At 59.6% G+C, this 56,969-nt stretch carries 55 protein-coding genes and 1 pseudogene (1 of these 56 running past the window's edge); 34 read left to right on the top strand and 22 right to left on the bottom strand.

The window, feature by feature from the left end; genetic code table 11:
• From dacB to CR159_RS17850, 6 genes are all read left to right on the top strand, one after another.
• Positions 1-692, top strand: partial view of a D-alanyl-D-alanine carboxypeptidase/D-alanyl-D-alanine endopeptidase gene (gene dacB / locus CR159_RS17875; protein ID WP_233208391.1) — the end only. The gene continues 772 nt to the left of window position 1, outside the view; 692 of the gene's 1,464 nt are visible here — the last part of the coding sequence; its start codon lies off the left edge, out of view; the stop codon is at positions 690-692.
• A 36-nt stretch (positions 693-728) separates the two neighbouring features.
• Complete coding sequence (upp, locus tag CR159_RS17870; protein ID WP_102075323.1) at positions 729-1,367, top strand: uracil phosphoribosyltransferase; 639 nt, start codon at positions 729-731, stop codon at positions 1,365-1,367.
• A gap of 117 nt (positions 1,368-1,484) precedes the next feature.
• On the top strand, positions 1,485-2,213 hold the full coding sequence (locus tag CR159_RS17865; protein WP_439650573.1) for a hypothetical protein: 729 nt from the start codon (positions 1,485-1,487) through the stop codon (positions 2,211-2,213).
• 65 nt (positions 2,214-2,278) lie between these two features.
• Entirely contained in the window at positions 2,279-2,596 is a 318-nt protein-coding gene (locus CR159_RS17860; protein ID WP_102075322.1) for an ElaB/YgaM/YqjD family protein, read from the top strand.
• A 21-nt stretch (positions 2,597-2,617) separates the two neighbouring features.
• Entirely contained in the window at positions 2,618-3,040 is a 423-nt protein-coding gene (locus tag CR159_RS17855) for a phage holin family protein (RefSeq protein WP_102075321.1), read from the top strand.
• Entirely contained in the window at positions 3,037-3,369 is a 333-nt protein-coding gene (locus CR159_RS17850; protein ID WP_102075320.1) for a hypothetical protein, read from the top strand. The genes CR159_RS17855 and CR159_RS17850 overlap by 4 nt, the downstream gene beginning before the upstream one ends.
• Before the next feature lie 29 nt (positions 3,370-3,398).
• Here CR159_RS17850 and ubiD read toward each other — a convergent pair whose 3' ends face one another.
• Complete coding sequence (gene ubiD / locus CR159_RS17845) at positions 3,399-4,943, bottom strand: 4-hydroxy-3-polyprenylbenzoate decarboxylase (RefSeq protein WP_102075319.1); 1,545 nt, start codon at positions 4,941-4,943, stop codon at positions 3,399-3,401.
• A 79-nt stretch (positions 4,944-5,022) separates the two neighbouring features.
• Here ubiD and CR159_RS17840 point away from each other — a divergent pair, with 79 nt between their 5' ends.
• Positions 5,023-5,865: a lytic transglycosylase domain-containing protein gene (locus CR159_RS17840; protein WP_102075318.1), complete on the top strand. Its 843-nt coding sequence runs from the start codon at positions 5,023-5,025 to the stop codon at positions 5,863-5,865.
• Between the two features lie 6 nt (positions 5,866-5,871).
• Here the strand turns inward: CR159_RS17840 and CR159_RS17835 are convergent, their stop codons facing one another.
• The gene (locus CR159_RS17835; protein ID WP_102075317.1) at positions 5,872-7,032 is read right to left on the bottom strand and encodes a pyridoxal phosphate-dependent aminotransferase; all 1,161 of its coding nucleotides are present in this window, start codon (positions 7,030-7,032) and stop codon (positions 5,872-5,874) included.
• An 84-nt stretch (positions 7,033-7,116) separates the two neighbouring features.
• On the opposite strand from CR159_RS17835, the gene CR159_RS17830 reads away from it, so the two are divergent.
• The 4 genes from CR159_RS17830 (at position 7,117) to CR159_RS17815 (ending at position 12,105) form a co-directional block, all read left to right on the top strand.
• Complete coding sequence (locus CR159_RS17830; RefSeq protein WP_102075316.1) at positions 7,117-8,043, top strand: hypothetical protein; 927 nt, start codon at positions 7,117-7,119, stop codon at positions 8,041-8,043.
• Positions 8,044-8,142: 99 nt separating this feature from the next.
• Positions 8,143-10,437: an NADP-dependent malic enzyme gene (locus CR159_RS17825; RefSeq protein ID WP_102075315.1), complete on the top strand. Its 2,295-nt coding sequence runs from the start codon at positions 8,143-8,145 to the stop codon at positions 10,435-10,437.
• A complete protein-coding gene (locus CR159_RS17820; protein ID WP_102075314.1) occupies positions 10,412-11,638 on the top strand; it encodes a patatin-like phospholipase family protein in 1,227 nt (408 codons plus the stop codon). Before CR159_RS17825 ends, CR159_RS17820 begins: the two co-directional genes overlap by 26 nt.
• Positions 11,635-12,105, top strand: coding sequence for a barstar family protein (locus CR159_RS17815; protein ID WP_102075313.1), 471 nt, complete (start codon positions 11,635-11,637; stop codon positions 12,103-12,105). Before CR159_RS17820 ends, CR159_RS17815 begins: the two co-directional genes overlap by 4 nt.
• 23 nt (positions 12,106-12,128) lie before the next feature.
• Here the strand turns inward: CR159_RS17815 and CR159_RS17810 are convergent, their stop codons facing one another.
• Entirely contained in the window at positions 12,129-12,863 is a 735-nt protein-coding gene (locus tag CR159_RS17810; RefSeq protein ID WP_102075312.1) for a 16S rRNA (uracil(1498)-N(3))-methyltransferase, read from the bottom strand.
• 211 nt (positions 12,864-13,074) lie between these two features.
• Here CR159_RS17810 and tkt point away from each other — a divergent pair, with 211 nt between their 5' ends.
• From tkt to CR159_RS17765, 9 genes are all read left to right on the top strand, one after another.
• Complete coding sequence (gene tkt / locus CR159_RS17805) at positions 13,075-15,090, top strand: transketolase (protein ID WP_199173361.1); 2,016 nt, start codon at positions 13,075-13,077, stop codon at positions 15,088-15,090.
• A 15-nt stretch (positions 15,091-15,105) separates the two neighbouring features.
• The gene (gap, locus tag CR159_RS17800; protein ID WP_102075310.1) at positions 15,106-16,119 is read left to right on the top strand and encodes a type I glyceraldehyde-3-phosphate dehydrogenase; all 1,014 of its coding nucleotides are present in this window, start codon (positions 15,106-15,108) and stop codon (positions 16,117-16,119) included.
• A 72-nt stretch (positions 16,120-16,191) separates the two neighbouring features.
• Complete coding sequence (locus tag CR159_RS17795) at positions 16,192-17,382, top strand: phosphoglycerate kinase (protein ID WP_102075309.1); 1,191 nt, start codon at positions 16,192-16,194, stop codon at positions 17,380-17,382.
• Between the two features lie 27 nt (positions 17,383-17,409).
• On the top strand, positions 17,410-18,030 hold the full coding sequence (gene mog, locus CR159_RS17790) for a molybdopterin adenylyltransferase (RefSeq protein ID WP_102075308.1): 621 nt from the start codon (positions 17,410-17,412) through the stop codon (positions 18,028-18,030).
• 77 nt (positions 18,031-18,107) lie between these two features.
• Positions 18,108-19,172: a class II fructose-bisphosphate aldolase gene (gene fba, locus CR159_RS17785; protein WP_102075307.1), complete on the top strand. Its 1,065-nt coding sequence runs from the start codon at positions 18,108-18,110 to the stop codon at positions 19,170-19,172.
• Between the two features lie 74 nt (positions 19,173-19,246).
• Entirely contained in the window at positions 19,247-20,128 is an 882-nt protein-coding gene (locus tag CR159_RS17780) for a phosphoribosylaminoimidazolesuccinocarboxamide synthase (protein ID WP_102075341.1), read from the top strand.
• Positions 20,129-20,206: 78 nt separating this feature from the next.
• Positions 20,207-20,734: a 5-(carboxyamino)imidazole ribonucleotide mutase gene (purE, locus tag CR159_RS17775; RefSeq protein ID WP_102075306.1), complete on the top strand. Its 528-nt coding sequence runs from the start codon at positions 20,207-20,209 to the stop codon at positions 20,732-20,734.
• A gap of 58 nt (positions 20,735-20,792) precedes the next feature.
• Complete coding sequence (locus CR159_RS17770; protein WP_102075305.1) at positions 20,793-21,974, top strand: 5-(carboxyamino)imidazole ribonucleotide synthase; 1,182 nt, start codon at positions 20,793-20,795, stop codon at positions 21,972-21,974.
• A complete protein-coding gene (locus CR159_RS17765) occupies positions 21,971-23,005 on the top strand; it encodes an L-threonylcarbamoyladenylate synthase (RefSeq protein WP_102075304.1) in 1,035 nt (344 codons plus the stop codon). The genes CR159_RS17770 and CR159_RS17765 overlap by 4 nt, the downstream gene beginning before the upstream one ends.
• Before the next feature lie 16 nt (positions 23,006-23,021).
• Here the strand turns inward: CR159_RS17765 and CR159_RS17760 are convergent, their stop codons facing one another.
• From CR159_RS17760 to CR159_RS17725, 8 genes are all read right to left on the bottom strand, one after another.
• On the bottom strand, positions 23,022-23,732 hold the full coding sequence (locus CR159_RS17760; protein ID WP_102075303.1) for an ABC transporter ATP-binding protein: 711 nt from the start codon (positions 23,730-23,732) through the stop codon (positions 23,022-23,024).
• Positions 23,729-24,478 (bottom strand): ABC transporter ATP-binding protein, encoded by a 750-nt coding sequence (locus tag CR159_RS17755; RefSeq protein WP_102075302.1) that lies wholly within the window; start codon positions 24,476-24,478, stop codon positions 23,729-23,731. The genes CR159_RS17760 and CR159_RS17755 overlap by 4 nt, the downstream gene beginning before the upstream one ends.
• Before the next feature lie 3 nt (positions 24,479-24,481).
• Positions 24,482-25,474: a branched-chain amino acid ABC transporter permease gene (locus CR159_RS17750; protein WP_199173360.1), complete on the bottom strand. Its 993-nt coding sequence runs from the start codon at positions 25,472-25,474 to the stop codon at positions 24,482-24,484.
• 3 nt (positions 25,475-25,477) lie between these two features.
• Positions 25,478-26,359 (bottom strand): branched-chain amino acid ABC transporter permease, encoded by an 882-nt coding sequence (locus CR159_RS17745; protein WP_102075301.1) that lies wholly within the window; start codon positions 26,357-26,359, stop codon positions 25,478-25,480.
• A gap of 21 nt (positions 26,360-26,380) precedes the next feature.
• Positions 26,381-27,538, bottom strand: a complete 1,158-nt coding sequence (locus tag CR159_RS17740) for an ABC transporter substrate-binding protein (RefSeq protein ID WP_102075300.1) — start codon at positions 27,536-27,538, stop codon at positions 26,381-26,383.
• A 64-nt stretch (positions 27,539-27,602) separates the two neighbouring features.
• Complete coding sequence (locus CR159_RS17735) at positions 27,603-28,424, bottom strand: alpha/beta fold hydrolase (protein ID WP_102075299.1); 822 nt, start codon at positions 28,422-28,424, stop codon at positions 27,603-27,605.
• A gap of 4 nt (positions 28,425-28,428) precedes the next feature.
• Positions 28,429-29,982: a benzoate-CoA ligase family protein gene (locus CR159_RS17730; protein ID WP_102075298.1), complete on the bottom strand. Its 1,554-nt coding sequence runs from the start codon at positions 29,980-29,982 to the stop codon at positions 28,429-28,431.
• A gap of 50 nt (positions 29,983-30,032) precedes the next feature.
• On the bottom strand, positions 30,033-30,503 hold the full coding sequence (locus CR159_RS17725; RefSeq protein ID WP_102075297.1) for a 4-hydroxylaminobenzoate lyase: 471 nt from the start codon (positions 30,501-30,503) through the stop codon (positions 30,033-30,035).
• Positions 30,504-30,648: 145 nt separating this feature from the next.
• Between CR159_RS17725 and CR159_RS17720 the strand changes: the two genes are divergently transcribed.
• The 5 genes from CR159_RS17720 (at position 30,649) to CR159_RS17700 (ending at position 36,670) form a co-directional block, all read left to right on the top strand.
• Positions 30,649-31,608 carry a helix-turn-helix transcriptional regulator gene (locus CR159_RS17720; RefSeq protein ID WP_102075296.1) on the top strand — a complete coding sequence of 320 codons (960 nt, stop codon included), beginning with the start codon at positions 30,649-30,651 and terminating at the stop codon, positions 31,606-31,608.
• Positions 31,609-31,748: 140 nt separating this feature from the next.
• On the top strand, positions 31,749-33,407 hold the full coding sequence (gene boxC, locus CR159_RS17715; protein ID WP_102075295.1) for a 2,3-epoxybenzoyl-CoA dihydrolase: 1,659 nt from the start codon (positions 31,749-31,751) through the stop codon (positions 33,405-33,407).
• A gap of 49 nt (positions 33,408-33,456) precedes the next feature.
• Complete coding sequence (boxB, locus tag CR159_RS17710; protein WP_102075294.1) at positions 33,457-34,884, top strand: benzoyl-CoA 2,3-epoxidase subunit BoxB; 1,428 nt, start codon at positions 33,457-33,459, stop codon at positions 34,882-34,884.
• Positions 34,885-34,918: 34 nt separating this feature from the next.
• Complete coding sequence (boxA, locus tag CR159_RS17705; protein ID WP_233208386.1) at positions 34,919-36,142, top strand: benzoyl-CoA 2,3-epoxidase subunit BoxA; 1,224 nt, start codon at positions 34,919-34,921, stop codon at positions 36,140-36,142.
• An 87-nt stretch (positions 36,143-36,229) separates the two neighbouring features.
• A complete protein-coding gene (locus tag CR159_RS17700; RefSeq protein ID WP_102075292.1) occupies positions 36,230-36,670 on the top strand; it encodes a MaoC family dehydratase in 441 nt (146 codons plus the stop codon).
• Here the strand turns inward: CR159_RS17700 and CR159_RS17695 are convergent.
• Positions 36,667-37,860: an acyl-CoA dehydrogenase gene (locus CR159_RS17695; RefSeq protein WP_102075291.1), complete on the bottom strand. Its 1,194-nt coding sequence runs from the start codon at positions 37,858-37,860 to the stop codon at positions 36,667-36,669. The two genes, CR159_RS17700 and CR159_RS17695, sit on opposite strands and share 4 nt — an antisense overlap.
• Positions 37,861-37,936: 76 nt before the next feature.
• Complete coding sequence (locus tag CR159_RS17690) at positions 37,937-39,634, bottom strand: thiamine pyrophosphate-binding protein (RefSeq protein ID WP_102075290.1); 1,698 nt, start codon at positions 39,632-39,634, stop codon at positions 37,937-37,939.
• A 141-nt stretch (positions 39,635-39,775) separates the two neighbouring features.
• Between CR159_RS17690 and CR159_RS17685 the strand changes: the two genes are divergently transcribed.
• The 3 genes from CR159_RS17685 to CR159_RS17670 all read left to right on the top strand — a co-directional run bounded on the left by CR159_RS17685 (position 39,776) and on the right by CR159_RS17670 (position 43,694).
• On the top strand, positions 39,776-40,687 hold the full coding sequence (locus CR159_RS17685) for a LysR substrate-binding domain-containing protein (protein WP_102075289.1): 912 nt from the start codon (positions 39,776-39,778) through the stop codon (positions 40,685-40,687).
• Positions 40,680-42,509: a gamma-glutamyltransferase gene (ggt, locus tag CR159_RS17680; RefSeq protein ID WP_102075288.1), complete on the top strand. Its 1,830-nt coding sequence runs from the start codon at positions 40,680-40,682 to the stop codon at positions 42,507-42,509. The genes CR159_RS17685 and ggt overlap by 8 nt, the downstream gene beginning before the upstream one ends.
• Before the next feature lie 513 nt (positions 42,510-43,022).
• On the top strand, positions 43,023-43,694 hold the full coding sequence (locus CR159_RS17670) for a hypothetical protein (RefSeq protein WP_102075286.1): 672 nt from the start codon (positions 43,023-43,025) through the stop codon (positions 43,692-43,694).
• A 75-nt stretch (positions 43,695-43,769) separates the two neighbouring features.
• Here CR159_RS17670 and CR159_RS17665 read toward each other — a convergent pair whose 3' ends face one another.
• Complete coding sequence (locus CR159_RS17665; RefSeq protein ID WP_102075285.1) at positions 43,770-44,162, bottom strand: VOC family protein; 393 nt, start codon at positions 44,160-44,162, stop codon at positions 43,770-43,772.
• Between the two features lie 198 nt (positions 44,163-44,360).
• Here CR159_RS17665 and CR159_RS17660 point away from each other — a divergent pair.
• A pseudogene (locus tag CR159_RS17660) lies at positions 44,361-44,507 on the top strand (polyketide cyclase); the annotation flags it as partial.
• Positions 44,508-44,841: 334 nt separating this feature from the next.
• Here CR159_RS17660 and purU read toward each other — a convergent pair.
• The 5 genes from purU to CR159_RS17635 are packed head-to-tail and all read right to left on the bottom strand — an operon-like array spanning position 44,842 to position 48,745.
• Complete coding sequence (gene purU, locus CR159_RS17655) at positions 44,842-45,690, bottom strand: formyltetrahydrofolate deformylase (RefSeq protein WP_102075284.1); 849 nt, start codon at positions 45,688-45,690, stop codon at positions 44,842-44,844.
• Between the two features lie 11 nt (positions 45,691-45,701).
• On the bottom strand, positions 45,702-46,826 hold the full coding sequence (locus tag CR159_RS17650) for an NAD(P)/FAD-dependent oxidoreductase (RefSeq protein WP_102075283.1): 1,125 nt from the start codon (positions 46,824-46,826) through the stop codon (positions 45,702-45,704).
• Between the two features lie 37 nt (positions 46,827-46,863).
• Positions 46,864-47,385 carry a flavin reductase family protein gene (locus CR159_RS17645; protein WP_102075282.1) on the bottom strand — a complete coding sequence of 174 codons (522 nt, stop codon included), beginning with the start codon at positions 47,383-47,385 and terminating at the stop codon, positions 46,864-46,866.
• A gap of 24 nt (positions 47,386-47,409) precedes the next feature.
• On the bottom strand, positions 47,410-48,042 hold the full coding sequence (gene pdxH / locus CR159_RS17640; RefSeq protein WP_102075281.1) for a pyridoxamine 5'-phosphate oxidase: 633 nt from the start codon (positions 48,040-48,042) through the stop codon (positions 47,410-47,412).
• Positions 48,043-48,094: 52 nt separating this feature from the next.
• Entirely contained in the window at positions 48,095-48,745 is a 651-nt protein-coding gene (locus tag CR159_RS17635; RefSeq protein WP_233208385.1) for a gamma-glutamylcyclotransferase, read from the bottom strand.
• Between the two features lie 131 nt (positions 48,746-48,876).
• Between CR159_RS17635 and CR159_RS17630 the strand changes: the two genes are divergently transcribed.
• Positions 48,877-49,731: a tRNA threonylcarbamoyladenosine dehydratase gene (locus tag CR159_RS17630; protein WP_102075279.1), complete on the top strand. Its 855-nt coding sequence runs from the start codon at positions 48,877-48,879 to the stop codon at positions 49,729-49,731.
• 26 nt (positions 49,732-49,757) lie between these two features.
• Here the strand turns inward: CR159_RS17630 and CR159_RS17625 are convergent, their stop codons facing one another.
• Entirely contained in the window at positions 49,758-50,312 is a 555-nt protein-coding gene (locus CR159_RS17625; protein ID WP_102075278.1) for an MOSC domain-containing protein, read from the bottom strand.
• A gap of 169 nt (positions 50,313-50,481) precedes the next feature.
• Between CR159_RS17625 and CR159_RS17620 the strand changes: the two genes are divergently transcribed.
• From CR159_RS17620 to CR159_RS17610, 3 genes are all read left to right on the top strand, one after another.
• A complete protein-coding gene (locus tag CR159_RS17620) occupies positions 50,482-50,970 on the top strand; it encodes a hypothetical protein (RefSeq protein ID WP_199173362.1) in 489 nt (162 codons plus the stop codon).
• A 36-nt stretch (positions 50,971-51,006) separates the two neighbouring features.
• Positions 51,007-51,399 carry a DUF2946 domain-containing protein gene (locus tag CR159_RS17615; protein ID WP_102075276.1) on the top strand — a complete coding sequence of 131 codons (393 nt, stop codon included), beginning with the start codon at positions 51,007-51,009 and terminating at the stop codon, positions 51,397-51,399.
• Between the two features lie 105 nt (positions 51,400-51,504).
• Positions 51,505-52,962 (top strand): PepSY-associated TM helix domain-containing protein, encoded by a 1,458-nt coding sequence (locus CR159_RS17610; RefSeq protein WP_102075275.1) that lies wholly within the window; start codon positions 51,505-51,507, stop codon positions 52,960-52,962.
• Positions 52,963-53,008: 46 nt separating this feature from the next.
• On the opposite strand, the gene CR159_RS17605 is transcribed toward CR159_RS17610, so the two are convergent.
• Entirely contained in the window at positions 53,009-53,866 is an 858-nt protein-coding gene (locus CR159_RS17605) for a PA4780 family RIO1-like protein kinase (RefSeq protein ID WP_102075274.1), read from the bottom strand.
• A gap of 165 nt (positions 53,867-54,031) precedes the next feature.
• Here CR159_RS17605 and CR159_RS17600 point away from each other — a divergent pair, with 165 nt between their 5' ends.
• Positions 54,032-56,095, top strand: a complete 2,064-nt coding sequence (locus tag CR159_RS17600; RefSeq protein ID WP_102075273.1) for a putative bifunctional diguanylate cyclase/phosphodiesterase — start codon at positions 54,032-54,034, stop codon at positions 56,093-56,095.
• Here the strand turns inward: CR159_RS17600 and CR159_RS17595 are convergent.
• A complete protein-coding gene (locus CR159_RS17595) occupies positions 56,065-56,721 on the bottom strand; it encodes a VOC family protein (protein WP_102075272.1) in 657 nt (218 codons plus the stop codon). The genes CR159_RS17600 and CR159_RS17595 overlap by 31 nt on opposite strands.
• Positions 56,722-56,969 lie beyond the last annotated feature (248 nt).

Here is a 56,969-nt window from a genome sequence, read left to right as displayed (position 1 = left end):
CCGCGGCGGGTTCCTGCGGGGAGTTCAGCGTCTACCGCCTGGCGTTGTCGCAGCCGGAGTATTTTGCCGGCTTGTTTCAAATGCTGTGGAAAGAACTTGGCGGAACCTTGGCCAAGGGCATTGTCGACGGCAGGGTGCCGGGAGGCACCGAGCCTGTCGTATGGCATGAATCGGAAAGCCTGGCCGACACCATTCGACGTATTAATAAGCAAAGCAATAACGTCATGGCGCGGACACTGCTGCTCACCCTGGGCGCCGAGCGCATGGGCGAGGGCGCCACGCCCGCGACGGGCGCCGCCGCGGCGCTGGCCGTCTTGAAAGAGCAGAGTGTGGATACCCGCGGGTGGGTGCTCGACAATGGAGCAGGACTCTCACGCGAGGGGCGCGTGACGGCCGAGGGGATGGCCGGCATGCTCGATGCGGCCTGGCGCTCCCCGCTCATGCCCGAGTTTATTTCTTCTCTGGCCATATCCGGCGTGGATGGCACCGTGCGCCGCCGCCTGCGCAATGACGAAGTCAAAGGCATGGCACACCTGAAGACGGGCACCTTGCGCAATGTGCGCGCCCTGGCCGGCTATGTCCTGGGAGCCAGCGGCAAACGGTATATCCTGGTCAGCATTGTCAATGACGAGCGTTCTACCGCCGTGCGCGCCTTCGACGATGCCCTGGTCAGTTGGCTGGCCGCGCAATAGCACCTTACCGACACCCATTTTTTTGCAGGAAGCTCCATGCCCATACATGAAATCCGTCATCCCCTGATCCGCCACAAGCTAGGTCTGATGCGCCGCGCCGACCTGAGCACCAAGAATTTCCGCGAAATGTCGCAAGAGATTGCCGCCTTGCTGACGTACGAAGCGTCCAAGGATTTGCCTCTTGAACCAGCCAGTATCGAAGGATGGTGCGGCACCGTCGGCGTTGAAAAGCTGGCAGGCAAGAAAGTCACTGTGGTCCCCATTTTGCGTGCCGGAATAGGCATGCTCGATGGCGTACTCAGCCTGATCCCCGGCGCCAAGGTCAGCGCGGTGGGCATCGCACGCAACGAGGAAACGTTGCAGGCGCAAGCCTATCTGGAACGGCTGGTAGGTCAGCTGGACCAGCGCCTGGCTCTTATCGTGGATCCTATGCTGGCCACTGGCGGATCGATGGTGGCCACCATCGATCTCCTCAAGAAGGCGGGTTGCGTCAATGTCCGCGCATTGGTGCTTGTCGCCGCGCCCGAGGGAATTCGTGCGGTCGAGCAGCATCACCCCGATGTGCATATTTATACGGCATCCATCGACAGCCATCTGGACGAGAACGGATACATCATTCCAGGGCTTGGCGATGCGGGCGACCGGATTTTTGGTACGCGCCAAAAAGACGCCTGACGCCGCAGAAGCGTTGATGACGAGCATCTCCTCATTTTTGCTTACCAACCTTTGTGTTTTGTTGAAGACCGCTATGGCAAATACGGTAGTATGGTGTTCAGTCAATCACGACAGGCGATGTCCATGCGTTTTTTACGGTATTCAAGCTTTGCGGCGCTGCTGATGGCCATGGCCCCGTTCGGGGCCCGCGCCGGGCTTTGCGAAGCCCCTTTCATGCACGACGGGGGACAGGTGCAGCTTAGCGGTTCGGGAGGCATGCAGTTGGGCGCCGACCTGGCCTTCTCCGAGGTACGCAAGCAGGGTAGCAATGCCTGCGAGGCACGTGTACAAGGCACGGCTACTTACGGGCTGGCGGGACTGCCGCCCGGCAAATCCTCGCTCGATTACTGGATGACCATCAACAACGGCAAGGCGGCTTTTGAGCGCCAGGATGCGCAAGGCAAACGCGAACCCGTGAACGGGAAATTCGATCTTCGAATGTTGGGTCTGTTTTCTTATGGCGAGCCGATTTCCAAGGCCGGACAAACCTTTCCCGCCATGCGTTTTCAAATCAATGTCGACCAAAAAGCCGTGCAGGCAAAGCCGATCGTGGTCAATACCGGAGTCAAGACGGTGGGAGACCGTCAGACCATACAAACCGCGTCCGGGCATCAATCTTGCTGGCCTATCCGTTACACGCGGGTGACTGACCCCACCCAGGCCTCTTTCAGTGGACTGGTAATTCCCATACCGGGTATGACGTCCGCGGTAACTGACTGGTTCTGCCCCGATTTGGACATGGTCATGAAGCAGGAAAGCCAGCAGGGCGGGGTGGCGTCTGTGGTGGAAGTCACCAAACTCCGCTAGTATGTAGAACGACTGTTTGATTGCCGTTTAGTTTTATTCATCCACTCTCGATTAGGAGCCTTACCATGGCGACAAAGCAAGATCTATCCAACAAAGAAGAGCAATTCATCGACAACGTAAAGCAAAGCCTTGACGATGCCGAGAAGCTCCTGAGGGAAGCTGCTTCAGCAACGGGCGACAAGGCAACCGAAATGCGTGAAAGTGCCATGCAGTCGTTGCGCCGTACGCGCGAAGCCCTGTACGACACCCAGGACGTCCTGGTGGAACGCGGTCGTCGCGCCGCCCGGGTCACCGACGACTATGTGCACGATAATCCATGGCAGGCGATAGGTATGGCCGGATTGGCTGGCGTGTTGATTGGCGCCCTGATCTGCCGCCGCTAATTCAATAAGAAAGGGCTCATTATGGCGCTCCGACAATCCGTTGGCGAACTGGCATGTACTTTATTGTCAATAGTACGTACACGTCTTGAACTGTTTTCGTTGGAAGCCGCAGGGCAGAAGGCGCATCTCATAGCTGTTCTTGGCATGGCGTTTGGAGCGCTGCTCTTTCTGACCCTGGCGGTTCTCGTCTTTTCAATTGCCGTGGCCCTGTATTTCTGGCCTACCGAGCAGCGCTATGTGGCGTTGGGACTGCTTGCCTTGTTCTACGGGCTGCTGGGTGTGGGGCTGTTCCTGGCTGTGCGCAGCAAGCTGCTTTTTGCACCCATGCCTTTCGCAGCCACCGTCGATGAACTTCGCCGCGACCTCAGCCTGCTCGAGCGTCTTCGCGAACCATCGACATCGGTACGATCTCCCGATGCCCCGGTGCGCAAGGATTTTTCATGAAAAAGTCGATGTCGCCCGCCGACAGGGCCATGCAAATTGAATTGGTGCGGGCTCGGGCTGCGCTCGAGCGCCAGAGCCTGGGACGTAATGTCAGTGAACTGACCCACTCATTTACGCCTTCGGCGCTCATGAGCAGCTTCTTCCCGCGGCTTTCGTCAAGAAAGCCCTCCGATTGGCTTTTCAAGGCATTGTCGCTGGGTCGGCAGTATCCCTTGCTTGCGTCGGTCGCTTCCACCGTGTTTTCCCGTGTCGGCAAACGGCGCCGCTTATGGCGCATCGGGGCAGGGCTGTTGCTCTCCTGGCAAGTCGCCCGCGCGATGAAAAAGTAGCGAGGCTCGCTTTGCGGCGAGCCGCTATCCTACAAGCCCAGTTCCTGCCACATTGCATCGACGCGTGCCTTGACGCTGGCGTCCATCTGTATGGGGGTGCCCCATTCGCGTTGGGTTTCACCTGGCCATTTATTGGTGGCGTCCATGCCCATTTTTCCGCCCAGTCCTGATACCGGCGAGGCAAAGTCGAGGTAATCGATGGGCGTGTTTTCAACCAGAAGGGTGTCGCGTACCGGGTCCATGCGGGTGGTCATGGCCCAGATCACTTCTTTCCAGTCCCGGGTGTCGATGTCGTGATCGACGACGACGATGAATTTCGTATACATGAACTGGCGTAGAACGCTCCAGATCCCGAACATGACGCGTTTGGCGTGGCCGGCGTATTGCTTGCGTATGGACACCACTGCAAGGCGATAGCTGCATCCTTCCGGAGGAAGGTAGAAGTCGACGATTTCCGGGAAGGTGCGCTTCAATATGGGAATGAAAACTTCATTCAGGGCCACGCCGAGTATTGCCGGTTCGTCCGGAGGCTTGCCGGTGTAGGTGCTGTGATAGATGGGGTTGCGGCGCATGGTGATGCGATCGACGGTAAAGACCGGGAACCAGTCTTTTTCGTTGTAATACCCGGTATGGTCGCCATACGGGCCTTCAAGCGCCATTTCATAATCGCCGGTCGGCGGGCCCGCATTGCCGGCTTCCAGCACCGGTTTGACCGCACGGGGGTCCGTCGACGGCAGTATATGGCCTTCCAGCACGATCTCCGCATAGGCGGGCACGGACAAATTGCTTCCGATCGCCTTCGTGACCTCGGTACGGGATCCGCGCAGCAGGCCGGCGAACTGGTATTCCGACAGGCTGTCGGGGACGGGAGTCACCGCCCCGAGTATGGTGGCCGGGTCGGCTCCCAGTGCCACGGCAATTGGAAACGGGGTGCCGGGATTGCTAAGTGCGTGATCCCGGAAATCCAGAGCACCGCCGCGATGTGACAACCAGCGCATGATCAGCTTGTTGCGGCCTATGAGCTGCTGGCGGTAGATCCCCAGGTTCTGGCGCTTGGCATTCGGGCCGCGAGTGACGACCAGGCCCCACGTCAACAATGGCGCGACATCGCCAGGCCAGCAGCGTTGCAGTGGAATCTGGCTCAGGTCAACGTCATCGCCTTCAATGACGATATCCTGGCAGGCCGCGCCTTTTACCGATTTGGGACTCATGTCCCATAACGCGGCTTTCAGCATCGAAACCTTGGCGAAGGCGTCGCGCAGGCCTCGCGGCGCTTCGGGCTCCCGCAGCGAGGCCAGCAACTCCCCGGTCTGGCGGAGAGCTCCGATGTCTTCTTCCCCCATGCCCCAGGCTACCCGCTTGGTCGTGCCAAACAGGTTGGTCAATACCGGTATGGAGGCCGGGGAGCCGTTGTGCATGGGGCGCTCGAAAAGCAAGGCCGGGCCTCCTGCCCGCAGTACACGATCGCTGATCTCGGTCATTTCAAGATCCGTTGAAACGGGAGCCGTCAGGCGCTTGAGTTCGCCCGCGCTTTCGAGTTGCGCGATAAAGTCTCTTAGGTCACGATATTTCACAGGGTTTGCCGATCCGGTTACATTAGTATGCGGAGCTAAGGTTAACATCCACTCTGGTAAATTTATTGAAAGGGGCGCAATGGCCGTCATTGGTTCCGGTAATCTGGTAAGTCGATCGGCCCGCGGGGCCCTGTACCAGTTCGGCGAACTCGCGCATGTCTGTGCCGTTTATCTGGGCATTGCAGCGCTGGTGACCTTGGCGTTGACCGTGACGGTGCCCTCGATGCGCGAGCAGGCGCGCCAGATTCATGCCGCTCTGGTGCTAGTATTGCGGCCCGACGGCATCAAAGGCGATGCCTTCGCTACGCTCGACGCTGCACGCGACCCGTTTTTCTTTGATTCTGAAGGCTTGCTTACGGATAACGACGCATCGGGGCGCCCGACCGAGCAGGCCCAGGGCAACCCCACGAATTTCAGCAAGGCCTTGAGTGCTTCCATGGCGGGACAGGCCATTACCGGCGTCACATCGGCCCAGGCGCAGGCTTTGCGCAGCTACATCGCCCGGAAGTACAAAATCGCCCACAGTGTCGCGGGCGCATTGATCAATACGGCATTCATGGTGGGCCGGGAAAGCGGCCTTGACCCTCAATTGTTGCTGGCAGTCATCGCGATTGAGTCGCGCTACAACCCATACGCCGAGAGTCATGTCGGCGCGCAAGGCTTGATGCAGGTGATGACCAAAGTCCACAAAGAAAAATTCGACGCCTTCAACGAAGGCACGATCGCGGCACTCAATCCCATTGCCAATATCCGGGTCGGTGCACAGATACTGCGCGACTGTATCAAGCGGCGCGGTTCAGTGACGACAGGGCTTGCGTGCTACGTCGGCGCTACAGGTCCCAGTGATGGGGGCTACGGCGCCAAGGTGCTGGCCGAGAGGCGCCGCATCGCCCTGGCCTCCGGCATACCTGTAGGGCGTTAGACCGGGCTACCTGCCCAGGAAGTGTTCCATGCGTTGCACGGCTTCCTGCAGGCGGTCGAGCCCGGTGGCATACGAGAACCGCAAGCTGTATGACGAGTGAGCCGGGCCAAAATCGCGTCCGGGTACGGCCGCAACACCGGCCTCGTGCAACAGGCGCTGCGAAAACTCATCGCTGTTCTGGCTGTGCTGGCGAATGTCGGTATAAATATAGAAGGCGCCATCGGGCTTGACAGGGACATGCAGGCCCAGCCGTTCTAATTCGGGCAAGAGATAGTCGCGACGCTGCTTGAACGAGAGACGTCGGTTGTCATAGATGCGCATGACTTCAGGCTCGAAGCATGTAATTGCCGCGTGCTGGGCCAGTGACGGTGCGCAGATGGCCAGGCTGGCGGCCAGCCTTTCGATGGTCGGCACGATGTGGGGCGGGGCGATCAGCCAGCCTAGGCGCCAGCCTGTCATGTGAAAATACTTGGAAAAACTGTTGATGATGACAATATTGTCGTCGAGCGTAAGGGCGCTTTGTGGAACGCCATCGTAATACAGGCCCAGGTATATTTCGTCCATGATGATGAAGCCGCCGCGTTCCTTGACTTCGGCGATCAGGGCTTTCAGGTCCTCGGTCGCGATCGTGGTTCCGGTAGGATTGCTGGGTGACGCAATGAGGACGCCTCGCGTAGCCGGGCCCCAGTGTTCCCGGATTGCCGCCGCATCCAGCTGGAACCGTTGCTCTGGCGAACATGGAATCAGGCGTGGGACGCCGCCGGCGCCGGTGATGAAGTTCTGGTTGGCCGGATACGACGGATCGGGCATCAGGATTTCATCGCCAGGATTGATCAGGGCCATTGCCGCCAGAAGCAGCGCGCCCGAGGCGCCTGCCGTTACGATGATGCGCTCCGCATCGACCTCGGCCCCAAAATGCTGCTTGTAATAATCGGCAATGGCGGCTCGCAGCGGCGCTATGCCGGCTGGCGATGTGTAGCCGCTGAGCCCCGCCTGCGAGGCACGGTTCAGGGTTTCAACGACTTGGGGCGGGGCCGTGAAATCCGGTTCTCCTATACCCAGGCTGATGATGTCATGGCCTTGCGCGTTCAGTGCGGTGGCCTGTTTGAATAGTTCCACAGCGTAGAATGGCATCACTTGTTCGGTGCGCTTGGCAAGGCGGGGCATAAGGCGGATCTCTGGCAAATAGCAGGATTGTAGCGCTCGCATCACGGCCCGATCATTTTCATGGTTGTTCAAAGGAATAAAAAAATGGAGTCTCGTTCCCGGCGCGCCTTTCTAACGGGCCGACGTGTTTCCCAGGATCCATGGGTGGCGTTTTGTCGACGGCTGCGCGACGCGGTGGCCGGCACTGTTTTCGAATTTTCCCGGCACGAGGGCATGGGCAGCGCACGCCTGGTGCCCAAGCATGGCAGCGACGTTCACCATGCCCGATCCTTGTGTGCGGAGTATGGCGTGGTGTTGGCGCTGGATGGTGTCCAGCAATCGGCAAAACTCGACGAGCGGTCGGTACTTTGGGTGGAGCCCGGCCGTGACATGGCCGGCTGCCAAAGGCTGGAGCCCGGCAGCACAAAATGGTTCGTGCAGCCTGGATGCCTGTTGGGTGAGCTCGATGCCGCGGGCCTTAGCCAGTTCGCCGACTTGCCTTGCCATATCACGCTGGCGGCCTGGATTGCCGATCGTAATTTATGTGATTGGGATACAGGCCAGACCAGCCGGTCGGGCGTGGAACATGCAAGCGTGCTGCTGGCCGACGGCAGCAGCGTTGGCCTGGGCCCTTTCGGTGAACGAAACCAGAAGCCCCTGTCGGGCTTGAGGCTGCAACAGCTGGTCTCCAATCTGTTTCAGCTTTCCGGCCATGCCGACGCCCAGGCCTGCCGCCAGGCGGCGCGCTGGCCCGGCCGCTACCGTCTTGATGCGCTTTTGCCCGCGGCCGGCCATTCCGTCAATTTGGCGCACTTGATGCTTGGCCACGGAGGAGACCTGGGCTGGGTGGAGTGGGTGGTGCTGGATGAACAGTTGGCGCGTCCGCAAATCGAAGCCCCATACGCCCAGCGCTATTCGTCGAGGAGGCGCGAGCAGCAAGATATCGACCGATGCGCCAGCGACCTGGATGCCCGGATCAAGGCCTATTTCGACCCTAGCGATCTTTACCCATATCCCGGCCAGGACCTGTAGGTCAACGCAGTAGCGTTATTTTATTTTTCAGACCATGTCGCAAACGTAACCTTAGGGCTAGAATGGCTGTCTGTTTCACTCTAGACTATCGAAAGCATCATGGAAGAAAATTTTCGCAAAGCGGCTCTGGAATACCATGAGCACGGGCGTCCCGGCAAAATATCGGTAACGCCAACCAAGCAGTTATCGAACCAGCGCGACCTCGCCTTGGCATATTCGCCCGGAGTGGCAGCCGCCTGCGAAGAAATCGTCTCCGATCCCAGCAATGCTTTCCGCTATACAGCGCGGGGCAACCTCGTTGGCGTCATCACCAACGGAACCGCCGTGCTTGGCCTGGGCAATATCGGCGCCTTGGCATCAAAGCCGGTCATGGAAGGCAAGGCCGTGCTGTTCAAGAAGTTCGCCGGCATCGACGTGTTCGACATCGAGATCAACGAAACTGATCCGGACAAGCTCGTCGACATCATTGCAGGGCTGGAGCCCACTTTCGGTGGTATCAATCTTGAAGACATCAAGGCACCGGAGTGTTTCATTGTCGAACGCAAATTGCGCGAGCGAATGAATATTCCCGTCTTTCACGATGACCAGCACGGTACCGCCATCTGTGTTTCCGCGGCGTTCATTAATGGTCTGGAAGTGGTCGGCAAAGACATCACGCAGATCAAGGTCGTGGTTTCCGGCGCTGGCGCGGCAGCGCTTGCCTGTCTCGACCTGCTGGTTGACCTCGGCCTGCCTCTCGAAAACATCTGGGTTTCCGACATAGAAGGGGTGGTGTACAGGGGCCGCACGACACTTATGGACCCCGATAAAGAACGCTTTGCGCAGGAAACGGCGGCTCGCAAGCTGGCCGATATCATCGATGGTGCCGATGTATTCCTGGGCTTGTCCGCCGGCGGCGTACTGAAGCCTGAAATGGTCGCCAGGATGGCTGCCAAGCCGCTGATCCTGGCGCTGGCCAACCCCAATCCCGAAATTCTTCCCGAAGATGCGCATGCAGTGCGCGATGACGTGGTCATGGCAACCGGTCGATCCGATTACCCCAACCAGGTCAACAACGTCTTGTGTTTTCCGTATATTTTCCGCGGTGCACTCGATGTCGGCGCCACGACCATCACCCGCGGCATGGAAAAGGCAGCCGTCATTGCCATTTGCAAGCTGGCGCAGGAAGAGCAGAACGACGTGGTGGCTGCCGCCTATGGCACGTATGGTGTTGCCTTCGGCCCCGAGTACTTCATTCCCAAGCCTTTCGATCCCCGGCTGATCGTACGTATCGCGGTTGCGGTGGCGGCAGCGGCAATCGAAGATGGCGTCGCCACGCGTCCCATTGCCGACCTCGAAGGCTATGCCGAGCAGCTGCAGCAGTTTGTCTATCGTTCCGGTTCGTTCATGAAGCCGCTGTTCTCGAACGCCAAGAAGCTGGTGCGCGACGGCGGCAAGTCGCGCATAGTTTTCACCGAAGGCGAAGACGAGCGTGTATTGCGCGCGGTGCAGATCATCGTCGACGAAAAAATTGCCAAGCCCATACTCGTGGGTCGGCCTTCGGTGCTGGCCGACCGTATCAAGAAATTCGGCCTGCGCCTGCGCCTGGGCCACGATGTCGAAGTCACCAATCCCGACTACGACGAGCGCTTCCACCGCTACTGGACGACGTATTGGGAGCTTATGTGCCGCCGTGGCATCAGCAAGGAAATGGCGCGCGTGGAAATGCGCCGCCGCCTGACGCTCATTGGTGTCATGATGGTTCACCTGGGCGACGCAGACGGCATGGTGTGCGGCACGGTAGGGGCGTATGCCGATCACCTGCGGTTCATCGATGAAGTCATCGGCAAGGCGCCCGGGGCCAAAACCTACGCGGCCATGAATATTGTGCTGCTGGCCGAGCACACGCTGGCCATGGCGGACACCCACGTCAACGATAATCCCGATGCGGAACAGCTTGCCGAGATCACGATCGCGGCAGCGGCCGAAATGCGCCGCCTGAACATCGAGCCCAAGGTTGCGCTGCTTTCGCGTTCAAATTTTGGAACCAGCAGTTCCTCATCCGGTTCCAAAATGCAGGCTGCATTGGCTCTGGTACGCGAACGCGAGCCCGGCCTTGAAATCGATGGCGAAATGCATGGTGATTGTGCGCTCGACGAAGCACTGCGCAAGCGCATCATGCCCTTGACGACGCTGCAAGGCGAAGCCAATCTGCTCATCTTCCCCAATGTCGATTCCGGCAATATCGCCTACAACCTGCTCAAGACGGCCGCCGGAGGCAATGTGGCGGTTGGCCCCTTCCTGCTGGGCGCCAATGCACCGGTTCATATCTTGACGTCCAGTTCCACGGTGCGTCGTATTGTGAATATGGCGGCGCTTACGGTGGTCGATGCAAACACCGCAAGAACCGCCTAAACCCTTTCGAGGGGGCGGTGCGCCCGTCGGGTTGATCCTGACGGGCGGCGGAGCTCGGGCGGCCTATCAGGTTGGGGTGCTGTCGGGGATCATGGACATACTCGATCCCGATCGCTCCCCCGACTTCGGCAATCCGTTCGCGATTATTTGCGGCTCTTCTGCCGGCGCCATCAATGCCGCTGCCATGGCGTGCTTTGCCGACGAACCCCATGCCGGCATGGAACGGCTGCGCAAGCTATGGAGCGGTCTGCGTACCGGCATGGTGTACCGCGCCGATGCGCCGGGGCTGCTGCGTACAGGCGTCATGTGGTTTACGGTTCTGGCCCTGGGTTGGCTTTTCCCAGGCCTGCGCAATCGCCAGCCGCAGTCCTTGCTTGATAACCAGCCACTGGATGAGTTATTGTCGGCGACGCTGGATTTCGACCGGCTCAAGAGGAATCTTTCAAACGAGTGCCTGGATGCGCTCGCCATCACCGCCACCGCCTACACGACTGGCGAGCATCTGACGTTCTATCAGTCGAACAACACCATAAAGCCCTGGCAGCGCTCATTGCGCCGCGCCCTGCCGGGCACAATAGGGGTGGATCATCTGCTGGCATCCAGCTCCATACCCTTTATTTTTCCGGCCCGCGCCATGCTTGTTCGGGGGCAGACTGCGTGGTGCGGCGATGGTTCCATGCGGCAATTGGCGCCCATGAGTCCCGCTATTCACCTTGGTGCCGAGAAGATCTTCGTAATCGGCACGGGCTACAAGGACGAGGTCCATCCCGAAAAGCAAACAGTCGACACTAAATATCCTACACTGGCGCAAATTGGCGGACACGCCTTGTCCAATATTTTCCTGGACAGTATTTCGATGGATGTCGAGCGTATGGAAAGAATCAATGGCTTGCTTGCGCAGTTGCCGCCGAATGCATTAAAAAGCCAATCGTTGCGCCGGGTCAGCACTTTTTCGATTACACCCAGCCGCTCGCTCGACCAGCTCGCGCTGGCGCATCTGGACCATATGCCGCGTGCCGCACGCGCCCTTTTCCGCGTTATCGGTGTATCGTCTAAATCCCGAAAGGCCGCCGACGGCGCATTAATCTCGTATTTGTTGTTCGAGGCCAGCTATACCCAGGCGCTCATCCAGTTGGGACGAGCCGATAGCATGAGCCGTGTTGAAGAAGTAAAAGCGTTTTTCAAGGAGGCGCCAGAATGAACCCAGCGCAATCATTGCAAAAGAAATTGCAAAAAGGCGGGCTGATCGACGTTTCCGCCGTCTCCAGTGATGAAGTTATCGCTGCGGCCAGCGAGCTGAGCATGACGGCTTACGTGGTCAACTGCGACCGCGCAAGAAGTCGTTCAGCAGTATTGCGCGCAGTCGTCAAGGCCGTGGATTTTCCCGAATACTTCGGTGGCAATCTTGATGCGCTGTACGACTGCCTTTGTGACACGGTACTCGACCAGAAGGTTGGCCTTTTCCTGTGGTTCCACAATCTTCACTCGGGCGATCCCGCGCTTGCCGATGACTCGAAGGCAATACAAGGTGTCTGCGCCGATGTCGCCGATTTCGCGTCAAATAACGACCGGCGCTTCGCCTATTTCATCGAGCATGCCGGCAAGCACAAAGACCCTGAGCCCGGAATTCCGCCCGAGCCGTATTCGGGTTCGCGCGTACCCGAATAAGCAGGCGCTGAGGGCGGACCCGATCAGTCCCAGCCGCGCAGGGCGCTGATCGCAGCTATCAGCGCCAGGCCTGCGGTCTCAGTGCGCAGCACGCGCTTGCCGAAGCTGACGGCGGTCAGGCCATGGCGCTCCACCAGGGTCTGCTCGTCGCCGGACCAGCCGCCTTCGGGACCCACCAGCAGCGTCACGCGGTCCTGCATCGACGACATTGCCTGGGCCAGCGTATGCGGGCTTGCAGGGTGGCAGAACAGTATGTCGTCGGCATCGTCGCGACGCCCTGCCAGATAGTCGCGCAATGTGGCGGGTTCCGCTATTTCCATGATGCGATTGCGCCCGCATTGTTCACTGGCCGACTGGGCAATCCGCCTCCAATGCTGCATGCGCTTGTGCAATCGTTCGCCCGACAGTTGCAGTACGCTGCGCTGGGCGGTAATTGGCACCAGGCGCCGGGCGCCCAGCTCCACCGCCTTTTCAATAATCCAGTCCATTTTGTCGCCGGCGGGTATGCCTTGCACCAGCGTGATGTCTCCATCGAGCTCGGCTTCGATCGGTTCGTGTTCGCCCAAGGATGCGAAGCCGTTTTTTCCTTCAATGTGCAGCGTGGCCGGGTACTGGCCGCCCAGCCCGTTGAACAGGACGATGTCCGAGTCGGGTTTCAAGCGCAGCACCCTAATGGCATGATGGGCCAGCTCAGGCGCGAGCTTTACGGTCGTGTTGGACGCCAGTGCGGCAGCACAGAAAAATCGGGGAATAGCCATAAGACGAATACCGGGCTGTAATGAAGACTGGAATGATACTGTCCGATTGCAAGTCCGCGCCATTGCGCCCTCGCGCAGGGTTCCAGCAGTATATTTCCCCGGTGTTAAAATCGACCGCTTCGTAAACCTTATCGATGGCGCCAGGCCTTTTCCGTGGTTTGTCGTCTCTAGCGAGTTTTGAATGAGCCATACGCCAGCCCAAGATTCTTCCATGGCAAATGCTATCCGTGCATTGTCGATGGATGCGGTTCAACAAGCCAATTCAGGCCATCCCGGAGCCCCCATGGGGATGGCCGATATTGCCGAAGCCTTGTGGACCCGCCACTTGCGGCACAATCCCTCTGATCCGGCCTGGGCCGACCGCGACCGTTTCGTGTTGTCGAACGGGCATGGTTCCATGCTTCTTTATTCGCTGTTGCACCTTAGCGGCTACGACCTGCCCATTGAAGAGATCGGGAATTTCAGGCAATTGCATTCGCGGACACCGGGACACCCGGAAGTCGGCATTACTGCGGGCATAGAAACCACCACCGGCCCGCTGGGGCAGGGCCTTGCAAACGCGGTGGGCATGGCGCTGGCCGAGGCACTGCTGGCGCAGGAATTCAACCGCGAGCATCATGCGATTGTCGATCACTATACCTACGCCTTCGTGGGCGACGGCTGCCTCATGGAAGGCATCTCGCACGAAGCATGCTCGCTGGCCGGGACGCTCAAGCTGTCCAAGCTCATTGTGTTCTACGACGACAACGGCATTTCCATTGACGGTCCCGTGGAGAACTGGTTTGGCGACGATACGGCCAAGCGTTTCGAAAGCTACGGCTGGAACGTCGTGCGCGGTGTCGACGGTCACAGCACCAGCGCGGTCGATGCGGCTATCGTCCAGGCCAAGCAGCTTGCAACGGAAGGCAGCGGTCCCACGCTTATTTGCTGCCGTACGGTCATCGGCAAGGGCGCGCCCCATGCTGCCGGTACGGAAAAAGTGCATGGTGCGCCGCTGGGCGCCGAGGAAATCCACGCCACTCGCGAGGCACTGAACTGGCCCTACGAGCCGTTTCATGTGCCGGCCGAAATTTATGCACTATGGGATGGCAAGGAAAAAGGACAGCAGCTGCAGTCGGAATGGCAAACCCGGTTCGACGCCTACGCGAAGGAATTTCCGACCGAAGCCGCCGAGCTCCAGCGTCGCCTTGCCAGCGACTTGCCGGCCGACTTTGCCGAGCGCTCGCAGCAATTCATCGAAGCCACGAATCAAAAGGCCGAAACGGTCGCCAGCCGCAAGGCTTCGCAGTTTGCGATTGCCGCGTTTGCCGAGCTTCTGCCCGAGTTCCTGGGCGGCTCGGCCGACCTGACCGGATCCAATTTCACCGACTGGAAGGGCGTGTCTCCCGTGCGCGCCGGGCAGCTTCATCTGCGTTTTGGCCGTCATATCAACTACGGCGTGCGCGAATTCGGAATGGCCGCGGTCATGAATGGCATCGCCCTGCATGGCGGATACCTGCCGTTCGGCGGCACCTTCCTTACGTTTTCCGACTATTCCCGCAATGCCTTGCGCATGGCCGCGCTGATGAAGCAGCGCGTGGTGCATGTCTTTACGCACGACTCCATCGGCCTGGGCGAAGACGGCCCCACTCACCAATCCGTGGAACATGCCGCCAGTCTGCGCCTGATTCCCAACCTGCACGTATGGCGTCCCTGCGATACGACTGAAACCGCTGTCGCCTGGGCAAGTGCCATCCAGCGGCCGGCCAGCGTGGGCATGACCGTCCGCGATGGCGGCCCTAGTGCCTTACTGCTGTCGCGCCAGAATCTTCCCTTTGTGCCTCGCGACGCCGCGGCCATCGCAGGCATCAGCCGCGGTGGCTACGTCTTGCGTGATGCCGATAACGCTCAGGCCATCATCATCGCCACCGGCTCGGAAGTCGAGCTTGCGCTGGGTGCGCAAGAGCAGCTTGCCGCCAAGGGCGTTGCTGTGCGGGTGGTGTCCATGCCGTGTACCAACGTCTTCGATGCGCAGGACGCACAATGGCGTGAATCCGTTTTGCCGGCCGGCCTGCCGCGCGTGGCCGTCGAGGCTGGCGTCACATCCGGCTGGTACAAGTACGTGGGCCTGGACGGCGCGGTCGTCGGCATCGATACCTACGGCGAATCGGCTCCTGCCGGCGTGTTGTTCAAATTCTTTGGATTGACCGTCGAGCGGGTTGCCGCAGCCGTTGAGCAAGTTTTATAAAACAGGAGAGTAACAATGACGATTCGTGTTGCAATTAATGGGTATGGCCGTATCGGACGCAATATCTTGCGTGCGCATTACGAAGGCGGCAAGAAGCACGATATAGAAATCGTGGCCATCAACGACTTGGGCGATCCCAAGACCAACGTACACCTTACGCGCTTCGATACCGCCCACGGAAAGTTCCCCGGTACAGTGGCTGTGGACGGCGACTATATGGTGGTCAACGGCGATAAGATCCGCGTGCTCGCCAACCGCGATCCGTCCGCCTTGCCCTGGGGCGACCTCAACGTGGACGTCGTGCTCGAATGCACCGGTTTCTTCACCAGCAAGGAAAAGGCCAGCGCCCACATCAAGGGCGGCGCCAAGAAAGTCATTATTTCGGCTCCGGGCGGCAAAGATGTCGACGCCACCATTGTGTACGGCGTGAACCACCAGGTTCTGAAGTCCAGCGATACCGTTATTTCCAACGCCTCTTGCACCACGAACTGCCTGGCTCCGTTGGTGCAGCCGCTGCACGAGAAGCTGGGTCTGGTCAATGGCCTGATGACGACGATTCACTCCTACACCAACGACCAGGTCCTTACCGACGTCTATCACGAAGACCTGCGCCGCGCACGTTCGGCCACGCAAAGCATGATCCCGACCAAGACGGGCGCAGCGTCCGCCGTTGGCCTGGTCCTGCCAGAGCTCAACGGCAAGCTCGACGGCTACGCCATACGCGTACCGACCATCAACGTCTCGATCGTCGACCTGTCCTTTGTGTCGGCTCGCGAGACGACGGTCGAAGAAGTCAACGCCATCCTCAAGGCGGCTGCCGACGAAGGTCCTTTGAAGGGCATCCTCGAATACAACGACGAGCCGCTCGTGTCGGTCGACTACAACCACAATCCGGCCTCCAGCACGGTGGACGCAGGCCTGACGAAGGTGTCCGGTTCATTGGTCAAGGTATCTTCCTGGTATGACAACGAATGGGGTTTCTCCAATCGCATGCTCGATACCACGGTCGCCCTGATGTCGGCCAAGTAATCGACTCTTTATCAGTACAGGGGCGGGGTAACCCGCCCTTGACACGTCTGCCTATCGGCGGGGGATATCTTTATGACCATCAATACACTTACCGCTTTGGCGAAAACCGATGCGCTTGGCGGCAAGCGCGTGTTCATTCGCTCTGACCTGAATGTTCCGCTCGCTGACGGCGAAATTACCGAAGACACGCGTATCAGGGCTTCAGTGCCCGCCATACGGCTGGCGCTTGATGCCGGCGCCGCCGTCATGGTCACGTCTCATCTGGGGCGGCCTACCGAAGGCACGGTTACCGATGCCGATACGCTGGCTCCGGTGGCGAGCCGGCTTTCCGCTTTGCTGGGCGCTCCTGTCACGCTGGTGACCGATTGGGTCGACGGGGTTACAGTCAGCCCCGGGCAGGTCGTGATGCTGGAGAATTGCCGCTGCAACGTGGGCGAGAAGAAGGATGATCCGGAGCTTTCCCGCAAAATGGCGGCTTTATGCGATGTGTACGTAAACGATGCATTTGGTACCGCCCATCGCGCCGAAGCCACGACGCACGGAATTGCCAAGTATGCGCCCATCGCCTGTGCAGGTCCCTTGCTGGAAGCCGAGCTGCTGGCCCTGGGCCGTGCATTGAAAGAGCCCAAGCGGCCGCTCGTGGCCATCGTGGGCGGTTCAAAGGTATCGACCAAGCTTTCCATCTTGCAGGCCTTGGCCGATAAGGTCGATCAACTGATCGTGGGCGGCGGTATCGCCAATACCTTTATGCTGGCGGCGGGGCACGCCATCGGTAAGTCGCTGGCCGAGCCGGACCAGGTGGATCAGGCCCGTGCCGTGATCGACATGATGAAGGGACGCGATGCAGCCGTGCCCATTCCGGTGGATGTGGTGTGCGCCAAGACCTTTGGCGCCGATGCCCAGGCGACGGTAAAGGCGGCCGACGCGGTGGCCGACGATGACCTGATCCTGGATATCGGCCCGCAAACCGCCGAGCAATTGGCGGGCATTCTTGCGCAGGCCGGCACCATCGTCTGGAATGGTCCGGTAGGCGTATTCGAATTCGATGCCTTTGCCAACGGCACCAAGGTGGTGGCGCAGGCGATTGCCGATACGGACGGGTTTTCCATTGCCGGCGGTGGCGATACCCTGGCTGCGATTGCGAAATACGGCATAGGCGACAAGATCGGCTATATCTCGACGGGCGGCGGGGCTTTCCTGGAGTTCCTGGAAGGCAGGACGCTGCCGGCGGTTGCCATTCTGGAAGAACGTGCGCGGAACTGATCCTGCACCCGCTAACTGGGAATATTCATGACTGTATCCTCGCGGCTAGTCCGCAACCATCCCGACGAGTTGTTGGTGGGCCTGGTGTCGATTTCCGACCGGGCTTCTAGCGGCACCTACGAAGACAAGGGTATTCCTGCGCTGCAAGCTTGGCTGAGCGCTGTCTTGACCCGGCCGCCGCAGTTCGCCGCGCGCCTGATTCCCGATGAGCGCCAGCAGATATCGGCCACGCTGGTCGAGCTGGTGGACGTAGTGGGCTGCGACCTAGTGTTGACCACGGGCGGCACCGGTCCGGCCAGGCGTGACGTAACGCCGGAAGCGACGCTCGCGGTTGCCACGCGCGAGATGCCGGGTTTTGGCGAGCAGATGCGCCAGATCAGCCTGAAATTCGTGCCGACGGCAATACTTTCCCGGCAAGTCGCCGTGGTCCGCGAAACGCCCGACCATGCGGCACTGATCATTAATCTGCCCGGGCAGCCCAAGTCCATCCAGGAAACGCTGGAAGGCTTGAAGGACCCGGAGGGCAAGGTAATGGTTCCGGGCATCTTCGCGGCCGTACCCTATTGCATCGACCTCATCGGCGGGCCTTACGTCGAAACGCACAAGGATCGCGTTGCCGCCTTTCGTCCTAAGTCGGCGACACGCTGATGACCATCAGCAATTAATCTCATTCCCTCGTAAAATCGAGGCTATCCCTATTCAATCTGCTTTCAGGAGGTCTTGCCATGGCTCTAGTTTCCATGCGTCAGTTGCTCGATCATGCGGCCGAAAACGGCTACGGTATCCCAGCTTTCAACGTCAACAACCTGGAGCAAGTCCAGGCCATCATGGAAGCGGCTTCCGAAACCGACAGTCCGGTCATCATGCAGGCATCGGCGGGCGCCCGTAAATACGCCGGCGAAGGCTTTCTCAAGTATCTGATCCAGGCCGCGGTAGAAAGCTACCCCAATATTCCCGTCGTCATGCACCAGGACCATGGCCAATCGCCAGCCATTTGCCAGGGCGCCATCGACCTCGGATTCTCCAGCGTAATGATGGACGGCTCGCTCAAGGAAGACGGCAAGACCATTGCCGATTACGAATACAACATGGACGTCACTCGCCGTGTGGTCGAGATGGCCCATAAGGTGGGCGTGACGGTCGAAGGCGAACTCGGCTGCCTGGGTTCACTGGAAACCATGCAGGGCGACAAGGAAGACGGCCATGGCGCCGACGGAAAACTCACCATGGAGCAATTGCTGACCGACCCCGAGCAGGCCGCCGATTTCGTCCGCCAAACGCAGCTCGACGCGCTTGCCATCGCTATCGGAACCAGCCATGGCGCCTACAAGTTCACCCGTAAGCCCACTGGCGATATCCTGTCGATTTCGCGCATCAAGGAAATCCATCATCGCCTGCCGAACACGCACTTGGTGATGCACGGCAGCTCCAGCGTGCCGCAGGAACTGTTGGCGGAGATCCGTGAGTTCGGCGGCGACATGAAAGAAACCTACGGTGTCCCGGTCGAGGAAATCCAGGAAGCCATCAAGTTCGGTGTTCGCAAGATCAATATCGACACCGATATCCGCCTGGCCATGACCGGCGCCATCCGCCGCTTCATGGGCGAGAACCCATCCAAGTTCGATCCGCGCGAATACCTCAAGCCTGCGCGCCAGGCAGCCAAGGATGTCTGCAAGCAGCGCTATGAACAATTCGGCACCGCCGGCAATGCCAGCAAGATCAAGCCTATTTCCCTGACTGAAATGGCCAAGCGCTACTCGGCCGGAGAGCTGGCACAAGTCGTCAAGTAAATGCATCAGGCTTTGTATTGATTCGCGTCCTGTCCGGACTGGTCCGGCAGGACGTTCTATTTCAAGGATACCTCGTGGTACAGGCACTACACCAATCAACAATCAAGTCGCTTCCTTTGCTGGCCCGCGGTAAGGTGCGCGATATGTACGCGGTGGGCGACGACAAGCTGCTCATTGTGGCGTCCGATCGCATATCGGCCTTCGATGTCATTCTTGATGATCCCATACCAGGCAAAGGCCAGGTGCTGACCGAGTTGACCGAGTTCTGGCTGAAGAAGCTCGCGCACGTTTTGCCCAATCATGCCACCGGAATCGCGGCCGAAGACGTCGTCGCCGCTGACGAGCGCGAGCAAGTCGCGGGTCGCGCCATGGTGGTCAAGCGCCTGAAACCCATCATGGTGGAAGCCGTAGCGCGGGGCTATCTCATCGGCTCGGGCTGGAACGATTATCGCGACAGCGGCAAGGTATGCGGCATAAGCCTGCCATCCGGCCTGCAACAGGCCAGCCGGCTGCCCGAACCCATTTTTACGCCTGCGGCCAAGGCCGAGCTCGGCTCGCATGACGAGAACGTGGATTTCGACTACGTGGTGAGCCAGGTCGGCAAAGACCTGGCCGAAGAGATCCGCAGCGTTACCTTGCGCCTGTATTCCGAGGCAGCCGCCTTTGCGTTGGACAAGGGCATCATCATTGCCGACACCAAGTTCGAATTCGGCCTGGATGACGAGGGTCGCCTGCACCTTATGGACGAAGTGCTGACACCGGACTCGTCGCGTTTCTGGCCGGCATCGGATTACGCCGAGGGCATTAGTCCGCCGTCGTTCGACAAGCAGTTCGTGCGCGACTGGCTGGAAACCCAGGTTTGGGACAAGACACCTCCCGCACCACGCCTGCCTGCCGATGTCCTGGAAAAGACGGCTGCCAAATATCGCGAAGCCGCCACGCGTCTTACGGCTTGAGCCCGGAACGCGGGCCGGGCACGGTAGAATATCTTTTTGCTCTGCCCAACCCGTGATCTATCTTATAGGTGAGCCGCTATGACTATATTTACTGAAGCCAGCGCTGCCGGCACCCCCCTGGTCGGAATCATCATGGGCTCCGCCAGCGACTGGGACATCATGAAGAATGCCGTCGCGGTGCTTGAGGAATTCGGTATTCCGCACGAACTGAACGTGGTTTCGGCGCACCGCATGCCTCATGATATGGTGGAATACGGCACACAAGCCGTCGACCGCGGACTGCGCGCGATTATTGCCGGTGCGGGCGGTGCCGCCCACTTGCCGGGCATGATGGCGGCCTTGACGCCAGTGCCCGTGTTCGGCGTGCCAGTGCCTTCCAAATACCTGCGTGGCGAAGATTCGCTGTTGTCCATCGTCCAGATGCCCAAGGGTGTGCCGGTGGCCACATTTGCCATAGGCGAAGCCGGTGCGGCCAATGCGGCCCTGCATGTGGTCGCCTGCATGGCGACCACCGATTCCGAGCTGCTGAAAAAACTCATTGCCTATCGCTGTCGCCAAACCGAGGCGGCGCGTGCCATGGTGGTTCCTCCCCATGTGGTGATGTAGTCCTCGCATTTGCCGCCACATCTTTACATCTCTATCTTATTGCTGACAGGTTGTTGACATGAATGAAGCCTCTATCCCCCCCCCGATATCCCCGGGCGACTGGCTGGGCATGATCGGAGGAGGGCAGTTGGGGCGCATGTATTGCCATGCGGCGCAAAGCCTGGGCTACAAAGTTGCCGTGCTTGATCCCGATCCGCAAAGCCCTGCCGGCGCCGTCGCCGACCTGCACATCCGTGCCGCTTATGATGATCAGGCCGGCCTGAAGCAATTGTCTGAACGCTGCAAGGCGATTACCACCGAATTCGAGAATGTGCCGGCCCAAAGCCTGGAAACCCTCGCGTCGGCGTCGCTGGTCCGTCCCGGGGCCCAGGCGGTCGCCGTCGTCCAGGACCGTATCCGCGAGAAGGCCTTCATCAAGAATATCGGGGTGCCCGTGGCTCCTTATGCCGCCATTCACACGCCACAAGACATCGATGCGGCAGCCGAAGGCTTGTTTCCGGGCATACTGAAAGCCGCCAGGCTGGGCTACGACGGCAAGGGGCAGGCGCGGGTCAAGACACGCGAAGAAGCGCGCCAGGCGCTGGAGTCATTTGGGGGCGTCGCCTGCGTGCTCGAAGCGCTATTGCCATTGGCAAGCGAGCTGTCAGTGGTCATGGCACGCGGTGCTGACGGCCAGGCGGTGTTCTATCCGTCGGCCCGTAACGAGCATCGCGACGGCATATTGGCCGTTTCCACTGTCGATGCACGGTCGCCGGACCAGGCGATTGCCGTCCAGGCGGCGAATGCGGCCCTGGCGATCGCGGAAGGGCTCGAATATGTAGGCGTCCTGTGCGTGGAGTTTTTCGTGCTGCAGGACGGCCGGCTCATCGCCAACGAGATCGCGCCCCGGCCACATAACAGCGGTCACTACACCATGAATGCGAGCGTCAGCAGCCAGTTCGAGCAGCAGGTACGCGTCACCGCAGGTTTGCCGCTAGGCGGCACCGCCAGCCTATGTTCCGTTGTGATGCTCAATATCCTGGGCGATGTCTGGTTCGATGATGCCACCGGCCTTAAGCGCGAACCGGACTGGCCCGCGGTATTGGCCGTGCCCGGCGCCAAGCTGCATCTCTACGGCAAGTCCGAAGCGCGGCGTGGCCGAAAAATGGGCCATGTCAATGTGCTGGGCGCCACCGTTGCCGATGCGGTGGGCGCTGCGTCGCGCGTCGCACACGCACTAGGCATTCCCTTCCAGCCATGAGCGCAAACGCTTCGTCGCCCGATATGAGGGCCATGCTGGCGGAAGCGGCCCAACGGCTGGAAGAAGGCCGGCTGGTAGCCTTTCCCACGGAAACTGTCTATGGCCTGGGCGCCGATGCCGAGAATCCGCAGGCCATCGCCCGCATTTACGCCGCCAAGGGACGCCCGGCCAATCACCCGGTTATCGTGCATGTGTCGCCCGAGGCGGACATCACCTATTGGGCAAAGTCCATTCCATCCGAAGCGCGTGCCTTGATGCAGGCGTTCTGGCCAGGTCCGCTCACCCTCATTCTGCCTCGCGCGCAGCATATTCCCGCCGAGGTCAGCGGCGGGCATGGCAGCGTGGGGCTACGCTGTCCCTCGCACCCTGTGGCACAAGCCTTGTTGCGCGAGTTCGCCCGCCTCAAGCCTAACGGGCAGGGCGGTGTGGCTGCCCCCTCGGCCAACAAGTTCGGTCAGGTTTCGCCCACACACGCTGCCCATGTACGGGCCGAGTTTCCTGAATTGTCCGAGACGGCGCTGATGGTCTTGGAGGGTGGCCCCTCGCACGTCGGCATTGAGTCCACAATTGTCGATGTATCTCGGCTGGATCAGGGCGTAGGCCCGGTCTTGCTGCGGCCCGGTCATGTGACTGCGGCGCAAATTGCCGACGTGCTCGGGATTGCGCCGGCGCGTCCCGATGCCGCCGCGCCACAGGTGTCGGGCTCGTTGAAGGCGCATTACGCACCGCGTACGGCCTTGTCGCTGCTGGCCATGGACGACTTGCTGCAGGTCGTCGCCGACGCAACGGACACGGCGCAACGCGTGGCGGCCGTCGTCTTCAGTGTTCCGGTTCACGCTGCGACGACCGGCAACGTGGATTGGCTGGTATGCGCCAATGAGCCGGATGCGTACGCGCGGGAATTATATGCCTTGCTGCGGCGCCTGGATGACCAGGGCTACTCGCGTATTCTGCTCGAGCAACCGCCCCGGACCGCGGAATGGCAGGCGATCAATGACCGCGTAGGGCGCGCGGCGGCGGCTTTTACCTGACCGATCGCTGCGCTGCTCACACGCCGAGGTAGCGCATGAGTAATTCGGGTTGGCCGGCCAGCTCCGCGCTGGGCTGGTTTTCGACCAGGCAGCCTTTTTCCATGACTACGCAGCGGTCGGTGTGTGCCAGTACCTTGCGATAATTGCGGTCCACGATCAGCGTGGACATGCCCGTCGTTCGTACTGACGCGATAATGCGCCAGATCTCCGCGATGATAAGCGGTGCGAGGCCTTCGGTGGCTTCGTCCAGAATGAGCACATCGGGGTTGGTCATCAGTGCGCGTCCTATGGCCAGCATTTGCTGTTCGCCCCCCGATAGCTGCTGTCCGCCATGCTCAAGCCGTTCGGCAAGACGGGGGAATGTCTGCAGCACCCGCTGGTAGGTCCAGTCGTTGCGACCATCGAAGCTTGGGCGCGCCGCCACCTGCAGATTTTCCCGCACGTTGAGGTTGGGGAATATGCCACGCCCTTCGGGTACATAGGCGACCCCCAGCCTGGCAACCTGGTAGGGCGCAGCGCGGGTACAGTCCTTGCCGCGGATGCTGAGAGTGCCGCTGCTTGCGGGGACGTGGCCCATGATGGTCCGTATGAGCGTGCTTTTGCCCATGCCGTTTCGGCCTAGCAGGCCTATGGATTCGCCCGTTCCAATATCCAGGCTGACGCCCTGGAGGACATGGCTTTCCCCGTAATGCGCGTGCAGCGATTGGGCTTGAACGAAAGGCTTCATTCGTCTTCCCCCAGGTAGGCGGTCTGTACGTCAGGATTGCTTCGTATTGCCTGCGGCTCGCCTTGTGCTATGACGCGACCGTTCACCATCACGGTAATTTCGTCGGCAACCTTAAATACGGCGTCCATGTCGTGTTCGACCAGCAGAATGGCATGCTCATTCTTCAGCGATGCCAGCAAGGACAGCATTCTCTCGGTTTCTTCGGGTCCCATGCCGGCCAATGGTTCATCGAGCAACAGCACCTGTGGATGCGTGGCAAGACTCATGGCAATTTCGAGCTGGCGCTTGCGACCGTGCGACAGCATGCCTGCGGTATGGCGGCTGTCGGACTCCAGCCCTGCCAACTGTATGGCCTGGTCTGCCGCGTCGTTGCTGTACCGGCAGTTGCGGGCGGGGCTGCTCCAGTTCCAGAACTGCTGGCGATTGGCTTGTGCGGCAATGCGGCAGTTCTCATGTACTGTCAGGGACGGGAAAATGGTCGTGCGCTGGTAGCTGCGACCCAGCCCAGCCCTGGCGCGGCGCGGCTGCGACCACGAAGTGACCTCTTGCTGGTGCAGGAATATGGCGCCCTCGTTGGGTGCAAGTTCACCGGCCAGCACGCTTACCAGCGTGGACTTCCCGGCGCCGTTCGTACCGATTACGGCGTGTACCGTACCCCGGGTCAGGGTCAGCGAGACGCCATCGATGGCGACCAGGCCATGGAAGCGACGGGTAATGTTTTTCGCGGACAATAAAACGTCGGACATGGACTATCCTTGCGATGGGGCTGGGCGCGCGGCGGAGCGCCTGTTGCGCCACTGGGCTGATATGCCGATGAGGCCGTTGGGCATCAGGGCGACCAGGGCAATAATGCTCAGGCCGAAAGTAAGGTGCCAATGGCTGGACCAGTCGCCGAACAGCGCCTGCGACTGGAAGGCCTCTTGCAGCAGCGTCAGTCCGGCGGCGCCCAGCACGGCTCCCCACAAACGGGTGCTGCCGCCCAGGATGACCATGAGCAACACCAGGCCCGATTGCTCCCATGCCAGCAATTCGGGATTGACGAAGCCGTCTTTGGCCGCATAGAGAAGCCCGCTGATGCCGGCCAGTGCGCCGGCCAGCGTGTAGGCAACCAGTTTGTAATTGAAGGTGGAATAACCCGCGCTGCGCATGCGCTGCTCGTTGACCCGGATGCCCGTCAGCGCAGCGCCGAAACGTGAACGCATCAGCACGGCCAGGAAAATCCAGGTGATCAGCAGGCAGCCCAGCGTGAACAGATAGAAGCTGTAGGGACTGTCGATATTCAGGAGCACCATGTCGCCCAGGCGCAATTCGGGACGGAAATACAGATAGATGCCGTCGCTGCCGCCGCCGATGTCGGTATCGTGGAAGACGTAATAAGCCATTTGCGAAAAGGCCAGTGTCACCATGATGAAGTACACGCCCTTAGTGCGCAGCGCGAGGGCGCCGGTGACCAGGGCGTAGATAAGTGCGCAGCACATCGCGGCCGGCAGCAGGATGAGCAGATTGCCCGGTCCCGACTCTGGCGAGAGCAGCGTCGTGACATAGGCGGCAATGCCGAAGAAGGCGGCATGGCCCAGGCTGACCAGGCCGACACCGCCCACCAGCAGTTGCAGGCTGAGCGCGAAAATGGCGAAGATCATGATCTTGATGACAAGGCTGATGTAGTAATCGCCGAGTATCATCGGCAATACACCAACCACCACCAGGAGTGCAACGATGTACAAGGCTCGTAAAGTAAACATGAATCAGCCTTGACGGAATAGCCCTTCGGGCTTGAACAGAAGAATGGCGGCCATCAGGACGTAAACCAGGACGCCCGCGATGCCGGGGAAAAATACCTGCCCGAAGGTGTCGACAAAGCCTACCAGCATGGCGGCCAGAAAAGCGCCCTTGATGGAGCCGATTCCGCCGATCACCACCACCACGAAGCAGATAATAAGAACGCTGTTTCCCATGCCTGGATAGACGGATGAAACCGGCGCTGCAATGGCCCCTGCAAGCGCCGCCAGGGCGACGCCTATGGCAAATACGATGCGGTACAGGCGGTTGATGTCTATGCCCAGAGAGCTGATCATTTCCCGGTTGCTGGCGCCTGCCCGTATCATCATGCCCAGGCGCGTGCGCGCCAGGACCCAGTACAGCAGGCCGGCCACGAGCAAACAGATGGCCGAAATGAACAGCCGGTATATCGGGTATGTCATGACATCGCCCAGGGCCAACGATCCGGCCAGCCAGGAAGGGACCGGTACTCCATGCACGTCATTGCCCACGGCAATGCTGCGCAGCTCTTCGAAGACCAGGATCAAGCCGTAGGTCATTAGGACCTGCTGCAGGTGATCCCGGTGGTAGAGGAAGCTGAAGAATGCCCATTCAAGAAAGTAGCCCAGAATGGCGGCCGCGAGCACGCAAAACAGGACAGTGACAAGGAAGCCGCCGCCCAGGTACTGGGCGATCAGCGGCTCCAGCGCAAAGGCCATGTAGGCCCCGATCATATAAAAGCTGCCATGGGCAAGATTGATAATGCCCATGATGCCGAAGATCAGTGTCAGGCCGCTGGCAACAAGAAACAACAAAAGCCCATATTGCACCGCATTCAGGCACTGGATCAGAAAGATGGCGGGGTCCACAAAAGCTCCTTGGTACTGCGTTTACAGGCGGCAGCCGCGAGCCGGGTCGGCCAGTGCCTTGATCGCTACGCCCTGGGTGAGGTTCTGTTCACCCTTGACTTGACGCAGGTAGATGTCCTGAATGGGATTGCCTGCTTTGGACAAGGTGAATGGACCGCGGGGGCTATCGATAGTGGCTGCGCTCATGGCGCCGCGCATGTCCGCTTTTTTCGATACATCGCCATTGACGGCTTTAAGTCCGGCAGCCAGCAATTGGGCGGCATCGTAGCCTTGCACGGCATAGACATCGGGCTGCATGGCGGGATAGGCCTTGGAGTAATTGGCGCGGAAGGCATTGTCACGCGGGGTATCCAGGCCGTCGGCATAATGCAGGGTGGTGAACAGGCCCTGGGCGGCTTCGCCCTGCGCCTTCAAGGTGCCGTCGGTCATAAAGCCGCTGCTGAGCAGCGCCACCGACTTGCCCAGGCCCGAGGCGGCATAGTCCTGAACGAATTTCACCGCACCGCCGCCGGCGAAGAAGGTGAAGACCGCATCGGGCTTGAGCGAAGCGACTTCAGTGAGCAGTGGCTGGAACTCTACGTTGGGAAAGGGCAGGGTCAGCTCCTTGATGACCTTGCCGCCCTGTTTTTCGAATGATTCCTTGAATCCCGCAATGGCTTCCTTGCCGGCCGCATAGTTCCAAGTGATCGTGACGGCGGTCTTGTAGCCTTTTTCGACAGCTACCGGGCCCATGGCGTAGGACGGCTGCCAGTTGGAGAACGAGGTGCGGAAAATGTTCTTGCTGCAAAGAGGCCCGGTAATCGAATCGGCGCCCGCATTAGGAATGATAAGCGTGGTATCGGAATCCTTGGCGGCCTTCGCCAGTGCCATCGCTACGCCCGAGTGCACGGTGCCCACCAGGATATCGACCTGGTCGCGCTTGATCAGGCGGTTGGCATTATCGGGTGCCTTGGACGGATTGGATTCATCATCGACCTGGAAGTATTCGAGTTCCTGGCCTGCAAGCTTGCCGCCTTGCTCCTGCACGTAAAGCTTGAAGCCGTTTTCAATGGCCTGCCCCAAGGCGGCGTAGGTGCCGCTATAGGGAAGCATGAAGCCGACCTTGACACTGGCCAGTGCGTTGCTGGTTCCGAAGGCGAGCACCGCAGCCAGGGCGGTGCCGGTCAATACTAGTTTCATTTGTCTGCTCCTTGGTTTTTATATAAATTACAGCTTGGTGCGCAGTGCGCGAGTGAACGGTGATTCAGATGATGCAAGGGTCCAGGCGCCGTGCAAATGTCGCCAAGGCCTGGATGACGGCGAGAGGGTGATCGCGATGCGGCGAGTGGCCGCAGCGGGGAATAATACACAGTTCGGTCTGGGTCGCGACGGCCTGAATGCCGTAAATTTGTTCCAGTGATCCGTATTCGTCGTCTTCACCCTGGATTGCCAGCACCGGACACTGAATCTTGTCCAGGTATTCCCGAATCGACCACGCACGGAAATCGGGGTTTAGCCAGATGTCGTTCCAGCCCCAGAATGCTGAATCCGGATCCTGGTGATATCGCCCCAGCTTGCGTGGCAAGTCGGTGTTCAGGTAAGCCTCGCGGGCGTTCTCTATATTGGAGATGGTGACGTCCTCGACGAAAATATGCGGGGCGGCCACGGCGATGGCCTTGACCCGCTCGGGATACATCGCGGCATACAGCAAGGCAATAGAGCCGCCGTCGCTGTGCCCGAACAGGACAGGACGTTCCCGCTCCAGTCCCAGCGCCTTGAACAAAGCCGGCAAGGCGTCTTGCGCCTGTGCATGCATGAAGCCGACCGGCCATTTTTCGTCATGAGGCCGCGGCGTGCTTCTGCCGTATCCATAGCGCGAAAAGACCAGGCCCCGGCAGTCCAGGGCATCACACACTTGCTCAGGCCAGTCCTTCCACATGGACGCCGAGCCCAGGCCTTCGTGCAGGAAAACCACCAAGTCCTTGTCGGCTCTGTGAGAGCCCAGCCATTGGCATTCGATGAGCAAGTCGCGTCCGAGTGCGTGAACAGGTACGAGGTTGGGAAGGCTGGAAGATTCTTGATTCATGGCGTTATTTGTTGAGTTGCCGTAGCCGGAAGCGCTGGATCTTTCCGGTTGCGGTTTTAGGCAGATCGTCAATGAAATGTATGGTGCGAGGATACTTGAAAGGCGCCAAGTGTTGTTTTATATAAGCCTGGAGCGCGTGTGCCGTGTCCAGGTCGCCTGTCCGGCCCTCGCGCAATACGACATACGCCAGCGTCTTGGTCAGGCCATCGTCGTCGGGTACGCCGATGACCGCCGCTTCCAGGACGCATTCATGCTGGATAAGCATGTTCTCGACTTCAATCGGAGACACATACTGGCCGCTGACCTTGATCATGTCGTCGCTGCGCCCGGCATAGGTGTAATACCCTTCAGCGTCGCAAACATACTTGTCGCCGCTCTTGAGCCACGCACCCTGGAAGGTCTCGAGCGATTTGACTCGATTATTCCAGTACATAAGGGCCGAACTGGGGCCCTTGATGTACAGGTCTCCTATCGCGCCTGCGGCAACCGGCTGGCCGGACTCATCGCGCAGGTCCACCTCGTAGCCGGGTACGGGCTTGCCTGTCGTGCCATAGTGAATGTGTCCCGGCTGGTTGGACAGGAATATATGCAGCATTTCGGTCGAGCCGATGCCATCCAGGATGTCGCAGCCGAAATGCTGCTGAAAGCGGATACCCAGGTCTCGTGGCAAGGCCTCGCCCGCAGACGCACAGATACGCAGCGATACCTGTTCGCGAGCGGGCAGCGACGCCGAGGCCAGCATGCTGGCATATAGCGTGGGCACGCCGCAGAACACCGTGGGGCGATGCCTGGTCAGGCGCTGGAAGACGGCATCCGGTGTCGGGCGTTCCGCCATCAGGATGGTCGTCGCACCGACGGACAGCGGAAATGTCAGTCCATTGCCCAGCCCGTAGGCGAAGAACAGCTTGGCCGCTGAAAATACAACGTCGCTTTCCTGCAAGCCGAGTATGGGCTTGCCGTAGAGCTCGGCGGTATGCCATAGATTGGCGTGCGTGTGCACCACGCCCTTGGGCTGTCCTGTGGAGCCCGACGAGTAAAGCCAGAATGCGATCTCGTCGGATAGCGTAGGGCAGGCCGCCACCGCAGGCTGGGCGGCCGCCATCAGCGTATCCAGGCTGTGGCATGGGTGGGCCAGCCCCTGGTCGGCTTGCGATACGACGATATGCTTGACGTCGTGAGCGTGCTGGCCCAGCGCCTGTTGCAGGACAGGCAGCAAGGCATCCGAGACAAACACGGCTTGGCTGCGGCTGTGCCTTAGCATATAGGCATAGTCGTCGGCGGTGAGCAATGTGTTCACCGCGACGGGCACCACGCCGGCATACAGCGCACCCAGGAATGCAACGGGCCAGTCTATCGTGTCATGCATCAACAACAGAATGCGCTCTTCGCGGCGTATGTCCAGATTGCGCAATAGCCCGGCGAACTGCGTAATCCCGCGCGCCAGCTCCGCGTAGCTCAGGGCGCGCCTGTCGTCGATGTAGGCTGTTTTATCGGCCAGATGAGCGTTGAGTTGGATGAGATGCGCTGCATAGTTCATCTCGGCGGGACAGGCGTGCATGGGTTGTCTCCAGCGTAATTATTGTGTGTTCGGGCGAGCTGTCTTGGCGCTTAGGCTTGAGTAAACGCGATCTTTCCTTGAGGAAGCAGGTAAAGCACCAGGGCGCGCCCCGCGCTGACGGTAGGGCTGTGGACGGTTTGGGGTCCGTAAACCAGCCAGCCTGCCGGCTGGTCATCGAAACGGGCCGCGGCATCCAGCGGCATGATCAAGTCGATTTCGCCTTCGGGATGACAGTGTTCGGGGCCGGCGATGTCGTTCATTTCCACGACATCCACCGAATAGCCGCCCAGGTCCTCGGCCGGCTTGATGACTCTTCCGTAACGTATGCCGCCATGCTCATGCTTGCACATCCAGCCGTCCGCGATGCCCTGTTTACAGGCGCGGACTATGCTCTGGCATACCTCGCCTTCATAGGGGAAGGTCTCCTGCAGCGAAGTTTGCAAGGCTGCATCGAGCGGGCGATCGCCGATCTCATTGGTGACTGTCTGGATCAATTGCCGGAATGCTTCGATGCTGCCCATGGAAAATCCTTTCGTTACTCGGTAAATCGTGCTGCGTCAGTACCGCGCGATATTGAACTGCACCGCAGTATTGATTTGCATCAACTTCTGCCTGGTAAAGATGAAAATTAGGGCTTTTGTTCTGTCAAGTCAAGCACTATAATGCATGTTGACCATAAGCTTAGGGTTATTCTGGGTGAAAAAGAAAGCATTAGACCGAAAAGCAGCCGTCGCCCTGCTGGACTCCTCCTCCGGAGTCGACCCTTACTTGTCATCACTCGGTGAGCGGGTGCGCCGCATGCGGGCGATACGTGGGCTGACGCGCAAAGAGCTTGCCCACGCCACAGGTGTCTCCGAACGCCATCTTGCCAACCTGGAACTCGGTGTCGGCAACGTCTCTGTCCTGGTGCTGCGGCAAATAGCGCACGCCTTCCATTGCGCCATGGCGGAACTCGTGGGCGACGTCACTACCGCCAGCCCGGAATGGCTCCTCATCCGCGAGTTGCTGGAAAAGAGGTCGGAACAGGAGCTTCAACAGGCACGCGAAGCGCTGGCAGAATTATTCGCCGAGAATAATGGGCCAGGAAATCGGAACAAGCTTCAGCAAATTGCCCTGATCGGATTGCGTGGTGCGGGTAAATCTACCTTGGGTCGCATGCTGGCGGCCGACATTGATTATCCATTTGTCGAGCTCAGCGCCGAAATAGAACGGGTCGCCGGTTGTGGCATCCTGGAAATCCATAGTCTCTATGGGCCCATGGCCTACCGACGATACGAACGACGGGCGCTCGAAGAAGCCCTGCAGTTGTACCCGGAAATGGTGCTGGCCACGCCTGGCGGCCTGGTGTCCGAGCCCGCAACCATGAACTTGATGTTGGCGCATTGCCATACCATCTGGATCAAGGCAACGCCTGAAGAACATATGCAGCGCGTCATGGCGCAAGGCGACTTCCGCCCCATGGCCGGAAATAATGAAGCGATGGCCGACCTGAAGCGCATCCTGGCTAGCCGCGAGGCCTTCTATTCCAAGGCTGATTGGGTGTGTTCCACCACAGAGGTTTCCCTGGAGGACTGCTTTAAAGGGTTGCGCGAGCATGTTCGCCAGAAGGCGGGACTGCCGTACTAAGTAGGGATGAAAACGTAGGGAAAAACGAGCATGCATTTTTATGCATGTTCCGTTGACACTGCGCTTTAACTGCAATATTATGCATAATCCGTCACGTGGTAGGCAGTATCTTTCAGCTTCAGAGCCCAGGAACCCAACTTATGACCGAAGCCAGCACTCTTGTCGATTTTCGTACCGACCCTTCCCAGTACAAACATTGGGTCTTGACGTTTGATGGCGAGATCGCGACGCTCGCCATGGACGTCTCGGAAGACGGCGGGATCCGTCCCGGCTACAAGCTCAAGTTGAACTCGTACGACCTTGGTGTTGATATCGAGCTGCACGATGCATTGCAGCGCATTCGTTTCGAACACCCCGAAGTGCGTACGGTAGTCATCACCAGCCTGAAGGACCGTATCTTCTGTTCAGGCGCCAACATCTTCATGCTGGGTCTGTCGACGCATGCCTGGAAGGTGAACTTCTGCAAGTTCACCAACGAAACCCGCAACGGCATTGAAGACTCAAGCCGGCACAGCGGCCTGAAATTCGTGGCGGCCTTGAACGGGGCTTGCGCGGGTGGCGGCTACGAGCTGGCATTGGCCTGCGATGAAATATTGCTCATCGACGACCGTTCTTCGGCTGTAGCGCTGCCCGAGGTGCCGCTGCTTGGGGTACTGCCGGGCACTGGCGGCCTTACCCGCGTCACCGATAAGCGCAAGGTGCGTCATGACTATGCCGATATCTTTTGCACACTCGTTGAGGGCGTGCGCGGCCAGCGAGCCAAAGACTGGCGGCTTGTCGACCAGGTCATCAAACCCGCGCAGTTTGCCGAACAGGTCAAGAACCGCGCCGGCGAGCTTGCCACGCAAAGCGACCGTCCCCGCGATGCACGCGGCGTCAGTCTCACACCATTGAAGCGAATAGTGTCCGATACCGCTGTCGAGTACGAATACGTACAAGTGCAAATCGATAGGGAGAAGCGCCTGGCGACCTGGACCGTGCGGGCGCCTCAACGTGCCGTACCGCAAGATGTGGACGCGATCGTCGCCCAGGGCGCTGCGTGGTGGCCCCTGCAAATGGCCCGCGAACTCGATGACGCCATCTTGCACATGCGTGCCAACGAACTCGATATCGGTACCTGGATTTTCAAGACCAGCGGTGATCCGGCATTGGTACTGGCGGTCGACGACACGCTGCAGCGCTTGGCCGACCACTGGCTGGTCCGTGAGACGCTGGGCATGTTGCGGCGTACGCTGGCGCGCCTGGATGTCACTTCGCGCTCGTTGTTCGCGCTCATTGAAGAGGGTTCCTGCTTTGTGGGCACATTATTCGAGCTGGCCTTGGCTTGCGACCGTTCTTATATGCTTGACGACCCGGATTCTCCGACGCCGGTACATATTGCCTCGAGCGGCCTGAATTTCGGTCACTATCCGATGGTGACCGGCCAGAGCCGTATTGACCGTCGTTTTTACGAAGAGACCGAACCCGTCGACGCAGCCCGCGCCACGCTCGCCAACATGATTACCGCAAGCGAAGCACAGGCGCTGGGCTTGGTCACCTTCGCACTCGACAGCATGGACTGGGACGATGAAATCCGGATCGCGCTGGAAGAGCGCAAGGCGCTATCGCCCGATGCGCTTACCGGCCTTGAAGCCAACCTGCGCTTTTGCGGTACAGAAACCATGGAGACCCGCATATTCGGTCGCCTGACGGCCTGGCAGAACTGGATTTTCAACCGCCCCAATGCGGCCGGAGAAAAAGGAGCGCTAAAGCTGTACGGTAAAGGCGAGCAAGCCAGTTTCGACTGGAATCGCGTCTAACACCGCGCGCCTCTATAACGCCACAAATCATCCCCAAAGGAGCAAGGACATGTCAGGTATCAATTATTCCGAAAAAATCCCGAATAACGTCAACTTGTCCGGCGATCGCACGCTGCAGCGCGCCCTGGAACATTGGCAGCCGAACTATTTGCAGTGGTGGCGGGAAATGGGCCCGGAAGCGTCGCAGAACTTCGATGTCTACCTGCGTACGGCCGTCAGCGTGCAGCCCGATGGCTGGGCGCATTTCGACCATGTGAAGATGCCCGACTATCGCTGGGGCATTTTCCTTGCACCGCAGGATGGCAACCGAAAAGTCCATTTTGGCGAGAACATCGGCCGCGATGTCTGGCAGGAAGCGCCGGGCGAACACCGTGCCAACCTGCGTCGCATCATCGTTACCCAGGGCGATACCGAACCGGCATCGGTCGAACAGCAACGCCACCTGGGCCTGACCGCGCCATCGCAATACGACTTGCGCAACCTCTTCCAGGTCAATGTGGAAGAGGGCCGCCACTTATGGGCCATGGTCTACCTGCTGCACCGCTATTTCGGTCGCGATGGCCGCGAGGAAGCCGACGCCTTGCTGCAACGTAATTCCGGCGACCAGGACAGTCCGCGCATCCTCGGGGCGTTCAACGAAAAGACCCCTGACTGGCTGGCTTTCTACATGTTCACTTACTTTACCGACCGCGATGGCAAGTTCCAGTTGTGTGCCTTGGCGGAATCCAGTTTCGACCCACTGGCCAGGACCACGAAGTTCATGTTGACCGAGGAAGCCCACCACATGTTCGTGGGTGAATCCGGCGTATCGCGCGTCCTGCAGCGTACGGCCGAAATGATGAACCAGTTGAAGACCGAAGACCCCGCTGTCCTTCGTGCCAACGGTGTCATCGATTTGCCGACCATCCAGCGTTATCTCAATTTCCACTACAGCGTCACCATTGATTTGTTCGGCGCCGACCAGTCCTCGAACGCCGCCATCTTTTACAGTTCGGGCTTGAAGGGCCGCTATGAAGAAGGCAAGCGGGCAGATGATCACCAGCTCAAGAACGATACCTACCGCGTGCTCACGGTGGTGAACGGTGAGCTGCGCGATACGGAAGTTCCCATGCTCAATGCATTGAATGAAGTCCTGCGCGATGATTTCATCAAGGACTCCATGGCGGGCGTCGGTCGCTGGAACAAAGTGCTGGAAAAGAACGGCATTGCCTTCCGCTTGACCGTGCCTCACAAGGCCTTTAATCGCCGCATCGGTACGCTTGCGGGGATACGGGTGTCGCCGGAAGGCATAGTCCTTAGCGAAGAGCAGTGGAAGCTGCACGAACACGAATGGCTTGCAACACCTGAAGATCGCGAATTCGTTTCTTCGTTGATGGGCCGCGTGGTCGAACCCGGAAAATTTGCCAATTGGATCGCGCCACCGGTTATTGGCGTCAATCGTCAGCCCATCAACTTTGAATATGTCCGCTTCAACTGATAGCGGCCAACCTGCATCGTCATCGACCAGAATCATGAAACAGCACCTTATTGATCCCGAGGTCTGCATCCGTTGCAATACCTGCGAGGAAACCTGTCCGATCGATGCCATCACCCATGATTCCAATAATTATGTGGTCGACGCCACGATCTGCAATCACTGCATGGCATGCGTGCCGCCATGCCCGACCGGTGCGATCGACAACTGGCTCAATGTATTGACCGGCAGGCCGCATACGCTTGAGGACCAGTTCAGTTGGGAAGAGCTGCCCCCCGTGCAAGAAGAGCCGGGTATGGATGGCAGTGTGTCCGTTGCTGTCGCGGCCGCCGGCGTGCTGGTGGAAGATTCCGGCCTGGATGGGGTGCCGTCGACGGGGGCGGGGTCCAGTATTCCGCCCTGGTCCGCAGCACAGCCTCAGGTCAATCTGTATACCCACAAGAATCCGGTCACGGCGACGGTCGTTGGCAACTACCGCGTCACAGACGAAGACACGGAAAGCGATATCCGGCATATTGTGCTGGACTTCGGCGCGGTGCCGTTTCCCGTTCTTGAGGGGCAATCCATTGCCATATTTCCACCGGGCACCGATAGTAGCGGCCGGGCGTTTCATGCCCGCCAATACTCGATCGCCAGCCCGCGCGACGGAGAGCGCCCGCGCTATAACAACCTGTCCCTGACCGTCAAGCGCGTCATGACCGATAGCGAAGGCAACGTTGTCCCGGGTATATGTTCGAATTACCTTTGCGATCTGAAGAAGAACGATACCGTCCAGGTGATTGGGCCATTTGGAAGCACGTTCCTGATGCCCAACCATCCCGAAGCCAACATCATCATGATCTGTACCGGTACGGGGTCCGCTCCCATGAGGGCCATGACCGAGCGCTGCCGGCGGCAGCTCAAGGAAAAGGCATTCAATGGCAAGCTCATGCTTTTCTTTGGCGCCCGCACCCAACGCGAACTGCCTTACTTCGGTCCCCTGATGAACCTGCCCGCGGACTTTATCGACATCAATCTTGCGCTTTCGCGTGAGCCGGGACAGCCCAAGCGTTACGTCCAGGACTTGATTCGCGAGCGATCGGCCGATGTGGTCCGGCTGCTCGACAACGAAAATACCAGCGTCTACGTGTGCGGGCTCAAAGGGATGGAAGAGGGCGTATTGCAGGCCCTGGAATCCGCGACTGGGTCGGCAGGTGGGCAGTGGGCGGAAGTACATGCCAAATTGAAGGCACAAGGCAGGCTGCACGTCGAGACCTACTGACGCAGAATCCGGAATTAGCCCCGGCATCGCTAATGCGGTTAAACTTGCTGGCTTGTTCCCAGTCTCTTAGAGGTTGTTCCGTTTGCCATGAAATTTAATGAATTCAAAGTCGGAATGGTCATCAAGCACCCGCCCGTTGTGGTTGACGAGCAGGAAATGCTGGAGTTTGCCAAGTCGTACGACCCCCAATGGTTCCACACCGATGTGGAGCGGGCCAAAGAAGGGCGCTGGGGTGGCCTTATAGGCAGTGGCTGGCTCACGTGCAGCCTGGCCATGCGCATGGCTGTGGATGCCGCCTTGCACGACTCCGAATCCTTTGGTTCACCTGGCCTGGAAAGATTGCGCTGGTTGCTGCCAGTGCGCGCGGGCGACGCCCTGCGCCTGGAAGCGACGGTAGATTCGGTGCGCCGGTCGTCCAGCCGCGACGACCTGGGCATCATGCGCTGGTCGTGGAGAGTGTTCAACCAGCGCGACGAACAGGTGCTCGATGTAGAGGCAACGAGCCTGTTCGAGCTTGAATTGACTTAGAAGAAAGCCTGAAGGCCCGTCTGGGCCCGGCCCAATATCAAGGCGTGCACATCGTGCGTGCCTTCATAGGTATTGACCACTTCCAGGTTCACCAGGTGGCGCGCCACACCGAACTCGTCTGAAATGCCGTTGCCGCCCAGCATATCGCGGGCCAAACGTGCAATGTCCAGGGCCTTGCCGCAGGAATTGCGTTTCATCATCGACGTGATTTCAACCGCGGCTGTACCTTCATCTTTCATGCGGCCCAGGCGCAGGCAGCCTTGCAGCGCCATGGTGATATCGGTTTGCATATCGGCCAGCTTCTTCTGTATCAGCTGAGTGGCAGCCAGTGGACGGCCGAATTGCTTGCGGTCCATGGTGTATTGGCGTGCGGTGTGCCAGCAGGCTTCGGCAGCACCCAGTGCGCCCCAGGCAATGCCGAAACGGGCTGAGTTCAAGCAGGTGAACGGACCGCGCAGGCCGCTTACGCCGGGCATCATCTGCTCGGCGCCGATTTCAACCTCGTCCATGACGACTTCGCCGGTGATGGAAGCGCGCAAGCCCACTTTGCCGTGGATGACCGGCGCGGACAGGCCTTTCATGCCTTTGTCCAGAATGAAGCCGCGGATCTTGCCATCGTCGTCGCCGCCGACGACCTTCGCCCAGACGACGAACACGTCGGCGATGGGCGAGTTCGTGATCCACATTTTGCTGCCGCTGAGCTTGTAGCCATCGGCGGTCTTGACCGCACGCGTCTCCATGCTGCCGGGATCAGAGCCATGGTTGGGTTCGGTCAGGCCGAAGCAGCCTATCCATTCGCCGCGGGCGAGCTTGGGCAAGTACTTGCGCTTCTGTTCTTCACTGCCGAACTCGTTGATGGGGACCATGACCAGCGAAGACTGCACGCTCATCATTGAACGGTAGCCGGAGTCGATGCGTTCGACTTCGCGGGCGATCAGGCCGTAGCTGACATAGTTGAGGCCGGCGCCGCCGTATTCCTCGGGTATGGTGGCGCCCAACAGGCCCAACTCACCCATTTCAGAGAAAATCGCGGCGTCGGTTTTTTCGTGGCGGAAGGCCTCGAGCACGCGGGTCGCCAGTTTGTCCTGGGCATACGCTTGGGCGGCATCGCGCACCATGCGTTCTTCTTCAGTTAGCTGGGCGTCCAGCAATAGGGGGTCTTGCCAATGAAAAGAGGGGGCTGCCGACATAATGGGCTCCGGGTCAGATAGGTTTAGATATAAAAAAGGGCGCCCCGGCAGGCATCGAGCAAACCGGGGCCATGGATCAGGCCTGGGCGGCTAGCGCCTGCTGACGAATTTTTTCCAGCGTCGTCGAGGGCGAAATGGTTTCAGGATCGATCAGGCAATGCAGGATGGACGGCTTCTGGCTGGCAACGGCGCGTTCGAAGGCGGATGCGAATTGTTCCGTTGTCTCCACACGCTCGCCGTGGCCGCCAAAGGCCTCGGCATAGGCGGCAAAGTCGGGGTTCTGCAATGAGGTGGCTGACAGGCGCGCGGGATAATGACGCTCCTGGTGCATGCGGATGGTGCCGTACATGCCGTTATCGATAAGGATGACAATAATGGGCAACTGATATTGGACAGCGGTAGCGAACTCCTGGCCATGCATCATGAAGCAGCCATCGCCTGCAAAACAGACCACGGTCTTCGATGGATCAATACGTTTAGCCCCCACGGCGGCGGGCAATCCGTAACCCATGGAGCCTGACGTTGGCGCCAACTGCGTACCAAAGCGCTTGAACTGATGGAAGCGGTGCAGCCAGGTGGCGTAGTTGCCCGCGCCATTGCACATGATGGCATCGTCGGGCAGCGAGGTTCGTAGATACGACATCACCTGGCCCATCTGCAGGCTGCCGGGATGCGTGATTTTCTGTGGGTCGGTCCAGGCAAGGTAGCTGGCGCGTATGCGTTCCAGGTCCGCCGCCCACGGGGCCGCTTGCTGGGGGCGCAAGGCGGCGACGGCTTGCGCGAATGAAGCCGGCGATACATTGATGGCCAGGCTGGCGCGGTAGACACGGTTCAGTTCGCCGGCATCCGGATACACATGCACCAGCGTCTGGGCCGGTACGGGGATGTCGAACAGCGTGTAGCTTTGGCTGGCGATCTCGGACATGCGTCCGCCCACCAGCAAAACTAGGTCGGCTTCCTTTATGTATTGCATCATTTCCGGATTACTGCCCAGCCCCACGTCGCCAATGAAGCAGGGGTGGTCGACCGAACAGAGCATCTGGCGGCGGAACTGCACAGCCACGGGCAACTGGTAACGATCGGCAAACTCGGCGAACTGATCGACTGCGGTCTGGTCCCAGCGTGTGCCGCCCAGTATGGCCACCGGCTTCTTCGCGTTTGCCAGTTGTTGCACCAGGGCTTCCATTTGCGGTACGGTCGGTGCACTGTCGATGACCTCGTAGTGCGGCGCGTCGGCCACTTCCGCGTACTCGACCAGCATGTCTTCAGGCAGGGCGATAACCACCGGACCCGGTCGCCCCGACGTGGCCACATGGAAGGCGCGCGAAATGATTTCCGGTATGCGCTCGACCTGGTCGATTTCGGTTACCCATTTGGCCTGTGTGCCAAACACGGCGCGGTAGTCCATTTCCTGGAAAGCTTCACGTTCGCGCATGCCGCGTTCGATCTGCCCCACGAACAGGATCATGGGGGTGGAATCCTGCATTGCGATATGTACTCCCGCCAAGGCATTGGAAGCACCCGGTCCGCGCGTTACCATGCAGATACCGGGCTCTCCGGTAAGCTTGCCGTGAGCGTCCGCCATCATGGCGGCGCCACCTTCCTGGCGGCATACGGTGACCTGTATGGACGCGTCGTGCAGGCCGTCAAGCACGGCCAGATAGCTTTCGCCGGGCACGCAAAAGACGTGTTTGACGCCTTGCGCGATCAATTGATCGACAAGAATGTGGCCGCCCAGGCGGGAACGAAGTGGGGAGTGTGAGCTTGCTTTCATAGAGGATGAGGATAATGTGCGTTGATGGCACAACGCAATTGATAAAATTGCACAATGTCTTGCTTATTATGCAAGACATTGCCGGGGCGAGTCGTTACCTTCAATTCTACGCTCCCAGGCCGTTTGATACAGGAAAGGTTCATGAGAAAAGGAATTCCAAATTTAGGCGCGCTGCAGGCATTCGAGGCCACCGCGCGGCTGGCCTCGTTTTCGCGCGCGGCCGAGGAACTTTCGCTCACGCACAGCGCGGTTTATCGACAGGTAACGGGGCTTGAGGAGCGATTGGGCGTCGAATTGCTGACCCGTGTGCGCCGCAGGGTCGCCGTTACCGCGGCAGGCGCGGAGTACGCCGCGCGCGTGCGCCATCACCTGGAACAACTGGAAAAGGATACGCTGGGGCTGATGTCGCGTTCCGGCATGGGGCGCAGCCTGCACATTGCGGTGCTGCCTACCTTGGCCACCACCTGGCTGGTACCCCGGCTCCCCGATTTTCAGCGCAGGCACGGCGACATCTCGGTAAACCTTTCGGTGCGGACCTTGCCTTTCCAGTTCAATGATCATCCCTTCGATGCGGCCATCTATCACGCCGAACAGATATGGCCACAGACCGCCGGCATTAAATTATTCGACGAAGGCGAGTTGCTGCCGGTCTGCACGCCCGGAATGCTCGAAGCGATCGAAGATGCCGGGGCGTCCATGGCCGATCTGACACATCTGCACATGTCATCGCGTCCGGACGCATGGCGTCACTGGTATCAGGCGCAGCAAAAAGAATATGTGCCATCCATCAGCGCCGGGCCGCGCTATGAGCTCTTCACCATGACCCTCGCCGCCGTGAAGGCGGGAATGGGCGTGGCGCTGATGCCCCGTTTTCTTGTACAAGAAGAGCTCGATGCCGGACAGTTGGTCGCGCCGGTTCAGGGAGTCCTAAGCGTGCGTGAAGCCTATTTTTTCAGCTACCCCATATCTCGTGAGCCGAGTGAGGCCTTGTTGGCGCTGGAAGCATGGCTGGTCGGCATTACCAAGGCAGGCGGGGGGCAGCGCCATGACTGATAATCGCAGTGCCAACGCCCTTTGGCGCGTTTTGCAACCAGTCGCCGCTGGCGTGCTGGTTGCGGCCGGCGTATTGCATGCGCCAGGCGTGTCGGCTTTTGACGCCAGCACCACACGGGATGTCCCGTCCGTCAGCGCACCGGTCCGTGTCCAGGATATCAACCCGGAGGCGGCGAGCAGGTCTGTTCAACAAAGTCAGGGCGTAGTGCGCACATCGCACTACATGGCGAGTACGGCGAACCCCTTTGCCACCCAGGCAGGTGTGGATGTCCTGGCGGAGGGCGGCAGCGCGGCCGACGCGGTCATTGCCAGCCAAATGGTGCTGAGCCTGGTCGAGCCGCAGTCCTCGGGAATAGGGGGCGGCGCTTTTATCGTTTCTTACGACGCCGCGAGCCAGTCCGTGCACGCTTACGATGGGCGCGAAACCGCTCCCGCTTCCGCCCGCAGCGATCGTTTCATGGCGGGCGGGAAGGCCATTCCGTTTTGGGAAGCCGTCAATAGCGGCCGTTCAGTCGGTGCGCCCGGGCTTCTGAAATCACTGGCTCTCCTGCATGAAAAGAACGGGCGCCTGGACTGGGCCCGCCTGTTTGAACCGGCTATTACCCTGGCTGAAGACGGGTTTCCAGTATCCGAACGACTGCACGCCTTGTTGAACAACAATAATGGCTTGCGCGAGCAAGCGGCGGCTGCAGCCTACTTTTACGACTCAAACGGCGAACCTTGGCCGGTAGGCCACATCTTGGTCAATAGGGAGCTTGCGCAGGTATTTCGCGAAATCGCCGTCCATGGCGCGCATGCTTTCTACGAAGGCAAGCTGGCGCAAGATATCGTCGCCGCTGTCGCCGGACACCCCATTCCCGGAGACCTGAGTCTGGAAGATTTATCGGGATACCGCGCCCTGGAACGCGCCTCGCTATGTGCCCCCTACAAAATCTACACGCTTTGCGGCATGCCGCCGCCCAGTTCCGGGCCGCTGACGGTAATCCAGATGTTGAATATCCTGTCGCATACGGATATCGCTGCCTTGCCGCCTGATTCGCTGCAGGCAGTGCATTATTTCGCGGAAGCCGGAAAGCTGGCGTATGCCGACCGGGACGTCTACGTAGCCGATCCGGCGTTCATCGACGTGCCGGTAAAGGATTTGCTGGATCGGGAATACCTGGCTCTGCGAGCAGGCCTCATCCAGCCTGGTCGAACCATAGGGCGTGCGCCTCCGGGCGATCCAGTCGGTATGCTGGCCGTACGAGGCCAGGACACGTCGCTGCAACAGCCTTCCACCACGCACATCTCGGCCGTGGACGCGCAAGGCAATGTAGTGTCGATGACCAGTTCGATTGAATCGGCGTTTGGCAGCAAAATTTTTGTACGCGGTTTCCTGCTGAACAATCAACTGACCGATTTCTCGCTTTCCGACGTGGATGCGCAGGGCAAGCCGGTGGCAAACCGGCTTGAACCATTGAAGCGGCCACGCAGCTCGATGGCGCCCATGCTGGTGCTGAAGGATGGCAAGCCCATCATGGCCATCGGTTCGCCTGGCGGCAGCGCCATTATCAACTACGTGGCCAAGACCTTGCTGGGTGTCCTGGACTGGGAGCTGAACATTCAGCAGGCCATTGACCTGCCCAATCGTGGAAGCCGGAATTCGTTCACGGAACTGGAAAAAGGTACGTCACTACACGGATTGGCAAACGGCTTGCGGGCCATGGGACACGAGGTCAGGGAGATTGATTTTCCAAGCGGACTGCAGGGGATAGTGATCACGCCGGAAGGCCTGGAGGGTGGGTCGGACCCTCGGCGGGAGGGGGTTTCTTCTGGGGGGTGATGGTTTGGGCCTGGCTGGTAGGATGCGGCGGCAAAGCTCGACACCTCCGGCCTTACCGTTACGGATGCAGTGCGCTCGTTCAAGTCTCTGAGCACGCCGTCTCAGTGATCGATGGCATACGAGTATCGCTGGACCGATGGCGTCGCACTGAAGGGCAGATGATGGTGTTTTAGTGGCTACCTGCATATAATGAACTATGCCCAACAAACGCCAATCTGCCACGATCGAGATAAATGGGAAGGACTCGAAGACCGCGAGACCTCCTATTAGTGGTCGCTATGTGTCGCCGATCGGGCGCCTTCAACTAAGTAGCCCGCTCAGGGACACCCAATCTGGATGGAAGATTGTCGGTTCTAGTGTCAAACGTACCGAGACTGCAGGGACTAAAGCGAAGTCCGCATCCCGCGGTACCGAAGTAGAGAATCCGTATGCGATGAGCAGTGAAAAAACTTTTGCAGTCTTGCGAAAGGTTAACGTACTCACGGCAGCAGGGAAGCTCAAGAAAGCCTTTAAATGACCCCTGGCCACCTTTTGCTGGCCTATCATGGCTGCGACGCGATAACGCGCGACGATCTAGTGTCGGGTCGGCTCGGTGCTTTAGACCATAGTCAGAACGAATACGATTGGCTCGGTCCAGGTACGTACTTTTTTGAGGGCGACCCCCAACGTGCGATGAATTTTGCACAAGCATCCGCGGACAATCCCGAGTCGTTGTTCACGCAGAGGCCGATCGTGACGCCTGCAGTCGTAGGTGCCGTCATATGTGTGCATGGCTGTCTGGATATGACCACGCAAGCCGGTCTCATTGAGTTTGACCAGGTGCTGCAGCAACTAATCACAGCTGGGGTACCACTCGCCTCCAATGATCAAGACTCGCCGAGACTGCGGCGACTGAACAACCAGGTTTTCACAGCGCTTCATGGTTTTCGAGACGAAAAGGCATTTGAGCCGTACCAAATGGTTAGGGGAGCATTTGCACAAGGTGATCCCTTAGGCGATAGGTACTCGGGCTTTAGTCGAGATGGGCACATCCAGGTTGCAGTTCGCGATCCCAATATAATCATGAGTTGGTTCCTGCCGAAGGAGGATCGATTGATGACGGAAGCTGAATATTCCGCGGCAAGCGAAGCCCTCGCTGCGGCGCCGGTGGGTGCCGCCCGAAAGCCGCGACGTCGTACTACTTGACGTCCTTTCGTCAACACAATAGTTCGATAGCCGTCATTTGCGACAGGCAACTTCCGGCCAGCAGTGGGCACGTGCTTATTCCGCCCGGTGGCATGCGACGCACAGTTTATTCCCTTCAGGATCCCGAAAGTACGCTCCGAAATAATTGGGATGGTACTGGGGCCGCAAACCTGGCTCACCCTCGCAGGTGCCGCCCGCAGCCAGTGCCATGGAATGCACCTGACGTACTTGATCGCGGGAAGTGGCCAGAAAGGCAGACATCTGGCCGTTACCCGGATCTTGCGGCTTACCATCGAAAGGCTTGCTGATCACGAAAAATGGTCGGGTGTCACCCGCAGAATGCCAGCCGGCCCACGGCACATCGGGATCACAGAATCGCTGCTCTATCCCCAGCGCTGTAAACAAGCGATCATAGAAATGGAGCGCGCGGTCAAAATCAGTAACACCAACGAATACGTGCGAGAACATGGCAAGTCCCTTGAAAGTTGCAGTTCAAGCAGGCTAGCACCAACCGTGCGTTGCCGGCCAAGCAAGAGTTCTTCTATACACGAGTCCACGGCAAGCAATCGCACAAGATATCGGCACTAAGCGACCATCCAGTCGGAAGGGCAGCTGCTCGAAGCTTTTTGGAAGTTCCATACGGACGATGTAAGCTCTTTGTGTTTATCCGACCAGTTTGACGATGCAAACCTGCCTGGCCGCATCTACACCACCATCTCATTGCGGCAGGTCCTCTGCGGTACCGAACTTACCATCGTGCAGGAAGGCCTGCCAGAAGCCATTCCCGTGGAGATGTGTTATCTGGGTTGGTAGGAATCACTTCTTCAACTGGCAAACCTGGTAGAACCCGACATCCCCGGTTGAAGCTCCGCCCCAGCAGCATCGCGCATTTCCATTCCACAGTGGGGCAGGGCGTGGGGTGAAGCTTTTCAGCGACTTACGGGATCGAGCGGGCCGTAAGCGAAGGAAGTCCCGAACGGGACGTACGAGCAAGGCAAGCGATGTTCGGCGCCGTAGGGCGACGAACCGATCACGTGGAGCGAAAAGCTTCACCCCACGCCCTGACGCACGCCAGAAGGAACAGCTCTCAAGTAGCTGACAACGCACGTAAGAAACCATCCACCCTGACGTAAGTCAGAAAAAAACCCTATCTGAACACCACCGTCCGTTGCCCATTCAACAAAATCCGATGCTCAACATGCGACCGCACCGCACGCGACAGCACCAGCGACTCCACATCGCTGCCTACCTGCGTCAGGTCACGCGCACTCATCGCGTGATCGACCCGCTCAATATCCTGCTCAATGATCGGACCTTCATCCAGGTCTCCCGTCACATAATGCGCCGTCGCACCTATGATCTTCACACCACGCGCATGGGCCTGGTGATAAGGACGAGCCCCCTTGAAGCTAGGCAAAAAACTGTGATGGATATTGATCGCCTTTCCGGATAAAGCCTGGCACAGATTATTCGACAGGATCTGCATATACCGCGCCAGCACCACCAGGTCGACGTTCTCTTTCCGCACCAGATCCAGGATCTGCTGCTCTTGTGCTTCCCGTGTCTCCGGAGTCACGGGCAGATGATAAAACGGTATGCCATAGGATCCCGCCATCGCCGCGAAATCGCCATGATTCGACACAATGCCGGCTATTTCCACAGGCAATTGTCCGCTGTGCTTGCGGAACAGCAAATCGTTCAGGCAGTGCCCTTGCCGGCTGACCAGGATGAGCAGGCGCGCCTTGCGTTGGGCATCATAGATTTGCGCTTCCATGTCGAATTTGTTGGCGACCGACGCGAAGGAGCGCTCCAGTTCCGCTGCATCCGCGGGCAGGGGAAGGTGGAAATGCACACGCAGGAAAAAGCGTTCGGTCTCCAGATCCCCAAATTGCTGGGCATCGATGATGTTGCCGTGCAGGTTCAACAGCCAGCCGGTAACGCTATGCACAATGCCGATACGGTCGGGACAGGAAAGGGTAAGAATGTAATCGTTCATTTTTTTATCGGTCAAGCCTGGTGGGGCGTTTGCATGAGTGCGGAGCGGGTCATTTGCGCGAGCGCGAGGCATGCGGTGAGCCCTGGTGATTCAATCCCAAACATGTTTATCAAGCCGGGGATGCCGTGCGTGGACGGCCCTGCGATCACGAAGTCTGCGGCCGGTGCGCCGGCGCCCACTATTTTAGGACGTATTCCCGTGTAGCCGGGATTCAATGCGCCGTCGGGCAGCGCTGGCCAATAACGCCGCACCGCCTCGTAAAACATGTCGGCCCGCCGGGCATCCAGCGTATAGTCTTCACGGTCTATCCATTCAGTGTCCGGACCGAACTTGGCCTGGCCGCCAAGGTCCAACGTCAGGTGCACGCCCAGGCCGGCGTTGTCCGGCATCGGGTAGATAAGGCGGCTGAAGGGTGAGCGGCCTGACAGGGTGAAGTAGCTGCCCTTGCAGAAGTAGGCCTGCGGTATGTGCTGTTCCGGCTGCCCCAGCAGCTTTCGCGCGACGGAAGGCGCCGACAGGCCCGTGGCATTGATGACGCAATTGGCGGTGAGCTCCATGGCGTCGGCGCCGTCGAACTGAAGCAGGAATTCGCCCGAGTCCAGTACTTGTCCGGCGCGAAAGGGCGTATGAAAAACGCATTGTGCGCCGTTATTTTCTGCGTCGCCCTGCAGCGAGAGCATCAGTGCGTGGCTATCGACAATGCCGGTGGAAGGCGAAACCAATGCCGCGTCGCACACCAGTGCGGGTTCCAGTTCGCGCGCCTCAACGTCGCTGATCCGGTACAGGTCATCGACGCCGTTTAACGCGGCGCGCTGGGCGATCGCCTCAAGCTGTCCGCTCTGCTCCGGCGTAGCCGCCACAATCAGTTTGCCCATGCGCCGATGCGGTATGCCGCGTTCGGTGCAATAGTCATAGAGCATGTGTTTGCCTGCGACGCATAGCTGCGCCTTCAGGCTGCCTTGCGGATAGTAGATGCCGGCATGGATCACTTCCGAGTTGCGTGAGCTGGTGCCCGTGCCGATAGCCTCGGCCGCTTCCACGACCAGGACTTCCCGGCCCGCCATGCTGAGTTCGCGCGCGACAGCCAGGCCGACTACGCCGGCTCCCAGAACGACGCAGTCTATATCTGCTGCCATGATGTTTCCTGCATTGCTTAGGTATGTCTACCGATGCCTAGTCGTTCGACAAAGGTTCGGTAGAGGGTGTGAGGTCGAAATCACCGGCATGATATACCAGGGGTTGACCGAAATTGCGGTGACAGCGTTCCACCTGGCCGATAAAGACCAGATGGTCGCCTGCTTCATGCTGCGTAATATTATGGCACTCGAACCAAGCCGCGCATTCCGGATCGTCCAGCATCAAGGTGCCGCCAGGCGCGCGTGCCAGGGCCAGGTCGCTGAATCGGCCGGCCTGCGGACCATAGGCGAATCGTTTGGCCAAGTGCAGCTGCGGCGCCGCCAGTACATGGATGACGTATCGTTGCGCATGCACGAAATGGCGCAAGGACGACGCGGCCTTGGACAGGCTCCACAGCACCATGGGCGGTTCGAGCGATACCGAATTGAATGAGCTTATCGTCAGGCCCACGGGCCGGTGATCGTCCGTCTCGGTGGTGATGATGGTAACGCCGGTCGCAAATCGGCCTAGTGCCGAACGGAAAAAGTCGGCATTGAAGTCGGGAGGCGTTGCTATCATAGAGTCCTTCTTGTGTGCCGACGCTCAGGGCGCCAGGCGCGTACGCGACCAGCTTTCCCCGTTATCGCGTTGGAACACCAGGCGATCGTGCAGGCGCGAAGGCCGGCCCTGCCAGAACTCGACGTAATCGGGCTTTAGCCGGTAGCCGCCCCAGTGTTCAGGTCGCCGAGGCTCTGCACCCAGCGATTCCGTCAGTGCAAGCAATCGCGCTTCAAGCTCGGCGCGGGTGATAGGTTGGCTCTGGGGGGAAACCCAGGCGCCTATGCGCGACCCCAGCGGCCTGCTTTGAAAGTATTCGTCCGACTCGGCGGCGGACACCTTTTCTATGCTTCCTTCCAGTCGTACCTGCCGCTCAAGTTGCGGCCAGAAGAACAGCAGGCTGGCAAATGGATTGGCGGCCAGCTCCCGTCCTTTGCGTGAGGCGTAATTGGTAAAGAAGGTGAAGCCCCTCTCATCGAAACCTTTCAGCAACACGATGCGCGCCGCGGGGCGGCCCTCTGGCGTGGTGGTGGCCAGTGTCATCGCGTTGGGCTCAGGCACGGCAGCCTGTAGCGCATCGCTGAACCATAGCGTGAATTGCTCCAGCGGCGTCGTGGCAAGAGATGCCTCGAGCAACTCGAATTTTTCGTATTTCTGGCGAAGATCGGCAACGGACATGATGGCACGGTAAGAAAGGTGGCGGAATACTAGTTTACTGGACTCCGGGATATCAGGTCGTACCGGTCGTGGACTTGTGGAGTTCGCGGACCAGCAGCTGTAGACGCTTGTCCTGGATATTGGACTGCTTCAGTGCCCTTGCGGTTTCAAGGACGTACTCGATGCATGGGCCATAGCTGCCATGCGCGCTCTGGACGATGTCGATCAGCCGTTCGGCGGGCAGGTCGCGCACGTAGGCGTCGGTGTAGCGGTTCATGGTGAAGGTCAGCGCGCTGACTATTCCGTGATCCGTGCGGCACCTGAGCCACCTAGGGATGTAAGCGCCGCTGGGCATTTCTCGACGCCAGAGCGCTTCCATCGTGGATGGGACGTCGCCGGCCGGGATTCGGTACGCCATGCCCCGGCATGAACCGCCGACATCAAGGCCGAACACCAGCCCAGGCTTGTCCGGGGTTCCGCGATTGACGCGCGACCACAGGCATAGTGCGCGGTGGTAGCCGTGCAGCAGGGCTGCCCGCTGCTCGATGAACTGAAATTCAGGCCGCCAGATGAGCGAGCCGTATCCGTATATCCAGACATCTTCATCGCCATTCCAGCCGGACAGCGCATCCAGCATGGATGCATGGCGTTCGGCTTCGGTCAACAAGCGAAAGCTGCTGGGTGCGGCGGCGGCGTGCGGAGCGGGTGCAAAGGTGTTAGTCACTTTATTCTGGCAAGAGCAGGGTTCGAGATGCGATATATCGACATAGTAAATCAGTTGCGCGGCGGCAGGCATCGCGCTGGACGTGATACCGTGGAGCTACTCATTTTTTTACGTTACTGTCCGACCTCAATATGTCCGCAACCTGTCAATTCGATACTGAACGCCGCTTCGGCGGCCTTGAACGCCTGTATGGCCCCGGCAGCCTGCAGGCTCTGCGCGGCGCTCACGTCGTGGTGGCCGGCATTGGCGGAGTGGGATCCTGGTGCGCCGAGGCGTTGGCGCGTTGCGGAGTCGGGGCGCTCAGCCTCATTGATCTCGATCATATTGCCGAGTCGAACATCAACCGCCAGCTGCATGCGCTGACCGAGACCCTGGGCCAGTCCAAGGTCGCGGCCATGGCTCAGCGCGTGCACGGGATTAATCCCGAGTGCCGTGTCCGGATGGTCGATGATTTCGTAAGTCCCGATAACGTAGCGGACGTATTCGGCGATGATGCCGGCCTGATCATCGATTGCACGGACCAGGCGCAGGCCAAGATCGCCATGATTCTGCAAGCGCGTCTGCGCGAGATCCCCGTCCTGGTGTGCGGCGGGGCAGGCGGAAAAGTAAATCCACTCACCCTGCGTGCCGGCGACCTGTCACTGGCCGTCAATGATGCCTTGCTGGCAAAGCTGCGCAATACCTTGCGCCGTCAGCACCGCTATCCCAAAGCGTCCGACCACGCCGGCAAGCCGCGCAAGCGTGTGCCCAAGATGGGCGTTCGTGCCTTGTGGTTCGATCAGCCGGCGCTCTTGCCGGCGCAATGGTCGGCCGGTGCCGACGACGCAACCATCCCGGCCAAGGCTTCCGGTGCGCAACAGCCGCCTGATACCTTGCAAGGCTTATCATGCGCGGGATACGGGTCAGTCGTTACCGTGACGGCGGCAATGGGAATGGCGGCAGCCAACGAGGCGGTACATTGGCTGCTGAACGGCAAGTTCGCCTGAGATAGTCCGCCGTTAGTGATTGGCGGTCACACCGGTTCCAGCGGCTGGTGTGGCTGGTCGGGAAGGGCAACAATTATGTGATCGTCCGGAAAGACTACACCGCCGCACAGCACGATGCCCATCACACCGGCCTTGCGTATCAGCCGACCTTGCTCGTCCCGGGACAGTACGGCGGCCATTAGGCCCGCCTGGAACGCATCGAGTTGCGAGCAGGGGTTGCGCAGGCCAGTCACCTCGACCACGGCCGTTGCGCCGATGTGCAGCCGGGTCGAACGGGGCAATTGCAGCAAGTCGATGCCCCGGGTGGTGATGTTTTCACCTATGTGGCCAGGGCCGACCTGGAAACCTTGTGTTGCCAGCTCGTCATGCAGTTCGCTATGAAGCAGATGCACCTGCCGTAGATTGGCTTGTAAGGGATCTTTTGCGACGCGGGAACGATGCTTGACGGTGACGCCGCAGTGCGCATCGCCTTCCACGCCCAGCGCCGCCAATAAGGTGATGCTGCCGTGCAGGGCCTTGGTGAACGTATGGGCCCGGCCTTTGCTGACGGCGATAACGGATGGAAGCGGGATGTCAGGCATAGTGGACCTCGGGGTTGAATGAGGATATCTTATCGCGGGCCGACCATGTTTGCCGCCGTGGTTCGCATATTCAAGTGAAACGTGCAAGCATACGGCCTGTTGTACGATATTCAAGTGAACCATGCGGAGTAATGACACAGTGAACGACCAGCCTATTCTTGATGCCGGGATGCAGGATGATGAAACGGACCGGGATGCAAAGGTGCAAGAGCCGCGGCTTTGGTGCGACGATGGCTGGACGGCCCGGGTCATCAAGAACCAGGACGACGATGGCTGGGCGGTGGAAATGATCATGGACGGCGAGGATGAGCCGGCACTGGTGGGCCCATGGACCATGGGCCGGGACAAGAAGAATCCCAAGCCGCTGGACGCTTCTGCCTTCTATACCCTGGTCAAGACCGCAACCGAAGTCCTGCGCCGCCACGAGCAGCAGCTGCACGCCCTCCTGCATAAAAGCCTCAAGGTGCGCACGGCGTCCGCGCGGCTGACCATCAAGCTGGATATCGTGCCCGATGACGACAATCCGTCTGCAACGCTAAGCGCCTGTGATGAAGCCGGCGAGCAGCTTGCCCAGGTCGAGGTGCCGACGAGTTTCAAGCTTACGCCGGACAGCGCCGCGGAGTGGATAGCCAACGATTTCAGGAAACCGGGTCGATAAGCAGGCGTTTAATACGCTGACAAGCATGGAGCCTCATTGAAGCTTAATCGTCGCCATCTATATTCGGCCTGGCTCGCTTTATTGGCGATGCTGATGATCTCCGTCGCGCCGGTGGTTTCCCAAGCGCTGGCCATGGCGCATGTTCCAGCGGGGCACGAAGCTGCCATGTCGGGACATGCTCATGGCGATCCTGCCCCCGCCGATCATTCTGATCACGGTCTGGACGAATGTGGCTATTGCACGCTCCTGACACAGTTGCCGGCCCTGGGCGACTGCAGCGGTCCGGTCTTGAATGCGGCTCTGCTGCATGGAGAGCCGCTGCAGCACGGTAGCAGTAATCATCAGGCCATCAAGGTCAACTTCCCGGATGCGTTGCCGCGTGCTCCTCCCTCGCTGATTGGCAACGACACAAGCCTGCCTGGGACGTAAATAGTTGCGGCGCGCAGTCAAATGCGATCCGATCCACCTCTCCCGACATCGGTGAAGGAGGTGCGCAACGCCGCCAGGCCATTCCTGCCACATTCAGAGTGACCTATGTTGACCGACACGACTCCTGTCTCGGAAGTACCCGATCGCGCGAACACTGCATTCGCAACAACGTCTACCTCGCACACCCCAAGCACGAATCGCTGGGCGTTCGCCTTGCTGACGCGACTACATTTCTATATTGGTTTGTTGGTAGGACCATTTCTCTTTACAGCCGCGCTCAGCGGTATTCTGTATGCCCTGACACCTCAGATCGAGGACCAGGTCTACAAGCATGAGCTGTACACCGACAGTATCGGCAAGCCCGCTCCATTGCTGGACCAGATCGCCGCCGCCCGCGAAGTGACGGGTGAGGGTCCGGCGCTCGTCGCGATCAGGCCGGCGCCTGTGCCGGGCACTACGACTCGCATCCTTTTCTCCAAGCCGGGGATGGGCCCGTCCGACAGCCGGGCGATTTTTATCGATCCGGTGACGGCCGAGGTGCGGGGCGATCTTGGGGTTTATGGAACCAGTGGCGTATTGCCGATACGCGCCTGGATAGACGTATTTCATCGTGGCTTGCACCTGGGGGATGCCGGTCGCCTGTACAGCGAACTCGCTGCTTCCTGGCTCTGGATTGCGGCCCTTGGAGGGCTTGCCGTGTGGGTGGCGAAATATCGTCGCGAACGGCTGGCCCGGCGAGCTTCCCGGTCGGTGAGCGCCCGCCGCCATCGACTGCGCGACTGGCATGGACGGCTGGGGCTTTGGGTCTTGATTGGCGTCTTGTTCTTTTCCGTAACCGGCCTGACTTGGTCGCAGTGGGCCGGCGCCAACATATCGGTATTGCGGGGCTACTATGGTTGGGGCACGCCAGCCGTGGCGACCAGTCTCGATCCGGCGTCCGCCCGTCCGGCATCCGACGAACACGCGCATCACCATGCTGCCGTGCCCCTGTCTGACGTCGACGATGCGGCCATGTTCGATCCTGTGCTGGCCGCGGCAAGGATGGCCGGCATCAATGCCGGCAAGGTCGAGATCCGGCCGCCCGCCAAGCCGGGCAAGGCCTGGACGGTTACGGAGATCGACCGCAGCTGGCCGACGCAAGTGGACGCCGTCGCGATTGACCCGCGCAACATGGCTGTCGTCGATCAAATCCGTTTTGTTGATTTCCCGCTGGCGGCCAAGCTTACCCGTTGGGGCATAGACGCGCATATGGGCGCGCTGTTTGGCCTGGCCAATCAGCTTGTGCTCATAGTCTTCGCGGGAGGCCTGCTCACCATGATCGTATGGGGCTATGCCATGTGGTGGCGCAGGCAAGCGTCTAGCGCCGCGGCAGCTCCCCGGCACGTAGGCTTGCTCTCTTTGCTGGGTCATGCCCCTTTTGGGGCGAGAGTCGCAATACTGATTGCCGCGGGGCTGACAGGATGGTTCCTTCCCGTATTGGGTTTCAGCCTGATCGTTTTCGTGCTCGTTGACGGCATACTGCTCGTAGTATCCCGTCGCAGGAACCGATTGCTCGTGGGCTGACGGCGCCTACAGCATGGCATGCCGCAGCGGGCATGCCACGCTGAAGTCAATTGGCGCTGCGCAGGCCCTGCTCGTATCGCAGCCTGGCTTCTTCTTCAAGGCGCGCGTCTTCGAGGTCGTCCATCAGGGCTTCTAGGTCCACCGGACGCGTGTCAACGTCGACACGACCTGTCAGGACCGATTCGCTGGTAAGCTCACCCGCCTCGAAAAGCGTCCAGATTTCCTTGCCATAGTCGGTGGCAAGCAGCTGTGGGGCGAATTGCCCGAAGAAGGTGGCAAGGTTTTCGACGTCGCGGCACAGCATGGCGGCCGCCTCATTGTTGCCGGCGGCATCTACCGCCTGGGGCAAGTCGATAATGACGGGGCCACCGGCGGCAAGCAGAATGTTGTATTCGGAAAGGTCGCCATGAATAATACCGGCGCACAGCATGCGCACCACCTGGTTGACCAGCATGGCATGTAGTTCCAGCGCGCGCTCTGGCGTCATGTCGACATCGTTAAGGCGTGGCGCCACGTCGCCAACGTCATCGACCACGAGTTCCATCAACAACACGCCGTCGGTACAGATATACGGCTGTGGCACCCGGACATTGGCATTGGCAAGCCGGAACAAGGCATCGACCTCGGCGTTTTGCCAAAGTTCTTCCTGCATCTGGCGCCCGTAACGGGTTCCTTTTTCCATGGCGCGCGCCTGGCGGCTGTTCTGCACCTTGCGGCCATCGCGATAAGAGGCGGCCTGGCGAAAGCTGCGCTGCTTGGCGTCTTTGTAGACCTTGGCGCAACGTATGGAGTCGCCGCTGCGTACCACATATACCGTTGCTTCCTTGCCACTCATCAGTTGGCTGATGACTTCATCGATGAGGCCCTCTTCAAGAAGAGGAGCCAGTCGCTTGGGCACCTTCATGCGGTGTGAAAAATAGATTTGCTCATGCCCGATTATACGGGAGGAGGGCTTGCGGGAACACGCCGAGGTACACTATGGCGCTCGGATCGCTGTCATTGCCCCCTCACTTCTTCAGTATCACGTCTCTTTCCCCCAGGGACCGCGTCTTTTTCCCGCGAACACTCGATGCTTGCCAGCACCTATAACCCCCTCCTTGTCCTGTCCTCGATATTTATTTCGATCCTGGCCTCATACACTGCGCTTGGCATGGTTGGCCGTATTGCGGCGGCCCAAGGTCGGGCGGCATATGGATGGCTGGCGGGCGGAGCATGCGCCATGGGCATTGGTATCTGGGCCATGCATTTTGTGGGAATGCTTGCCTTCAGATTACCGATCCCACTGGGCTACGACGCGGTAATCACGGCATTGTCCTTATTGATCGCCATCGCGTCTTCCGCATTTGCGCTATGGATTCTTACTTACAAGACCTTGCCCTGGCCCAGGCTGCTTGCCGGTGCGCTCCTGATGGGGGTGGGCATCATAAGCATGCATTACACCGGCATGGAAGCCCTGCGCATGAACCCCGGAATCCGGTATGTTCCATCTTTGGTTGCCGCTTCGGTTGCCATTGCCATCGGGGCGTCCGGCATTGGCTTATGGATGGCTTTTCATCTGCGCGGCCGGTCATTGCATAGTGGATGGTTGCGTCTGGGCGCCGCCGTCATCTTGGGGCTGGCTATCGCCGGAATGCACTATACGGGAATGGCCGCCGCTCAGTTCTCATCCGGCAGTATCTGCGGAGCACTAGGGGCGGGCGTGGACTCCAGGTGGTTGGCACTGGTGGTGATTGTCGTCACCATGGCGGTGCTGGGAATCGCCCTGGTCAGCTCCGTGCTTGATGCGCGGCTTGAGTCCCGCACAGCAAAACTTGCAGGGTTTCTGGCCGATGCAAATGGAGAGTTGAGGCACCGGGCACTCCATGACAGCCTTACTAATTTACCTAACCGTGTATTGCTGGCAGACAGGCTCGCGCAATGCATCCATGCTGCTGATGCTGAAGAAGGGCAGTTTGCGTTGATGTTCATGGATCTGGATGGCTTCAAGGCCGTCAATGACGCCTATGGCCATCAGGCAGGCGATGCTTTGCTCGTCGAGGTGGCGCGGCGTATTCTGTCCCGGGTACGCCCGGAGGATACGATTGCGCGCCTCGGCGGCGACGAGTTTGTGTTGTTGACTGGCCTGCTCGAGCCGAAAGACGTCGCAGGCCTTGCCGAAAGCCTGTTGACGATCATCCGTGAACCTTTTCAACTGGCGGGTCATGAACTGCGCGTTTCGACCAGCATCGGAATCGTGATGTATCCACGCGATGGCGCGAGTCAGCGCGACTTGCTGACCAATGCCGACGCGGCGATGTATCACTCCAAGTCGCTGGGCCAGAACACGTACTGTTTTTTCCAGGCATCGATGAGCGCGAATGCACAGCAGCAGTTGCAGCTATTGCATGATTTGCGCATGGCCATGGAGCGGCGCGAGTTCGTCCTGCACTATCAGGCCAAGGTCGACGCCCACAGCGGAATCATCACCGGCGCGGAAGCACTGCTGCGCTGGCATCACCCGGTACGAGGTTTGGTGTTTCCAGACGAATTTATCCCGGCCGCCGAGAAAAACGGCATGATCGTGCAGATTGGTGAGTGGGTGTTGGGCGAGGCATGCCGGCAGCTATGTATCTGGCACGAGAAGGGGCACCGCGATAAGTCTGTCGCGGTCAATTTGTCGGGCCTCCAGTTTGGCCATACGGGCCTGGTCCAGGCCGTATGCGATGTATTGCAACGGAATAATCTTGACCCACGCCATTTGACGCTGGAAGTCACTGAAACGGTGGCCATGCGCGATGCCGATGCAAGCATTTTGATCCTGCAGCAATTGAACGATACAGGCATCCGGATTGCCATTGACGATTTCGGGACCGGTTATTCCAGCCTTCTTTATCTTAAGCGCTTGCCGGCACACGAATTGAAGATCGATCGCGGATTCGTGCGAGAGCTCCCGCATAGCACAGAGGACGCCGCCATTGTTTCCGCGATTCTTGCGCTTGGGCATACCCTTAACCTGAAAGTCGTCGCCGAGGGCGTCGAGACCGTTGCACAGCAACAGTTCCTGACGGGCCTGGGATGCGATTCGCTGCAAGGCTATCTGTTTGGGCGCCCCATGCCACCGGATCAGTTTCTGGAAATGCTGACGCCGAGCTGACGCGGTCCATTCGGTGTCTGGATATGCGCCACGAGGTACGGCGGCACGCCGGCTGACAGGGCATGCGCCGAGAGCTTTCCTTCAAAGCCAATACGACGCAACGTTTCCTGAAGCGCCGCGGCTTCCGGGTGATGGACCTCCAGGTCCAGCAGCGAACAGCCGGTTTCCTGCATCGCGGCCGCCGGATGCGTGGGCGTATTCCATTGAATGAAGGACGGCGCCGCCCCTTGCATTGGCCGGCCTCCGTCTTCGGTAATCGTTATGAGCCATTCCAGGTCGCCGCGGGTCATGGACTGGATCTCGCCGTTCGGGATATGCGCTGCCGCTTGCGCCGCGTATATATCGCTGGTGCGCGCGACCCAGCTTGCCAGCTGCGGCTGAACATTCCAGTTGGCATCGTCGAGCTGGAACCAGCGAGGCCGGGAAGGCGCAGCCGCCCTTGGATCGGGAGCGATGACTTCCACGTACAGGTCTGGACCAAGCCTTAACAGGCTGTTGTGCGTGCCCATGCGAGGATGCTCGCCGCCTGCTTGTGGACTCACGCCCAGGGTTTCGTGCAAGTACTGTGTTCCTTGCGTCAATGTGGGCGCGGTGACGACCAAATGATCGATGCGGGCGGTGAGCATAGGCGAATTCCTCTTTTTATAGCGTTCGGTTGTCCCGGTATAACCATATCCCAGTTTCGGGAAGGTCGCTTCACGCGCACTGCGCTTGGCGGGAAACGGGCTTGTCACCTGGTCGAGCTAGCCCGGACTTTTCACCATGAGGCTTGCGGGAGTGATTTTTGCGCCTTGATCTGACCGAGTGCTGCGCCGGTCTGCTTGGGGGCGGCGTTGGAGGAGATTTTCAGCGCTGCGGACGCAATTTCCCCTAC

The sequence above is a fragment of the Pollutimonas subterranea genome (genome assembly GCF_002849655.1).
GTDB classification, from domain to species: Bacteria; Pseudomonadota; Gammaproteobacteria; order Burkholderiales; family Burkholderiaceae_B; genus Pollutimonas; species Pollutimonas subterranea.
This window is presented reverse-complemented; position numbering and strand designations above follow the sequence as displayed.

Coding starts and splice junctions, on each gene's coding strand:
- upp (WP_102075323.1), top strand. CDS start 729: ATGCCCATACATGAAATCCGTCATCCCCTGATCCGCCACAAGCTAGGT.
- CR159_RS17865 (WP_439650573.1), top strand. CDS start 1,485: ATGTCCATGCGTTTTTTACGGTATTCAAGCTTTGCGGCGCTGCTGATG.
- CR159_RS17860 (WP_102075322.1), top strand. CDS start 2,279: ATGGCGACAAAGCAAGATCTATCCAACAAAGAAGAGCAATTCATCGAC.
- CR159_RS17855 (WP_102075321.1), top strand. CDS start 2,618: ATGGCGCTCCGACAATCCGTTGGCGAACTGGCATGTACTTTATTGTCA.
- CR159_RS17850 (WP_102075320.1), top strand. CDS start 3,037: ATGAAAAAGTCGATGTCGCCCGCCGACAGGGCCATGCAAATTGAATTG.
- CR159_RS17840 (WP_102075318.1), top strand. CDS start 5,023: ATGGCCGTCATTGGTTCCGGTAATCTGGTAAGTCGATCGGCCCGCGGG.
- CR159_RS17835 (WP_102075317.1), bottom strand. CDS start 7,032: ATGCCCCGCCTTGCCAAGCGCACCGAACAAGTGATGCCATTCTACGCT.
- CR159_RS17830 (WP_102075316.1), top strand. CDS start 7,117: ATGGAGTCTCGTTCCCGGCGCGCCTTTCTAACGGGCCGACGTGTTTCC.
- CR159_RS17825 (WP_102075315.1), top strand. CDS start 8,143: ATGGAAGAAAATTTTCGCAAAGCGGCTCTGGAATACCATGAGCACGGG.
- CR159_RS17820 (WP_102075314.1), top strand. CDS start 10,412: ATGCAAACACCGCAAGAACCGCCTAAACCCTTTCGAGGGGGCGGTGCG.
- CR159_RS17815 (WP_102075313.1), top strand. CDS start 11,635: ATGAACCCAGCGCAATCATTGCAAAAGAAATTGCAAAAAGGCGGGCTG.
- CR159_RS17810 (WP_102075312.1), bottom strand. CDS start 12,863: ATGGCTATTCCCCGATTTTTCTGTGCTGCCGCACTGGCGTCCAACACG.
- tkt (WP_199173361.1), top strand. CDS start 13,075: ATGGCAAATGCTATCCGTGCATTGTCGATGGATGCGGTTCAACAAGCC.
- gap (WP_102075310.1), top strand. CDS start 15,106: ATGACGATTCGTGTTGCAATTAATGGGTATGGCCGTATCGGACGCAAT.
- CR159_RS17795 (WP_102075309.1), top strand. CDS start 16,192: ATGACCATCAATACACTTACCGCTTTGGCGAAAACCGATGCGCTTGGC.
- mog (WP_102075308.1), top strand. CDS start 17,410: ATGACTGTATCCTCGCGGCTAGTCCGCAACCATCCCGACGAGTTGTTG.
- fba (WP_102075307.1), top strand. CDS start 18,108: ATGGCTCTAGTTTCCATGCGTCAGTTGCTCGATCATGCGGCCGAAAAC.
- purE (WP_102075306.1), top strand. CDS start 20,207: ATGACTATATTTACTGAAGCCAGCGCTGCCGGCACCCCCCTGGTCGGA.
- CR159_RS17770 (WP_102075305.1), top strand. CDS start 20,793: ATGAATGAAGCCTCTATCCCCCCCCCGATATCCCCGGGCGACTGGCTG.
- CR159_RS17765 (WP_102075304.1), top strand. CDS start 21,971: ATGAGCGCAAACGCTTCGTCGCCCGATATGAGGGCCATGCTGGCGGAA.
- CR159_RS17760 (WP_102075303.1), bottom strand. CDS start 23,732: ATGAAGCCTTTCGTTCAAGCCCAATCGCTGCACGCGCATTACGGGGAA.
- CR159_RS17755 (WP_102075302.1), bottom strand. CDS start 24,478: ATGTCCGACGTTTTATTGTCCGCGAAAAACATTACCCGTCGCTTCCAT.
- CR159_RS17750 (WP_199173360.1), bottom strand. CDS start 25,474: ATGTTTACTTTACGAGCCTTGTACATCGTTGCACTCCTGGTGGTGGTT.
- CR159_RS17740 (WP_102075300.1), bottom strand. CDS start 27,538: ATGAAACTAGTATTGACCGGCACCGCCCTGGCTGCGGTGCTCGCCTTC.
- CR159_RS17735 (WP_102075299.1), bottom strand. CDS start 28,424: ATGAATCAAGAATCTTCCAGCCTTCCCAACCTCGTACCTGTTCACGCA.
- CR159_RS17730 (WP_102075298.1), bottom strand. CDS start 29,982: ATGCACGCCTGTCCCGCCGAGATGAACTATGCAGCGCATCTCATCCAA.
- CR159_RS17725 (WP_102075297.1), bottom strand. CDS start 30,503: ATGGGCAGCATCGAAGCATTCCGGCAATTGATCCAGACAGTCACCAAT.
- CR159_RS17720 (WP_102075296.1), top strand. CDS start 30,649: ATGTTGACCATAAGCTTAGGGTTATTCTGGGTGAAAAAGAAAGCATTA.
- boxC (WP_102075295.1), top strand. CDS start 31,749: ATGACCGAAGCCAGCACTCTTGTCGATTTTCGTACCGACCCTTCCCAG.
- boxB (WP_102075294.1), top strand. CDS start 33,457: ATGTCAGGTATCAATTATTCCGAAAAAATCCCGAATAACGTCAACTTG.
- boxA (WP_233208386.1), top strand. CDS start 34,919: ATGAAACAGCACCTTATTGATCCCGAGGTCTGCATCCGTTGCAATACC.
- CR159_RS17700 (WP_102075292.1), top strand. CDS start 36,230: ATGAAATTTAATGAATTCAAAGTCGGAATGGTCATCAAGCACCCGCCC.
- CR159_RS17695 (WP_102075291.1), bottom strand. CDS start 37,860: ATGTCGGCAGCCCCCTCTTTTCATTGGCAAGACCCCCTATTGCTGGAC.
- CR159_RS17690 (WP_102075290.1), bottom strand. CDS start 39,634: ATGAAAGCAAGCTCACACTCCCCACTTCGTTCCCGCCTGGGCGGCCAC.
- CR159_RS17685 (WP_102075289.1), top strand. CDS start 39,776: ATGAGAAAAGGAATTCCAAATTTAGGCGCGCTGCAGGCATTCGAGGCC.
- ggt (WP_102075288.1), top strand. CDS start 40,680: ATGACTGATAATCGCAGTGCCAACGCCCTTTGGCGCGTTTTGCAACCA.
- CR159_RS17670 (WP_102075286.1), top strand. CDS start 43,023: ATGACCCCTGGCCACCTTTTGCTGGCCTATCATGGCTGCGACGCGATA.
- CR159_RS17665 (WP_102075285.1), bottom strand. CDS start 44,162: ATGTTCTCGCACGTATTCGTTGGTGTTACTGATTTTGACCGCGCGCTC.
- purU (WP_102075284.1), bottom strand. CDS start 45,690: ATGAACGATTACATTCTTACCCTTTCCTGTCCCGACCGTATCGGCATT.
- CR159_RS17650 (WP_102075283.1), bottom strand. CDS start 46,826: ATGGCAGCAGATATAGACTGCGTCGTTCTGGGAGCCGGCGTAGTCGGC.
- CR159_RS17645 (WP_102075282.1), bottom strand. CDS start 47,385: ATGATAGCAACGCCTCCCGACTTCAATGCCGACTTTTTCCGTTCGGCA.
- pdxH (WP_102075281.1), bottom strand. CDS start 48,042: ATGTCCGTTGCCGATCTTCGCCAGAAATACGAAAAATTCGAGTTGCTC.
- CR159_RS17630 (WP_102075279.1), top strand. CDS start 48,877: ATGTCCGCAACCTGTCAATTCGATACTGAACGCCGCTTCGGCGGCCTT.
- CR159_RS17625 (WP_102075278.1), bottom strand. CDS start 50,312: ATGCCTGACATCCCGCTTCCATCCGTTATCGCCGTCAGCAAAGGCCGG.
- CR159_RS17620 (WP_199173362.1), top strand. CDS start 50,482: ATGCAGGATGATGAAACGGACCGGGATGCAAAGGTGCAAGAGCCGCGG.
- CR159_RS17610 (WP_102075275.1), top strand. CDS start 51,505: ATGTTGACCGACACGACTCCTGTCTCGGAAGTACCCGATCGCGCGAAC.
- CR159_RS17605 (WP_102075274.1), bottom strand. CDS start 53,866: ATGAAGGTGCCCAAGCGACTGGCTCCTCTTCTTGAAGAGGGCCTCATC.
- CR159_RS17600 (WP_102075273.1), top strand. CDS start 54,032: ATGCTTGCCAGCACCTATAACCCCCTCCTTGTCCTGTCCTCGATATTT.
- CR159_RS17595 (WP_102075272.1), bottom strand. CDS start 56,721: ATGCTCACCGCCCGCATCGATCATTTGGTCGTCACCGCGCCCACATTG.